The sequence below is a fragment of the Actinophytocola algeriensis genome (genome assembly GCF_014203735.1).
Classification (GTDB): Bacteria; Actinomycetota; Actinomycetes; order Mycobacteriales; family Pseudonocardiaceae; genus Actinophytocola; species Actinophytocola algeriensis.
Genome location: NZ_JACHJQ010000003.1, coordinates 679330 through 735935, shown reverse-complemented (window position 1 = coordinate 735935; position 56606 = coordinate 679330). Strand labels below are relative to the sequence as shown.

Sequence of the window (56606 nt, the reverse complement as noted above, 5' to 3'; positions counted from 1 at the left end):
CTTGTCACGGGACAGCGCACGCCATTCCTTCGACAAGTCCTCGAACGCCCGCGACGCCGCCTCACGGACCGTGCGGCGCGCGCCCAGCCCGTAGTCGGCCGGACCGCGGCCGGCGAGACCGGCGTCGTCCATCACCCGGACGAACAGGTCGGCGGGCAGCAACCCACCTGCGACCCGCAACGACGGGAACGGTGCGCGGCTCATCGGGCACCTCCCGGCACCGGCAGGTACACGTACACACCCAGGACATCGACCGGCGTGTGCGCGTGGACGTCGATCCTGGTGACACCTGCCTGGCGCGTCGCCGCCCGGACCCGCATGTGCGACTCGCGGAGCTGGTCCGCGACCTCGGCGGCCTGTTCGTCCAACGACGTGCGCAGCTCGTCCAGCTGGGCGACCGCGCGCCGGATGTCGTCCTGGGCCTGCTCGACCGCCACGTTGCCGCTCGGCTGCGCCGCGAGCAGCGCGGTCACCTCCTCCGGTGGCAACCAGTCCGGCTCACCCGGTCGGCCGCGGTACGCCACCGTCCGCGCCTCCTCCGCGACCAACGTCCGGGTGCCGTAAGCCCCGGGCAACGTGACGTGCATGCGGAACCGCAGGAGCAGCAGTGTGGTGCGACGGGCCACCGTGTCGGTGCGCACAACGCCGCAGCGGCGGGCCGGGCGCGGGCCCGGAGTCAGTGGGTCGAGTGCGCTGTCCAGCACGTAACCGGCGATGGCCGCGACCGACGGATCGGTGCGGTCGAGGTGTGCGTGTTTCGGCGGCACCGGCAGATCCGAGCGGAACGGCAGCGGCTCGACGTGCCCCGGCGGCAATGCGTCCTGCAGTCCCAACGGCAGAGTGGTGGTCACCGCCTCGAACCCGGCTTTCTTCGCGGTGATCGACGCGCCGAGCGCGTCCAGGGACTCCCGGACGAACTCCGTGACCTCGGTGTCGGCGCCCAGGCTGGCCCGGACCTCGGCGAGTTCGGCGGCCACCTCGTCCGGCTTGATACCGGACTGGGCGAACTTCGTCAGCGCCGCGTTCTCCTTGGCGGCGTAGCTGTCCCACTCCTCGTGCAGCGACTTGCGGTGCGTCGCCATCACGTCCTCGAAACCCGCCAGCATCGGCTGGTCGGCCACCGGCGCCGCCACGAACAGTTCCTCCAGCACCGCCTCGACCACCGCGTTCGCCGAGTCCGGCACCGGGACGCTGATCCCGAGCTGTTTGCGGATCTCGTTGTGCTTGCGCAGCAGCACCCGCATCACGATCTCGTCGACCCGGTTGTCCGCGCCGATGACCGTTACCGCCCGCACCTCCTTGAAGGGCTGCCCGAACCGGTCGACACGGCCTTCCCGCTGCTCGTGCCGGGTCGGGTTCCACGCCAGGTCGTAGTGCACGACCGCCTGGAAGTGCTCCTGCAGGTTCACACCCTCCGAAAGGCAGTCGGTCGCCACCAGCACGTGGCGCCCCCGCTGACCGGTCAGCTCGGCGATGGTGCTCTCACGCACCGGTGGACTGAGCGCCCCGGTCACCGCGGCGACCGACGCGGTGCGTCCCAGCGAACCACGCAGGTGCTCGGCCACGTACTCGGCGGTGTCGATGAAGCGACAGAACACGACCGGGTCGTACCCGTCGCTCAGCAACGCCTGGATGGCCTCGTCCAAGCAGGCCAGTTTCGCGTCGCCCGCGCCTTCCAACTGCTCGGCGCGGCGCGCGAACTCCATCAGTCTGCGTCGCTCGGCGCTACCACCTTCGGCGATGTCGTCCGCCCCCGGCGTGACGTCCACCGACTCCGCGGCCTCGTCGTCGGCCAGGTCCAGCACGGTGGCACGGCCGATGCGGTCGGCCTCGTCGCTCGACGCCGCACCCGCCGCCTGTGCGCGAGTACGCAACGTCGCGGCGGCGGCCTTCGGCGAGGAGGCCAGCGCGCGCAGCAGCGCGAGCGCGGACCAGTACCGGACGCGTTGCCGCAGCGCACCGCCGGTGTGGTCGCGGACGGTCTCCCTGGCGTAGGACAGGACCGAGCCGAACAGCTTGGCGTAGTCGTCGGTGAGGTAGTACTTCCGTTCCTGGATCTTGCGGTCCTCGGGGAACGGGGTGTCCTCGACGAACTTGCGGATGTGCGCCCGGCGGCGCTGCACCATGTGCCGGGCCAGCCGTTCGCGGCCCTTCGACGACCCGAGGTCCAGGGCACGCAGCTCCGGGTCGAGCAGCGCGATCAGGTTGCGGAAGCCCTCGTCCTTGCCGCTGTGGGGTGTCGCGGTCACCAGCAGCAGATGGCGTTTTCGGTCCTCGGCGAGCCTGCGGACCAGGTCGTAACGCAGCGTCCGCCCACCCGACGTCGACCCGTCGGCCACGCAGGTGTGCGCCTCGTCCACGATCACCAGGTCCGGGCAGGCACGGACGAAGTCGTCGCGGTGCCTGGTGGACTTGATGAAGTCCGTCGACACGATCGTGTACGGATGCAGCTCGAAGATCGACTCGTCGTCCAGGCGGTTGCGCTCCAGCCGCTTCACCGTGCCGGGCAGCACCAGCTCCGCGTCGATGCGGAACTTGCTCGCCAACTCGGCCTGCCACTGCTCCGCGAGCGCGGGAGCACACAGGACGGTGAGTCCGCGAGCGCTGCCCTGCGCCAGCAGTTCCGCCGCGATCAGTCCGGCCTCGACGGTCTTGCCGATGCCGACGTCGTCGGCGACGAGCATGCGCACCGTCTCCTGACGCAGCGCCATCAGCAGCGGCACCAGCTGGTAGGGCCGCGGTTCGACCGCGAGACCGGCCATCGACCGGAACGGGCCCGCGGTGGACCGGAAGCCGATCCGCAGGGCGGTGCGGAGCAGTCCCGCGCTCACCGCGTTGCCCGCGTCCGCCGGATCCGGATCGGCGAACGTCGCCTGGCTGACCTGCTCGATCCCGGTGATGATGCCCGCCACCTCGTCGTCGCGGCCACCGAGCGGTCGGACCACCAGCAGGTCGTCCGCGGAGTCGGGAAGCACCACCCAGTCCCGACCCCGTGCGCGCACCAACGACCCGACGGCGAACGTGCTCACCGATTCCCCCTTCGACTGACTCCGAACACACTCGGGTTCCGAGTAACGATCTCCGGGTACGTCGCTCCGAAGGGCACCCGTATTACGAACCAGCCGGCATCCCGCAGGTTCTCCTCCGCAAGATCATCACGCCCCGGCGCGGCCGAGTCGTCCGGCCCGTCCACGAACACCGCGACCGGACCGGTCGCGGGCCGGTACACCAGGTCGGCCACCACGTCGAACTCCGGCAGCGCGACGGCGACCTCGTCGGGGCGGCGATACTCCATCTCCCGCAGCCAGTACACGAACTGCTGCCGAGCCCTGTACCCGGAGACCTTGTCCAACACGGCCTCCCACGCCTCGTCCGGATCATGCCCGCCCGGTTGGGCGGTGGTGGACCGTGCGCAGGCCAGCAGGAGTTCCTTCGCGAGATGCCGGTCGATCAGCAGGTGGCTGCCCTGGTTGCTGTAGGAGAGCAGGCAGTCGTAGCAGGCACGTGCGCAACGTTCGCCTGTCCCGTCGACGTCACCGCCGGTGTCGGCTCCGGTCTCCGGGTCGAAGTGACAGATCTCCAACGCTCGGCGGGCAGCTCGCCGCAACGCGTTCTTCTCCTCCACGAGACGCCGCAGCACACCCGCACCGCCCTCGGCGCTCTCCACGAACAGCACCCGGCCGCGGTCTTCGTCGTCCGGCAGCAGTTCGCTCGCCAGCTCGCTGTCCTCCAGCTGGAACTCCGCCTCGATCCCGCGCTCCAGCGCGTACATGAACGATCGGGCCGCGGCCTCGCCGACCTGACCGGCCGCCACTCTGGTGATCAGGATGTTGCGGCTGTCCTCCACGTACGGCACGACCTGCTGCTTCTTCGGCACCTCGTCGGCCGCGTCCAACTCCTCGCCGCCCTGGCCGTCGTTCGCCAACGCCTGCCGCTCCGACAGCCAGCGACCGTTCCGCACGTCGATCCAGTAGCCGATATTGCTGTGCGGGTCCCGCCGCCGCCGCAAGCCCAGGTTGGTGACCCGCACGGTCGCTGTGTCCCCGTAGTGCAGGTCGAGCACGGCCTCACCGGCGGTGCTCGCGACCGCGTCGAGCCTGCCGGGCCGGGCTCCGTGGTCGTTGAACCGGTACGAGGTGATCAGCTCGTACCCGGTGCGACGCCGTTCCTCCTCGTCCGAGGAGATCCGGTCCCGCCGGTTCGCACGCACCGTCTGCAGGCGCAGCAGCCGATACATCGTCGGGCCCAACCGTTGTTCACAGGAGTCGCAGACATCCGACCCGACCTCGACGTCGTGCTGGTAACCACAGGCCGAGCACCGGCGCGCGGACGTCGTGTCCAGCCCGGTGCCACCGTCCTCGCCCGGCGTGAGCTGCACCTGGTTCACCTGGTAGCGCACGCCCTCGTGATAGACGAGCGCACCCGGCCCGAACTCGCTGATGGCGATGAACCGCGGCCGCTGGATGAACTCGGCGTCGCCGCCGACCCCCCGCCTTCCCGGCACGTAGGCCCGCAGCGGCAGCCGAGGAAACGAGTAGCCGGGCAGGAAACCCTCGGCCGCCAGGTACCGGTACGAGTAGAAGTCCGTCTGGTACTCATCGCTGTCGTCGAGCCGGAGCAGACGCAGCTGGTTCTCGGCCTCTCGACGCTTGCGAGTCGCGTCGTCCCGGGACTTCGGACTGCTCGAGTGATCGAGAATGATCTTGTTCTGCCGCTCCTGCTCACGCACCGCGGCCCGGAACAGTTCACGCCAGCGTTCCAGCGCACGGTCGAACTCCAGCTCGGCGTCCGTGACGACCCGTTCGATCCAGTCGGGGTGCCACCACGAGGTGCTGTCCAACCGATCGGCGAGGCCGGACAGGACTATCCGAGCGTGCCGTATCGCGCGGTCTCGTGCGGCCACGGAGCCGATCGCCTGGCGAATCCGTGTCGCGATCGGCAGACCGGGGGAACCCGTGCCCACCACCTTCGCCAGAGACCGGTCCAGCCGGACTCCGGTCTCGGCGAGCCAGATGGCGTGGACGTGGGAGCGCAGCAGGTCTTCGTTGGTGAGGTCCAGCCGGGGCGGTGCGACGGAGCCACCGACCATCTGGTCCCGGTTGCGGAAGTAGTACTGGTCGTGGGCATTCCCGGTGGCGCAGTACGTGACCACGAGCGCGGGCTGACCAGAACGCCCGGCACGGCCCGCGCGCTGCGCGTAGTTGGCCGGTGTCGGCGGCACGTTACGCAACCCGACGGCGTTCAGACTCGCGATGTCGATGCCGAGTTCCATGGTGGGCGAGCAGAACAGCACAGGCAGCTCACCACTACGGAACTGGTTCTCCCGTTTGATCCGGTTCTCGTTGGACACCTGGGCGGTGTGCTCGCGGGCATGCATGCCGGCGAGCGTCTCGGCCACATCCGAGTACAGGCGCCGGAAGAACGGGTTGACCCTCGGCCCGTGCTCGGAGGCGACCTCCTTGCGCACCGGGTCCGTGGCACCGGACTTCCCGTCGCCGGCACGCCAGATGATCGCGGAAGCCTTGAGCTGATAGCCCGGTGCACCGTCCGCCTCGTTGGTCCGGCTGACCGCGAGCAGGCCACATTCGGCGAGGACGCCCAGCATGTCCGCGATCATCTTCTGGGCGTCATCCCGGGCAAGCCTGCCCGGGACTCCGGGAAACGTGGTGGACCGCAACAGGTAGCGACCGTACGCGCCGTAGCCGCTGAGGTAGAGGTGGTCACGACGGCTGCCCTTGCCGCCCGCACGAGCGAACGCCTTGCCGGTGCTCGGTTCGCTCTCCCGTTCCGGCAGTGCCCACGGTTCGTCGAGGTGCTGGCCGCTGAGTTTGCGGAGCTGTTCGAACCCGATGGGATCGAAACAGTCGACCTCGACGGCCAGCACCCGGCGCAACTCGTCGAGCAGAATGCGCATCAGCTCGCGGCGATGCTCGGCGATGTCGTCGCGGAGCACTGGGTGACGGTCCTCCCACAGGGACTGTTCGGCCGCGATCTCCGGCAGGTCGGTGTAGTCGATCCGCAGCAGGCCGGTCTGTTCGAGGTTTGGCATGGTGATCCGCCAGCCCCGCTCCAGATCCTGGTAGATCCGGTAGCCGACCACCCGGCGCAGCGCCTCCCACGCGCGGCGCTCAAGGCTGAACCGGGCGACCTTGTTCTGCGCGAAGTCCGCAATGGACAGTCCCAGCGCGTCAGTGACCTTCTGTTCGATCACCTCGTGGGTCAGCCCGTCCGGCGCAACGGACACCGCCCGGTACAGCGCACCGCGCAGCTGACTGACCTGGATGAAGTCATTGAAGTGCCCGGCCTGCAAACTCGCGTCCTGCCGGTTGTCGGCGAACGCGAGCAGTTTCCGCGCGGAGTGCGGCAGGTCGGACTGCGATCGCAGGCTGCGCACGACGCTCGCGCTGATCACAGACGCAGCAGAGCTACGCCCCTCCGCGGAGAGCGAGGCGAGCTTGCCGAAGTCGCTGCTGCGCAGTTGCTCGTAGGAGACCCGGCAGCGGAGACAGAAGGCGAACGCGCCTTCGATGAACGCGAACTCGGTTCCCGAGCCGCGTTCGGTCAACCGGCCCGTCACGTCGAGGTATACCCGCTCGGGCAGGCGGTCGCGGCGGCGCGGCGCGATGGACACGTTGCCGTGGTCATCCGTGACGAGCCACGACTCCGGCAACCGCTGTTCACTGATCGCGACGTGGACGTCGGCGGGCCACGGCACCTCTTCGCTGGTGAACAGGTAACCAGGTGCGCCGCCACGACCCTCGCCGTCCGCCCGGGACACGAAGCGCTCGTAGCCGTCGTCGTCGACTCGCTGCACCACGAGGTACTCCTGCCCGCACTCGCGACAGAACGCCGCGGGCAGAAGGATGGCGTCGGCACGCCCCTGCTCCGGCACCACCGTCTGGTACCGGCTGGTCACATATCTGGCCGAAGGGGGTTCCAGGCTGAGGTAGACGTTGTCCCCTTTGGACAGGAACTGGTGCAGGCGGAACGCGAACACCGGACGGCGGGTACGCGGGTCGATGATGCGCGCACCGCGCTGCAACGTCCTCGCGACACCGGCCGCACACGCGTCGACGGACACCCCCAAGCTCTTCGCAAGCACGTCAGCGGCATCGCGAACAGTCGACGGCGTCGGCGGCCGTACCAACCTGCCTTCGGACTCGACGATGCCGAACCGCCGCTCGACCCATGCGGACAGCGGATCACTCACGAAACGCCCGTGGTCGTCGTTGCCCGTGTCGTCCTCGATGCTTCTCCGGAGGCCCTGGACGTCGTCCGGGTCACCGTCGGTCGCACGTTCCAACGTCTCCCCGATGACATTCGGGGCTGCTACCGCGGTACCGAACAGATCACTGGCGACCGAGGCCACGGCGGCCTTCCGATCCTGTTCGGAGCCTTCGGTGGTCATGGTCGCGGACGTACCCACGCACTGGAGATCAGTCGCCGAACAAGCGTCTCGAAGCCGTCGAACCAGCATGCCGACATCCGCACCGGAACGCCCTCGATAGGTGTGCAACTCGTCCAGCACCAGGAATCGCAGATCACCAGCAGCCGTGATCAACCGCTCGCGCTCGTCCGGACGTGTCAGGACGAGTTCGAGCATCACGTAGTTGGTGAGAACGATGTCCGGCGGATTTTCGAGGATCTCCGCGCGTTCGGATTCCCTGTCCTGTCCCGTGTAGCGGCGAAAGGTGACCTGTTCGTCCTCCGGATCCATTCCGTTTCTGAGGAACTTCTCCAGTTCGTTGCGTTGACTGTTGGCGAGAGCGTTCATCGGATAGACGATGATCGCCTTGACACCGGGACGGTAGGTTCCCGCCTCGCGCTGCCGGAGCACGCTGTCCACGATGGGCACGATGTAGCTCAGGCTCTTGCCGGAACCGGTGCCCGTGGTGAGCACATAGCTGGCGCCGCCCCGCGCGATCGCGATCGCTTCCCGTTGGTGTTGATGCAGGCTGAGCGGATGGCCGGTCATGCCCGGCTGGTCCTTGCCGACCCTGAAGATCTTTTCGCAGTCGGGATGCAGGAGCCCCTCACCGACGAGGTCGGACACTGTGCCGCCGGAGGCGAAGTTCGGGTTCAACGACAGATAGGGGTCCGGCCACTGGTCACCATCACGAAGGCGCCGGTCGACGTGTTCACGAATCTCTCGGTCGTGGATCTCCGCGAACCCGGAGGTGAACTCACGGTAGTCCTCGATCAGTCGTCCGTGTACGTCGAACACATCCATGCCAGCAGCCCCCAGGGAGTTGATCGGCTACAGACAGGCTAATCGCATGAGGCGTGGCTGCCCGACAATGACGCTCGGCCCATCGGCAACAGAGCTCAGGCAGCCCGCGTACAGCCATACCGACCCTGCCAGGATGACGACGGCCGGAATTACCCGTTCGAGGCAGCTTCCTCGGGCTGGAAGCTCTGGTTGGTGAAACGCACCGATCCATGCGGGCAAAAGTGTGGGGCCGGTCTTGGAAGACCGGCCCCACGATTGCCTCAACCATGGCAATAAGCGCGCCCGAAGGGATTCGAACCCCTAACCTTCTGATCCGTAGTCAGATGCTCTATCCGTTGAGCTACGGGCGCATGTTCAGTTGTGGCGGAGGCTCCGGGATTTGAACCCGGGAGGGGTTGCCCCCAACCGCATTAGCAGTGCGGCGCCATAGACCAGACTAGGCGAAGCCTCCCGGAGTACCGCTCGGCGATACCTTACACAGACCCCCCGGCGGGCTCCAAACCGGGTCGCTACCTGGGGATGAACGCGGTCAGTGAGTCCGGGTTGGCGAGCGCGTCCCGGCTCACCGCGCGCTCCGGCGCCACCCCCGCCAGGATCTTCTTGACCGGGACCTCGCACTTCTTGCCGTTCAGGGTCCTCGGGACCTCGGTGACCACCACGAACCGGTCCGGGACGTGGCGGGGGGACAGTGCGGAGCGGAGGGCCTTCCTGAGCTGTGGCTCCACGACGTCCAGAGACGCGCCGGGAGCCAGCACCACGAAGCACAGCAGCTCGCCCTCGACGTCCGACGACGTGTCGATGACCAGGGAGTCCGCCACCTCTTCGAAGCCCTCCACGACGCTGTAGAACTCGCTCGTGCCCATGCGTACGCCGCCGCGGTTGAGGGTCGAGTCGGAGCGGCCGTAGATGACCGCCGACCCGCGTGGGGTGATGCGGATCCAGTCGCCGTGGCGCCAGGTGCCCGGGTACAGCTCGAAGTACGAGTCGTGCATCTTCGCGCCGTCGGTGTCGCCCCACAGGTACAGGGGCATGGACGGCATCGGCTTGGTGATGACCAGCTCGCCTACCTCGTCTACCAGCGGGTTTCCGTCCGGTGACCAGGACTCCACTGCCGCGCCCAGGGCGCGGCAGGACAGCTCGCCCAGCCAGACCGGGACGTCCGGGGCCGAGCCCACGAACGCCGTGCACAGGTCCGTGCCGCCCGAGACCGAGCAGATCTGGACGTCCTTGCCCAGCTCGTCGGCTATCCACTGGAAGCCTTCCTGGCTCAGCGGGGCGCCTGTCGAGCCCAGGGCCCGCAGCGCGGAGAGGTCGTGTGCGGCCGCCGGCTTCAGGTGTTGTTTCAGGCAGGTCTGGATGTACGGGGCCGAGGTGCCGAAGTACGTCACGCGGTGCTTGGCCGCGAGGCGCCACAGGGTGTCCAGGTCCGGGTGGGCGGGGCTGCCGTCGTACATCACCACCGTGGCGCCCACCAACAAGCCTGAGACCAGGTAGTTCCACATCATCCAGCCGGTGGTGGTGAACCAGAAGAAGCGGTCACCGGGGCCGAAGTCGGCGTGCAGGGCCAGCTGCTTCAGGTGTTCCACCACGATGCCGCCGTGACCTTGGACGATGCCCTTCGGCAGACCTGTGGTGCCGCTGGAGTACAGGACCCACAGCGGGTGGTCGAACGGGACGGGGTCGAAGTCGGGAGCGGCGCCCGGGTGGACGAACGTGCGCCACGGGATCGTGTCCGGGGCCGTCGCCTCGTCCGAGAGGTAGTCGATGAGCACGGTGGCGCGCAGTGACGGGATCTCGGCCTGGAGCTTGGCGATCGTCGGGCGGACGTCGAAGGCTCGGCCGTTGTACTTGTAGCCGTCCACCGCGAACAGGACCGCCGGTTCGATCTGGGTGAAGCGGTCGGCCACCGCGCGCACACCGAAGTCCGGGGAGCAGGACGACCACGTGGCACCGAGAGAGGCGGCCGCCAGGAACGCCACCAGCGTGCGCGGGGTGTTCGGGGCCAGTGCCACCACCCGGTCGCCGCGTTGGACGCCGACCGCCACGAGGCCGGCGCGGGCCGCGGCGACCTCGGCGCGCAGCTCGCCGTACGTGAGCTGGGAGGACAGGCCGTCCTCGCGTTCGAAGACGATCGCCACGTCGTCGTCGGCGCCCGCGGCGAGGGCCTGCTCGGCGTAGTTGAGCGTGGCGCCCGGGAACCACCGCGCGCCCGGCATGTCGGCTTTCGCCAGTACCCGGTCCGCCTGCGTGTGGAACCGCACCCCCAGGAACTCGGTCACCGCTCCCCAGAACGCCTCCAGGTCATCCGTGGACCACTCCCACAGCTCCTGGTAGCCGGCCACCTCGACGCCCCGCTCCGCCGCCAGCCACCGGCGGAACCCGGCCATCCTGCTCTCCTCGACGCGGGCTGGGTCCGGGCGCCACAACAACGTGGCCTGGTTGTCGGTCATGGCCCGTTCCTATCCCATATCGCGGGCCCTTGCCATGGTGTCCGCCCACACATCGCGCAGCTCGGGCGGTGGGCGGCGCCACCGGCCGTGCGCGTTCCGCCAGACGGTCGACAGCAGGTCGGCCAGCGCCTGCCAGTCCTCGGCGGCCGAACCCGGCAGGTCGAGCAGGTGGCCGACGGCCACGTCGGTGAGCACGACCTCGCCGCGGTGGTCCAGCACGACCGTCGATGGGCTGAGCGTGCGGTGGCGCACACCCTGCTCGTGGAGCGCGGTCAGCCCGGCGGCGACGCCGTCCGCCACCCGCACCAGCTCGTCGGCCGTCAGCCGCGCGCGGCGCAGCGTCCTGCCGAGCACGGCGTCGGCGGCGATCGCGACGCGGTCGTCCACGAGTACGTCCCGCACGGTGGCCAGGTTGGGGTGCCGGACAGCGGTGAGCAGGTCGACGTCGGCGCGGCGCACCCTCGGCCGCGACGTCAGGACGCGGACCGCGACCGGCACACCACGCGGCCCGGCGGCGATGTGTGTCATGCCGTACCGGTCGCCCCATGCCGGGTGGAGCAACCGGTAGCTGTCGGCAAGTCGGGTTGCCATGCCCCGAAGTGTCGGCAGTGGACACGTACGGGACATGTATTGGACGTGGATTACCAGGTCAGGGTTGACTGCCCACGTGGTGGACGAGTGGGGTGGCGGCTGGACCCGGCTGAACTCCGACGTGAAGTTCGCGTCGGGGTGGTTCGAGGTGCGCCGGGACGAGACCCGCAGGCCGGACGGGTCGGTCGGGCACTACGACCACGTGCTCGCGCCGCCCGCGGTGACCGTCCTCGCCGTCAACGACGGCCGCGAGGTCGCGGTCACCCGGCAGTGGATCTACACCCACGAGGAGCCGCAGTGGCGGCTGCCCGCCGGCCGGATCGACCAGCGCGACCACACCCCGGAGGCGGCGGCCCGCCGCGAGCTGGCCGAGGAGACCGGGGTGGTCGCGCGGCGGTGGACGGGGCTCGGCGCCATCAACTGCGCCGACTCGCTCAGCAACCACCGCGACCACGCGTTCCTCGCCACCGGGCTGACGCTCGGCGAGAACGACCTCGAGCCAGGTGAGGCCGACCTCGAGGTGCACTGGTTCCCGGCGGGACAGCTCGTCGGGATGACCCTCGAAGGGCAGCTCCCGCACGCGGGCAGCACGTTCGCGGTCCTTTCCGCAAAGGTGCGCGGCCTCCTCTAGAAAGCGTTTCCCGTTTCCTCCTTTATCCGGAAACGGGAAACTCATTGTTGTCCAGAATCGCGTCATGAATTCTCTTGGTAGGCGCCGATCCGGCGCCGGAAGAAATCCAAGGAGGAATCATGTCGAAGTCCCGTGCTGCCGTTTTCACGACGCGAATCGCACTGCTGGCAGGCACCGCGGCGATCGCGGTCGCACTCCCCTTCCTCGGCGCCACCTCGGCGTCCGCGGGCGAGGAGACGCCGCCCCCGCCGCCGACGACGACCGTGACCACCAACGGCCACCCGTGGAGCAACTGAGCCGGAATGCCGGCGCCGGGAGGGAATACCGGCGCCGGCACGGCATTGCGTCCACTTCGTCGCGGTGGTGTACTCGGCGGGAGAGCTGGGGAGGCACCGGTGACCGAGTTCGGCACATTGTTGCGGACTTTTCGGCTGGCGGCCGGTATGTCACTCGCGGAGCTGGCAAGGCAGACCAACTACAGCAAGGGTCAGGTCAGCAAGATCGAGAACGGGCGCGCGAAGCCCGCCCTCGGTTTCGCCAGGCAGTGTGACGACAAGCTGGGGACGGGCGGCGCGCTCGTCGCCGCGGTGCGGGCCGAGCCACGCCGCGTCGAGGCGCCGCCGCCCGAGGACGTCTGGGTGCTCGAGCTGGACGAGGACGGCACGCTGCGGTACGCGGAACTGCCGCGCAGACAGGTCCTCGCTGGCGCGGGGGCGCTGCTCGGCTACGCGATGACCCGCTCGGCCAAGCCCGCCATCGACGACGGGACGTTCGCCGTGCTCCGTGCGTCGTTCGACCAGCACCGCGCGCTCGGCACGATGGCGAGCCCGTCGCTGGTGCTCGCGGGGGTGATCGCGCACCTGCACACCTTGCGCACCCTCGCGCTCGACAACCCGGAGCCCATGCGGTCCGAGCTGGTGCTGCTCGCCGCGCGGGTGGCCGAGTACGCGGGCTGGATGAGCCAGGAGGCAGGCCGCGAAGCCGAGGCGTTGCGGTGGACCGACCGCGCGGTCGGCTACGCCGCCGACCACGACCCGCACCTGGCGAGCTTCGCGTGGTTCCGGCACGCGGAGGTCGCGCTGTACCGGCACGACCCGGCGCGGACGATCGAGCTGGCCCGGCGGGCGCAGCAGAACCCGGCGGCGGGGCCGCGCATCCTCGGGCTCGCCGCGCGGTGCGAGGCGCAGGGCCACGCGCTGGCGGGCGACGTCCGCGGCTACGAGGTAGCGCTGGACCGCGCAGCGGAACTGCTGTCCACCCACCAGCAGACCGAGGCACCGGTGCTGGGTCCGGCGTCCGTGCCCGACGACATCGCGCTGGTCCGCGGCTGGGCCCTGCACGACCTCGGCAGACCAAGGGAGGCGGCGGAACTGCTCGACCGGCAGCTGCCGGTGATCCCGGTGACCGCGCGGCGCGCAAGGGCGCGGTTCGGGGTCCGGCGAGCCCTCGCCCACGCCCTGACCAGCGAGATCGACCAGGCGTGCCTGGCGGCCAGGGAGGTGCTGGCGGACGTGGCGCTCGTCGACTCGGCGACCATCCGGGTCGATCTCCGTGAGCTGAACCGGACCCTGAACCGCTGGCACACGCACCGCGCGGTCAGCGAACTGCAGGGCGAGCTGGTCCCGTTGCTGCGTTAGCCGGCGCAGGCGCAGGTCAGTTTGTCCAGCTCGGCCCGGACCTCGTCCGCTTCCGGCAGGCCCAGTTCGGCGAACTCGCTCAGCGCGTCGTGCCAGTGGGCCGGGTCGTGGCGGCCGGTGTCGTGCAGGACCTCCGCGATGCGATGGGTCGCCCGCGCGCGTTGCACCCGCTCCCCCATGCCCGCGGACAGGTCGAGCGCGGCGCGGTAGGCGTGCAGCGCGGCCTGGTGGTCACCGACCGCGCGGGCGGTCTCGCCCCGGTCGAGGTACAGCTGGGTACGCAGGTTGGGGTCGACGACGAGGTCGGCGAGGTTCCGCGCCTGCTGCTGGCAGGCCATCGCCTCCTCGTAGCGGCCTGCCAGGCGGTGGGTGTTGCCGAGGTTGTTGAGCGCGTACGCCTCGGCGCCCGGGTCCCCCAGCTCGACGGCCAGCTCGCGGGCCTCGGTGTGGTGGGCCAGCGCGTCGTCGAGCCTGCCGAGGCGCTGGCGCACGTAACCGAGGTTGTCGAGCGAGTGCGCGAGACCGGGCCGGTGGTCGATCCGGCGCAGCAGCTCGATCGCCGCCAGGTGCTTGCGCTCGGCGTCGATCAGGTCGCCTCGGCGCTCGCTGACGAGCCCGAACAGGTCGAGTGCGTGGGCGTGACCGCTGGCGTCGCCGGTCTTCTCCCACCGGTCGAGTGCGGTGGTCAGGTGTTCCGCGGCGGCCGGGAAGTCGCCGATCATGTACGCGTTGGTCGCGATCGCGACGAGCGTGGTGGCCTCACCGCGCACGTCGCGCAGCTCGACCCACAGGGGCAGCGCCTGCTCGGCGAGCGCACGCGCCTCGGTCAGCGCGCCGGAGTTCCGCCTGGCCTCCGACAGCCGCAGCCGCACGTTGGCGAGGCCCATGGTGTTGCCGTCGAGGACGTCGGCGGCGCGCTGCAGTGTGTCGGTCCATTCGCGCAGGTGACCGCGGACGTAGAGGTACCGCCACAGCAGGACCGCGAGCCGCCAGGCGTGCTCGGGCCGGTCGTGGGCGGCGGCGTGGCTGACCGCGGCCACGAGGTTGTACCGCTCGTCGTCGAGCCAGTCCATGGCCGAGTCACCGTCGCGGAACGACAGCGCGACCGGGCTGGTCACGGTCGGCTCGGGCTGGCGGTCGCGGTCGAACGGGAACACGGTGGCCACCGCGACGGCGGTGGTGGCCAGGTAGAAGTCGAGCAGGCGGTCCACCGGGGTGACCGGGTCTTCCGGTGGGTGGGCGGCGAGGACGTAGTCGCGGAGGGGGTCGAGCATCTGGAAGCGTTCGGGGGCGGACTCCTCCAGGAGGCTCACGCGGTGCAGGTCCTCCAGCAGCCCACGGGCCTTGCGGATCCCCATCAGTGCGGCCGCCCCCGGTGCCGACAGGTCAGCGCCGGGGGCCAGGGCGAAAACCCGGAACAGGGTCTGTTGTTCCTCGGTGAGCTGGTCGTAGGACACCGTGCAGGCCATGGTCGCGGCGTGCGGGAACGTCGTGTCCGGGCTGACCGCCGGGACCTCGCGCAGCAGGTCCAGCAGGTGGGTCAGCGGCCAGCGGGTGTGGCGCTGGAACTGGGCGGCGACGAGGTGGATCAGCAGCGGGACCTGGCCACACAGGGCGACCACCTCGCGGATCTGGTCCACGTGGCCGTGCACGCGTTCCGCGGTGACCAGTTTGCGGAACAGCTCGACGGCCTCGTGCGGGGGCAGGGGTTCCAGGCGGATGTGCTCGGTGGCCATCAGCGCGCCCTGTTCGCGGCTGGTGATCAGCGTGAGGGTGCCGCCGAGCAGGGGTTCGACCTGCTCCTCGGACGCCGCGTTGTCGAGGACCACGAGGGTGCGGGTGCCGTCGACCGTCGAGCGGTAGAGGTCGGCGCGGGCCGCCGTGTTCTCCGGGATGGCTTCCGGCGGGACGCCCAGGTCGGTGAGGAGTCTCGCCAGCGCGGCGGCGGGGGTCGCGGGGGCGACGTTCGGGGTGAAGCCGGTCAGGTCGACGAACAGGCGGCCGTCCGGGAACACGTCGCCGAGGCGGTGCGCGGCGCTGACCGCCAGCGCGGTCTTGCCGACGCCGGGCATGCCGGAGATCCACAGGACCGACGGGCCGTCCTCCACCGCGGACCGGGCGACCGAGTCCACGAAGGCCAGCTCGTCGGCGCGGCCGGTGAACCTGTTCTGCCGCATCGGCAGTGAGCTGAGCCGGTCGCCGTACTGGGCGCGGCGCATGGTGTCGCGCAGCTCACGGGACACGTCCATGCCGTACTCGTCGAGCGCGTCGCGGGTCTGGTGGTACACCTCGACCGCCCGCACGTGGTCGCCCGACTGGATCAGCGCCCGCATCAGGGCCGCCGCGATGCGTTGCTGGCTGCGGTCCTCCTCCCACACCGGGCGCAGGCGGTCGCGGATCCGGCGGTGCTGACCGGCCGACAGCTCCAGCTCGGCCAGGTCGACCAGCGCGTCGACGCGTTCCTCCTCGGACGGCATGACCGTGGGGCCGCCGACCCGGTCGACGTCCATGTCGGACAGGAACCGGCCGCGCCACAGGTCCAGCGCCTCGTGGAAGGTCGCCGCGTCGTTCGCCGTGCGTGCCCGCGCGCACAACGTGCGGAAGCGGACGACGTCGATCAAGTTCTCGTCGAGGCGCAACAGATAGCCCGTCGGGGTTTTGTCTATCACTACCTCGGGGCTGTCCTTGAAGACTTTCCGCAGCCGGGCGATGTAGCTCGTGATCAGGTCGGAACGGGGTTGTTCCTGTCCGCGCCACACGTATTCCTGCAGGTATTCCCGGGTCACCGCCCGGTTGGCGTTGAGCAGCAGGATGACCAGCACGTAGCGCTGTTGGAGGTCACCTGGGTCCACCGTGGCCCCGTCGTGCCAGACCTCGAACGGGCCGAACAACCGAAAGTCCATATCTGATCCAGATCTGGTGCGGGTGCGTTCGTCATCCTCCCCGGCGGGAGGGTCAAGAATGCCAGAACAAATACTGCCGTTTTACGTGGTGTGCGACCAGTCGTACTCGATGACCGACCACCTCGACGCGTTGAACGACGGGTTGGCGCAGCTGCACGCCGCCGTCGGCACCGATCCCGTGGTGGCCGACAAGACAAGGTTCTGCCTCATCGGGTTCGCTGGAAACGCCGAAGTGTTACAACCGCTGTGCAGTCCGAGCGACGTCGTGAACCTGGTCGGCCTTGCCACGCAGGCCGGCACGAACTTCGGTGCGGCGTTCGCGCTGCTGCGCGAGACCATCGAGGACGACGTGGCCGCGCTGAAGGCCGACGCGCACCAGGTGTACCGGCCCGCCGTGTTCTTCCTGTCCGACGGGCACCCCACCGACCCGGCCGCCTGGCCAGGCGCCTACGAGCGGCTCGTCGACCCGGACTGGGCCGCGCGGCCCAACATCATCGCGTTCGGGATCGGCGACGCGGACGCCGCGACCATCGGCCGGATCGGCACGTTCCAGGCGTTCATGAGCCGCGGCGGGGTCAGCCCGGCCGCCGCGCTGCACGGGTTCGCCCGCGCGCTCACCACGTCGGTGGTCCGCTCCGGCAGCGACGGCGACCTGCTGCTGCGCGTGCCGACGCAGGTCGCCGGATTCACCGCACTGAGGGTCGATCAGCTGTGATGACCGACGTCTGGGGTGACAGGGGCGTGTTCCGGCCGAGGGAGCTGGGTGTGCCGTCCCGCGCGGCCGGGCAGCCGTGGCGGCTGGACACGGTCACCGACGTGCCGGACACGGTGATCGAGGCGGCGCGCGTCGGCACGCTCGAGGTCAGGGCGGCCTCGACGCGTGGTGCCGGGCACCGCAGCCGCGGCGAGGTGCGGCAGGACGCGATGGGCGTGACCGACCTCGGCGGCCGGTACGTGCTCACGGCCGTCGCGGACGGTTTCGGGGCTTCCTCCCACGCGCACCGGGGCGCGCAGCTCGCGGTCCGCCACGCGATCGGCTACCTGGCGTACGCACTCCCGGGCGCGGACCTCGACGTGGTCGACATGATCACCGCGCTGCGGAAGGCGGACCGCGCGGTGCGGGAGGCCGGGCCGAACCCCGAGTGCAGGAGGACGACGCTGACGGTCGCGGCCGTGGAGCTGGGCTGGACCGGGCAGGGCCACCGGTACCGGGCGATGCGGATCGGCGACAGTCCCGCGATGGTGCTGAACGACGGGGCGTTCCTGCCGCTGTTCGGGAAACGCGGTGCGGAGTCCGACCTCCTGCCGTCGCCGCGCGGCTCTGCCGACGGGGTGCGCGGAGTGCTGCGACCGGGTGAGGTGCTGGTGGTGGCGTCGGCCGGACTCGGCACAGCCGTGCGGGATTCGGCCGTCGGCACGTACCTGGCGAGCGCGTGGGCGGAGGTCCCCGGCCCGGTCGCGTTCGTCCACCAGCTGCAGTTCGACCTCCGGGCGTTCGACGACGACCGGACGGCGGTGGCGGTGTGGGCCCGTTAGGGGACGCACAGCTCACCGATCTGGCAGCGGCGGCAACGGTCGCGGAAGGCGGCCAGGGCACGGTGTTCCGGCTGGCGCGGCCGGCGGGGACCCTGCTGAAGCTCTACCACCGCGAGGTGGCCGTGCTGGCGGGCGAGCTGGCGCGGCTGATCGACCTGCCCGCGCGCGAGACGGTCGCGACGCGGACGGCGTGGCCGTCGGGCCGCGTGTTCCACCGGGGCCGGTGTGTCGGGCTGCTGATGCCGGCGGCCCCCGACCGGTTCACGACGACGATCGCGGGGCGGCCACGGCTCCTTGAGCTGCAGTTCCTGCTGTATCCCCGGCGGGCGATGTGGGCGGAGCTGGCGCTGCCGACCGAGGACGAGCGGCGTGGGCTGGCGGCCGGGTACCTGGAGCTGTTCCGGGAGCTGCACCACCACGACGTCGTGCTCGGGGACGTGTCCATGCGGAACCTGCTGTGGACGCTGTCCGGCGGTCCCGGGGTGTTCGCCATCGACTGCGACGGGTTCCGGGTCGCCGGGCGGCCACCCGCGGTGCGGCCGGCGGACACGGCCGGGTGGGCGGATCCGGCGGGCCCCAGGGAGCTCACGCTCGACACCGACCGGTACAAGCTCGCGCTGCTGACGTTGCGGATCCTGCTCGGCAACCACCGGGTGACGCCGGAGGAGGTGCGCGGGAAACCGTTGCTGCGCGGGCGGCTCGGGCCCGCGCTGTCGCTCCTGGCGGCCCGCGCGGCGGAACCGGGCAGGAGACCCGCGGCGGAGTGCTGGCTGGCTGCTCTGTCGTGAGTGGGCAGTGCGATGCGGCGTGCTCGGGGTGGCCGCACCGCGCTGTTTCCCGTTTCCTCTCGACGTGGCACCGGGAAACGGGTATCCGGTGGTGTCCCCCGCGACGCATCCTTGGTGTGCCAACGAATTCGCGGAGGAAACGATGAGCATCCTCGTCTCGCTCTCTGGCATGGTGCGGCTGGTCGCACTGTGCTTCGTGCTGGGCATCGCGCTCGGTGTGTACGTCGGGCTCGGCGACGCCCCGGACGTCACCCCACCCGCCCCGGCGGACACGACATCGCACGTGGAACGGCTGGCCGCGCCGAACTGAGCACCGATGCGGGAGGAAGAGACGATGGCCACGCAAGCCGAGCTGGTCGGTGACCTCAAGGCGCTGCGCAAGGGTCGCGGCCTGTTCGCGGGCAACGTCGCCGACCGCGTCGGCGGCACACTGCGCGACCTGTGCGGCGTGACCGACGAGGACGGGCCCGGCGAGATCCGCTACCGGGTCGCGCGCCGCGTCACCCGCCTGGCCACCGGCCTGCCGGACGACCTGCGCGTGGCCGTGCTGGCCGCGTTCGGCGTGCTCCCCGCCGCCCGGCACCCGCTGTACCAGGACCGCGTCGCGTGGGTGGCGGACCGCATCCACCGCGAACCACGCACCGCGCGCCGCCGCATCGACGAGGGCATCCACCAGCTGGCGCAGCTCGCCTGCACACCGCAGCGCGCCGGCACGCCACCGGGTGCCGGCTGGCACACCGAGGAGACCCGCGTGCTCGCCATGCTCGACCGCGCCGCGCCGGAGGTGCTCGAACACCACCGCGTGGTGGCGGGACAGGACGTGACGGAGCTGGAGCTGCCGGTGCCGCCGGGCAGCGAGGTGGCGTACGGCGGCACGCTGCGGTCGGGGGTGCTGACGCTGCCCGCGCCACTCGGGCCCGGTGACACACACGAGTTCGCGCTGCGGACCCGGTTGGCGGTGCTGCCCCGGCAGCTGGTGCACGTGCCCGGCAGGCAGTGCGACTTCCTGGAGCTGCGCGTCCGCTTCGACCGCGACCGCCTGCCCCGCCGGGTGTCCCGCCTGCCCGGCGGCGCGACGGCCGTCCAGGTCGACCGGGCGGGCGAGATCCGCCTGACGTTCGCCGACCTGACACGCGGCCTGACGTACGGCGCCCGCTGGGACTAGTGCTGTGTAGGTCAGCAGCGATACTCGCCGCCATCATCGCGGCCGGGCGTCAGTCCTCCGGCACCGGCATGGGCTCGCCGCAGCGCGGGCACGTCGTGGGCGGGTCCTCGTCAGCGAGGGCGCCGCATTCCGGGCACACGCGGGCGAGCCAGCACACCGACTCGCCGCCCTCGTCCGTCACTCCGTCATTCTGCGTCAGGTGCGAAGTAGCCCGCCAGGTCGGCGATCAGGTTGATGGTGCCCGCGTTGTTGAACAGCCACACGTCCCGGTTCGGGCCGAGGGCGACCGACGACAGGTTGGGCAGGATCTGGCCCGCGGTCAGGTTCAGGTTGGACGTGGTCGGGCGGGCCGGGGTGGCGCTGGTCTTCGGGTAGGCGCTCACAAACGTGGCCACCGAAGGCGACACGCCCGTCAGGTTCATCACCGCGGCCGTCGCCCCGGCTGGGATCGGGCCCGACATGGTCAGGGGCACCGCTGTGCCGCCGCCGCTCACCGGGGTCCAGTTCGTCGTCGCGGTGCGGGTGTCCAGGACTCGCATCGGGGACAGGGCGATGAACTTGGCTCCGCTGTCCGGGCCGTAGTAACCCGCCAGGTCGGCCAGCAGGTGCACCTGGCCGGAGTTGTTGTACAGGTCCACCGAACGGTTCGTGCCCAGCTGGACCGTGACCAGGTTCGACGTCGGGCTCGCCGAAGCCAGGTTGAGGTTCGACGCGTTGGGGCGGGCGACACCGGTGGGCCACGCGGTCACGAACGTCGACAGCGTCGCGCCGACACCCGTCAGGTTCAGGGTCACCGCGGTCGCCGATGCGGGCACCCGCGACGACAGGTTCAGCGTGACCTTGCCGCCCGGGCCGACCGCGGCCGTGGACCTCGTGTCCAGCACGCGTTGCGGTGCCAGCGCCGTGTTCAGGCCGGGCGCGTCGGTCGCGTACCAGCCCGCCAGGTCGGCGAGCACGTGCGTGCTGCCGGAGTTGTTGTACACCTGGACCTTGCGGTCGGCGTTGAGCTGCACGGTCACCAGGTTCGGGCGGATGTCACCCGCGACCAGGTTCAGGTTCGACGCGTTCGGGCGCGTGGCGCCGGTCGGCCACACCGTCACGAACGTGTTGGCCGTCGCGATGCCGGTGACGTTCAGGACCGCCGCGGTCGCGGTCGCGGGGAGGCGGGACGACAGGTCGACCGTGACCGAGCCGCGTGCGCCCAGCGGACCCGAGCCGCGGGTGTCGAGGACTCGGGTCGGGGCGATCGCGGTGTACCCGGAGGGGTCGGACGCCTTCGTCGCCAGCGCGGCCAGGGCTTCCTCGCCGCCGCGGACGTAGTTGCCGTCGACGGGACCGGTGATGCCGGGGACCGTGGTGGTGGCGCTGTACTGCCACAGCTCCCAGTTCGACCAGCCGGCTGGCAGGGTCGGGGTCGTCGGGTTCGACGACCACGACGCCACCCACAGGGGGTACGACGCGAACGCCGAACTGTTGCCCATGCACTCCTGCCAGAACGCCGGGGCCGTGTAGACGATCGGGTCGACACCCGTGCGGCGCTTCACCACGTCGACGAACTCGCGGACCCAGCTCACGAGCTGCGCGGGGGTCTTGTCGTAGCAGCGGTTCGCGGTGTCGTACGGGTTGGTCTCGATGTCGATCGCGGGGCGGAGCGTCTTGCCGTTCGGCGTGAAGTTCGCGTAGTCGAGGAAGTAGTTCGCCTGCTCGGTGGCGCCGGAGTCGTTGGGCGTCGCGAAGTGGTACGGGAACGAGTACATGCCCGCCCCCTGCGCACCGCTCATGTCGGACGCGTAGAACTCCTGCTGGTCGTAGTTGCCCTCGGTCGCCTTGACGCCGACGAACCGGACCCCGCTGCCCGCGACCTGCGACCAGTCGATCGGGGTGTCGTGCTGCCACCTCGACACGTCGATGCCGCGCACGTAGTCCGCCGCGATCCGCGCCTGCGGCCGCCCGTCGAACTCCTCAGCCGCCGACCGGCCGTGCGTGTTGTCCACATTGTCGCGGACCACGCCGCCGACCACCGGATAGTCGGCCTCGTCGGCACTCGCGGCCGGTGCGACGGCCAGTAACCCCGCCGACGCCGCCGACGCCACCGTCACCGACAACACCGCGCCCAGCCATCGCCCCATCGACACGTGCTCCCCCTCGAGTGGCCTACCTCTTCGCCTCTCTATCGCTGTTGGGGCGCAAGGGTTACACCCGATCGCGCGACTTCCGGGGAATTGTCGTCATCGTCGTGGTTCGTGGTGAGAATCGCCACAATCGGGAGCGCCAGAGCCGCGGCCGCGAGCACGAACACCGGGAACAGGAAGCTGAACACCTCGACACCTTCTGGGTCCGGAGCCGCCGGGTCGAGCCGCACCGAGACCGCCGCCATCCCGACGTAGTGCATGCCGGTCGACGCGAGGCCCAGCACCCCACCGGCGAGCAGGCGCATCGGCAGCCGGTCGACGGTCACCGCGCACCACAGCGCGGCCGTCGCGGCCAGCACCGCGATCACCACGGACAGCACGACCAGCCCGGCGTGGTAGCTCGTCGTCCCCTTCACGCTGATCGCCCACATGCCGGTGTAGTGCATGAGGATCACCGCGAGACCGGTGACCAGCCCGGCGACCGCGAGCCGCCACGGCACGAACCGCTGGCCCAGCACCACCAGCCCGCAGAACACCGCACCGACCGCGAGCACCGCCGACAGCAGCGTCTTGGCCACGTCGAAGCGGATCGGCGAGCCGGGGGTGCCGAAGCCGAGCATCGCGATGAAGTGCATCAGCCAGATGCCGACGCCACCGATGGACAGCGACGCCAGCACGAGCCACGCCATCCGCACGGTGTTCGTCGCCGCGTGCCGGGACTGCAGCGTGCACGTCAGGCCGATGGCCGCGCCGGCGAAGGACGTGACGTAGGCCAGGAACAGCAGCCAGACACCCATCTCGAAGTGGTTGACCATCGACAGACCTCTCAGTACCGGCGGGCGGGGAGCCGTGCATCCACAGTGGACAGGGCGTGCTCGCTCGCGGCGATGAGGACACCCTTCGTCGACTCGGCCGAGCGGGCGTCGCAGGTGATGATCCGGACATCCGGGGCGATCTGGAGCGCCTCGCGGACCTCGTCGGCGGTGAAGCGGCGGGCTCCTTCGAACTCGTTGACCGCCACCAGGAACGGCACGCGGCGGGACTCGAAGTAGTCGATCGACGAGAAGCCGTCCGCGAGCCGGCGCGTGTCGATCAGCACCACCGCGGCGATCGCGCCGCGCGCGATGTCGTCCCACATGAACCAGAACCGCCGCTGGCCGGGCGTGCCGAACACGTACAGCACGAGGTCGCCCGTGAGCGTGAGCCTGCCGAAGTCCATGGCGACCGTGGTCGCGAGCTTGTCCGGCACGGCCGACAGCTCGTCGACGCCGACGCTCGCGCTGGTCATCAGCGCCTCGGTGCGCAGCGGGGTGATCTCCGACATGGCGCCGACGAACGTGGTCTTCCCGACCCCGAACCCGCCTGCCACCACGATCTTGGCCGACGTGATGCGCTTACTTCGCCCGTAGTCCACTCAGGACCCTCTCGATCAGCTCGCGCCGCTCCGCGTCGTCCGCGTCGTGGGCAAGAGTGGCCTCGACGTGCACCAGACCCTCGGCGACGAGGTCGGCGACCAGTACCCGCACCACCCCGAGCGGCACCGCGAGGTACGCACCGAGCTCGGCGACCGACCGCGGCTGCAGGCACAGCTGCGTGATCGTCCACGCCGCGCTCGTCAGCCTCGGCGGCAGGTCGCGACCGGCCGGTGTGGTCACCACCCGCGCCTCGACCGCGATGTCGACCGAGGGTTGCGTGCGCCCCTCGGTCCACGAGTACGGGCGGGCCAGCGCCGGTGGCGGCCCGGCTCGGTCGGCCTGGTCGTTGACGTCAACCACGTCCGCCTCAGCCCTGCTCCGAAGCTCCGCGGACAGGGGTGTCGACCATGCGGCCGACCCGGTCGACCAGCAGCGTCATCTCGTACCCGACGAGCCCGATGTCGCAGCCCGCCGCGGCGATCACCGCGAGGTGCGAGCCGTCGCCGACGCTCATCAGCAGCAGGAACCCGCCCTCCATCTCGATCACCGACTGCACGACCCGGCCCGCCGTGAACAGCTGCGCCGCGCCGACCGTCAGGCTCGTGAGCCCCGCGGACAGCGCCGACATCTGGTCCGCCATGTCGCGGGGCAGCCCGTCGCTCGCCGCGACCAGCAGACCGTCCGCGGACACCAGCACCGCGTGCGCGACACCAGGAACCTCTTGTGTGAACGCGGAAACCAGCCAGCCCAGCGACGGCTCGGTGGCCGTCGTCGCATCCGTCATCTCGTGTGCTTTCCCCTCGTTGTTCATCCCGCTGATCCCGGTTCCTCGCGGGCGCGGCGCGCGGCCAGCACACCGTCGTAGTGCCGGGAAAGGTTGTTCCGGATCGACTCCGGGTCCCGGAAGCCGGTGTGCGACTCCGTCTGCTGCCGTTCGGTGGGCAGGGCGCGCGCACCGGGCGTGCGGACCGGGAGGCCGTTGGCCGTCGTGGCGGGCAGCGCGGGCTGCTGGGGCTGGTCGACCGGCACGGTCGGGGTGAGCCACTGACTCCGGTCGGCCTCCTCGGGCACCTTCTCCTCCGTGAACCAGCTGGACTCGGCGGAGGCCTGCGCGGGCCCGGCGAGTGCGAGTGCGGGTGCCGGGGACCAGGACGACGCGGCGGCGAGCTCCTTGCGGGCGGGCACGGCGGCGGTCAGCGTGGTGGCGACCATGCTCTCCGGGGTGGTGCCCGCGATCACCAGCGTGCCGGGCACGTGGATGCTCGCAGTGATGCCCGCCCGGGACGCGCGTTCGAACGTCGGTCGCAACCGGACGGTCACGCCGTGCCGGGACGCGAGGCGGCTCACCACGTACAGGCCCATGCGGCGGGTGGTCTCGGGGTCGACCGCGTCGCTCGACGCGAGCCGGGAGTTCGCGGCCGCCATGTCGTCCGGCGCCATGCCGAGTCCGGCGTCGACGACCTCGAACAGCAGCCCGCCGTCGGCGCCGCGGTCGGCGGACAGCACGACCTTGCGGTCCGGCGGCGAGTAGCGGGTCGCGTTCTCCAGCAGCTCCGAGAGGATGTGCACGACGTCGGCGGCGGCGCTCGCGCGGACCGAACCGGTCGGCGCGTGCGCGAGCGTGATGCGGCTGTAGTCGTCGATCTCGGAGGTGGCCGCCCGCAACAGTTCCACGACGGTCACCGGTGACGTGTCGCGCCGCGCGGGTACGCCGCCCGCGAGGACCTGGAGGTTCTCGCCGTTGCGGCGCAGGCGGGTCGCGAGGTGGTCGAGCCGGAACAGCCCGGCGAGCCTGCGCGGGTCCTGTTCCTCGGCTTCGAGACCCTCGATCACCTCGAGCTGCGACTCGACGAGCGTCTGGCTGCGGCGCGACAGCGTCATGAACATCTCGCTGACCTGCCTGCGCAGCTCGGCCTGTTCACCGGCGAGGCGGACGGCCTGTTCGTGCATGTCGTCGAACGCACGCGCGAGCTGGCCGATCTCCTCCGTGCCGCGGACGGGCACGGCCTGCACGGACGTCCAGTCGACCTGTTCACCGGCACGCACCCGCTCGACGGTCCTCGGCAGCTGTTCGCGGGCGGCGTGCAGAGCGGCCTCCCGCAGCTTGCGCACCGGCGACAGCAGCGACCGCGCGACGACCAGTGCCACGGCGAGCGCGGTCAGCAGCGCGGCGATCACGATGGCCGCGTCGCGCAACGCGGCCGACCTGGCGTCGTTGGTGCGGGCGGCGACCGTGTCGGCGAGCGAGGTGACGAGGTCCTGCGACAGCTCGCGGACCCGTTCGGTCGCGGCCTGCAGGTTCGGCAGCAGCGCCCGCAGGTCGACGGACCGCGGGTCGACCACGGCCTGCTGCAGCGCGGCACGCCGCGCGGAGGACGAGTCGGTGGCCGCGGCGAAATCGATCGCGGCCTGCTCCGGGAGGTCGAGCTGCAGCTGTTCGCCGAGCACCCGCTCCTCGGCGGCCGACTGCTGCGCGGCCGACGCGATGGCTCGGTTGCCGGGCGCGGTCGCGTGCCGGATCAGCGCTTCCTCGGCGGAGAGCGAAGAACGGAGCAGGAGCAGCGATCTGACCGAAGTGGACAGGTCGTCGAGGTCACCGCTCTGCGCGACCTCGACCACGCCGGGCACCAGCTCGGTGAGGCCGTTGACGACCTCCTGGTACGCGGCGAGGTCCGTGACCGGGTCGCCGACGTCGTTGCTGGTCTGCACGCGCACCGCGGCGAGCCTGCCGAGCGCGTCGGACAGCGTCCGGTCGACCTCGGCAGGCAGGTGCGCGAAGTCCACGGCGTCCCGCACGGTGACGACCTGCCGGTCGACGGCGGCCCGCTCCGATCTCAGCCGCGGCCGGTCGGCCCGGTCGTTGACCACCGCGGTGACCATCTCGTCGACGACGAGATCGGCGAGCGTCAGTGACTGGCCCAGCACGGCCATCTGGTCGCGGATCGTGCTCAGCCGGTTGGCTTCGTCCAGTTTCGACTGGACGCGGACCGCACCGAGTACGAGCGCGATGATCGCGGGCAGCAGCAGCACCGCCGCCACTTTCGTTCGCAGACTCCAGTTGTCGATGCGCCAATTCGTGGAGGCGCGCGTACGCGACTCCAGGGCCCCGCTGCCCATCGTGATCCGCCTGACTTTCGGCGTGGGTGATTTGCGTTACGTCCCTACCTGGCCTGAGCACACAATCGGAAGCGGAGGTCCGTGTCAAGACACGGTTCGGAAATTGACGGACATGACAAGATCTTCCACGTTGCACAGCACACCGCTGGCCACCGTCGTCACTGACTGTCGGGGGTCGAACACTCGGAACCAGCGGTCTCGAGTTCCGTATTGGGTGTGTTGATGATTCGCAGGATTTCTGCTGCCCTGGTGGCGCTGCTCGCCACCGGTGTGGTCACCGTCGGCGCCGCGACCCCGGCGACAGCAGCGGCATCGCCGCAGATCTTCGGCTGCGCGGACGGCGCGGCACTCGACTACGTGGTCCCGGCCGGGGTGACGAGCGTGCGGGTCCGCGCGGAAGGCGGCGGCTCGGGCGGCGTCGTCGAGGCGACCGTCGAGGTGGAACCGGGCCAGGTGCTCGGCGTCATCACCGGTTGCGCGGGCGGCGCCGGCTACCACTGGGGTGGTGGCGGCGGTGTGTCCAAGGACGGCACCTGCGCGGACGGCTCGCCTGGTGGCGGCAGCAGCGCGGTACTGACCGGTGACTTCGACCAGGTGATCGCCGAGGCGGGTGGTGGCGGCGGCGCGGGCGGCGACTGCGCGGGAAACACCGGCGGCACAGGCGGTTCCGGTAGCCAGGCGGGAACTGACGGTGCCGCGGGCCCGGGTCCGCGGCCGGCGAACGCCGGGCGTGGCGGGGTCCGGGCGACCGGGCTCGGCGACAACGGACGGCCGGGCCGCGGCCGCACCGGCGCGGGTGGTGGCGGCGGTGGCGGTGGCTGCCGCGGCGGCGGCAGCGGTCAGGGTGGCGTGAACCAGGCGGGTGCCGGTGGTGGCGGCGGCAGTTCGTGTGCCGGTCCGCTGGCGTCGTCCGTCTCGTTCGGGACGGGTGGTGCCGGGCAGGTCGTGATCAGCCCCGAGCTGCTGACCGCGACCAACACCGGTTCGGACGTCATCGACGCCAACGGCAACGGGCGCCAGGACATCGGCGACCGGGTCGACTACGCGGTGACCGTCCGCAACGACGGCGGTGTCGCGGTCGGCGGGATCGCGGTCTCCGCACAGCTCGGGTCGGTGGCGCTGCCGCTGACCTGCGAGTCGTCTCGCACGCTCGCGCCCGGCTCCGCGCTCACGTGCACCGCGGCACACACGCTGACGGCGGCTGATGTGACCGCGCGCGGGTTCACGATCACGTCGGTGGCGATGGCGACCTCCGCGGGCGGCACGGCGCTGACCGCGACGGCGTCCCGCACGACGAAGCTCAACCCGGTGCCGGGCATGACGCTCACGCTCGACGCGGCGGTCACCGACACCGACGCCGACGGCCGCACGGACCGCGGCGACGTGGTCCGGTACACGGCGACCGCGATGAACACCGGTGGTGCGGTGCTGCACGCGGTGGCCATGACCGGTGGCTGCACGGCACCCGCGTTGATCATCGGCGAGTCGGTGTCGTGCACGTCGACGCACGTGATCACGGCCGAGGACATGGAAACCGGCACGGTGGCGGCGGCCGCGGACGCGTCGGCGTCCACTCCGGACGGCAAGCCGGTGGCTGCCCCGACGGCCCACGCGGCCACGCCGATGACGCAGGTGGCCGCGCTGGCGGTGACCAACACCGTCACCTCGGTCGAGGACGCCGACGGGGACGGCCGCGTGGACAGCGGCGACGTCGTGCACTACACGATCGGCGCGACCAACACGGGGACCGTGAACGTGTCCGATGTGGTCACGGCACTGCCGTTCCTGTCGTGCGCACCGGAAACCCTTGCCCCGGACGAGGTCCAGACCTGCTCCGGTACGTACACGCTGACCCGGGCGGACGCCGACCTCGGCACGGTGACCCACACCGCGTCGGCGACGGGCACGTCGGTGGTCGGCCCGGTGACGGCGGCCCCGGTCGCGGCCACCACCGAAGTTCCCGTCGTGGCAACGCTTTCCCCGGCGGTGACCACGGTCGTGGTGGACAGCAACGAGAACGGGCTCACGGACACGGGCGACGAGCTGCGGTACACGATCGAGCTGACCAACGACGGCACGGTGACGCTGTCGGACGTCGGCGTGGCGGGCTTCTCCTGCGTCTCGGCTTCGCTCGCAGCGGGCGGGTCGACGTCGTGCACGTCCGCTCATGTCGTGACGCAGGCAGAGGTCGACGGGAATGCGCCGGTGGCGCTTTCCGTGACGGCACAGGGCACGGCACCGTCCGGCGCCGTGGCGTCCGCCCCGGTGACGGCGTCGACCGCGGTGAGCAGCCTGCCGGAGCTGACGGTGACGACGCGCGCGGAGACCGACGGCAAGGCCGTGACGTACACGGTCGTGGCGACGAACACGGGCACGGTGACACTGCACGATGTGACCACAGTGGACTGCGCGGCGGCGGTACTGGCCCCTGGCGAGTCCCTGGACTGCGCCGGCACGCAGGCAGTCACGCAGGCAGACCTGGACCGCGGTTTCGTGATGACGGTGGCCGCCGCGACGGGCACGACCCCGTGGGGCGACGAGGTGCGGTCGGACGCCGGCTCGGCGATGACGGAGCTGTCGCAGGAGCCAGGCCTGACGGTGACGAACACGGTCGCGGTGACAAGTTCGACGCTGACGTACACGGTGACGGCGACGAACAGCGGCAACGTGACGCTGACCGACGTCCGGCCGGCGCTGTCCCCGGCGCGGCTGACGTGCGCACCGGCGGAGCTGGCCCCGGGCGCCCGGATGACGTGCCAGGCGACCTACGAGGCGACGGGCACGGTGACGGCCACCGCGACGGCGACGGGCCGCACCCCGTCGGGCTCGTCGGTGACGGCAGACCCGGTGTCGGTGACCACGACGGTGTCGGTGCCGTCACCGGCGCCGACCCCCGCGCCGGTGCCCCAGGCCAGCGGTGGCCTGGCATGGACAGGCGTGACCGCGGTGACCGAGATGATCATCGCGGGCGTGGTGGTGCTCGCGCTGGGTCTGGGGCTGCTCCTGTTCACCCGCCGCAGGCGGCGCGACCAGTAGCAGCCCCCGCACTCACCCGGAATCGGTGACGCCGCGCAACCCCATGGCTTGCTCCCTCCACATGCTCGGAGCAAGCATCGGGTTGCGCGGCCGTCACCACGAGTGCTCTTCAGGTCAATGTCCCCTTTCGGCCAGGCCCGAAGTTGTCCACAACCGACCCGGTTATCCACAGCTGGGCACAGGCGCTCGCTTTTCCCGGCCCGAACTGGTAGACTGGCAAGGCGGGACGCCCCCGGGACAGGGTGGGGGTTGCGTTCCGGCCGGTTTCGGTTCTGGGTGGGCGCGGGTGGCTGTCAGAGCCAGCCCCTCCGCACCGCCGCCACCCCCGCCGCGAACCGGCTGTCCACGTTCAGAATCTCCAGCAGCGCACTCACATGCCGCCGCACCGTCCGCACCGCGGTGCCCGTGTGGTTCGCGATCGACTCGTCCGTCAGCCCGGATGCCAGCAGCGTCAGCACCTTGTGCCGAGCGGGCGTCAGCTCGTCCGGCACCTTGCCACCGATCGGCGTGGTGTCCGGCGCGGTCCACATCGCGTCGAACCACTCCGCCAACAGCTTCAGCAGCGCGGGCGACTCGATGTGCAGCGCCCCCTGCGCACCGGTGTGGTCGATGGTCACCAGCGCGACCGTGTCGTCCACGTGCATCATCTTCAGCGGCACCGTCTGCCGAACCCGCGCCTGCTCACCCGCCCGCACCGACTGCTCGATGCTGTAGGACCCCCAGGTGTCCGACGCGTGCGGCGCGTCGTACAGCATCCGGAACTCCACACCCGCCGCGATCGAGTCCGGCGGGGGCAGCAGCAGGCCCTCCGTCGTCGGTTCGTCGCCGGAGCGCGCTGTGAACGTGGCCCGCAGCAACCTGCGCGGCGACCGGTACAGACCCGCCGCCAGCCGGGCCATCTCCGCGCGGTCCCGGACCGCCCGGACGTCCGAGGCTTGCAGGTCACCGTCGGTCAGGCCGCTGACCGGGGACACCAGCGCCGCGAACCGCTGCCACGTCCCCGCCAGGTCCGTCTGCAGCGCCGCGAGGTGCCGGTGCTGGCGATCGAGCAGCCTGCGCAGCGCGATCGACGGGTGCACGGCGCGAACCAGCCTGCCGTCGCCGTGGCCCGCGAACGTGATGACGCCCGCGTCCAGCAGTTCCCGCGCGGGCTCCTCGGCCAGGTCGAACTTGTCCGGACCGACACCGACCGGCAGGTGCACGGCGTCGTGCAGGCGGTCGTAGGCCGCCGCGGCCTCCTCCGACACGAGCCCGGCGAGAGTCCTGTCCGTCACCGCCCGGCCTCCTTCCATCCACACTGGATCATGACGCCGTCCTGACAGGTCCGGCACACCCGCCCGAGAACGTAACCGGTGCGCGGACTCCTGTGACCGCCACGCGGGCGGCGTGCGGCAGCGGTTCGCCCGGCGTCAGGGCTCCGTTGTACCGGCGGGCACGGTCCATGTGAGACTCACCCCGTGGTGCTGACCGCCGTTCTCGACTACGTGGGTGTCGCGACGTTTGCCATGGTCAGCACGGTGGCCGCGCGTGATCGGCGGCTCGACCTCGTGTCGGCTGCGATGCTCGGCACGGTCGCGGGGATCGGCGGCGGCACGCTCCGCGACCTGGCGCTCGACCGGACCGTGTTCTGGCTGCACGACCCCGGTTACCTGTACGTCTGCGTCGGCGCGGCGACGCTCGTGTGGTTCGTCGGCGCCGGGCCGAGGCGGCGGCAGACGCTGCTCTTCCTCGACGCCCTGGGGATCAGCTCGTTCGCGGTCGTCGGCGCGCTGATCGCCGGGGAGGCAGGCGTGTCCGCGCCGGTGGCGGTGGTGATGGGCATCCTGACCGCCACCTGCGGCGGGATCCTGCGGGACGTGCTCGCCGGTGAACTCGCGGTGCTGGTGCGCAGGGACATCTACATCAGCGTGGCGATGCTGTCCGCGACGGTGTTCGTCGTGGCGACCGAGCTGAGACTGCCACCGGTCCCGGCCGCGATCTGCGGGGCCGCGGTCGGGACCGTGCTGCGCGTGCTGGTGATCACGCGCCGCTGGCAGCTACCTGCCCCGCCACGCGCCTAGAGCCCGGTGTGTGCCGTGAAAGCGCCTTTCACGGCACCACCAGACGACCCGGCCAACGCACCTAAGGCAGTACCGAGCCGGCGGTGTCGCGGACCGAGTCCGCGGCGCTGCGGGCGGCGTGCTTGGCCCGCCACGCGGCCGACGGCTTGCCGTGTGTGTCGGCCGCCGCGAGGAGGAGACCGCCCAGCAGGCCCACGTTCTTGAAGAAGTGGACCTGCTGCTGGGCGCGCTCCTTCGGGTCTTCCTTCTCCCAGAAGCGGTGGCCGGCGAGTGTCGTCGGCAGGACGCTCCCGGCCAGCACGAGCGCGGAGAACCGGGGGAACTTGCCGAGGGCGAGCGCGATCCCGGCACCGATCTGGGCGGCGGCGTTGATCTTGACCAGGGACTCGGTGTCGGTCGGCACCTTGTCGACGACCTTGTCCGGGACCTTGTCGAGCACCTGCTCCGGGACTTTGTCGATCACCTGGTCGGCCGCCTTGCTCACGAGCGGATCGGCGGCCTCGACGCGGGATGCTGGGTTGCGCAGCGTCTCGATGCCGCCGGACACGAAGACGGCCGCGAGCATCGGGCGTGCGATCCGGCGCAGGATCATGGACTCGAACCTCCCTGTTGGTCAGAAGCCGGACTTACCCGCAAACACCCCCGCTCACACGCCGAGCCGCACCGCCAGCTCGGTCAGCCGCCACGTGCCCGGGTCCGGTGCCCGCACCGGTTCGCCCGCCAGCACGAGGTCGCGGCCGAGCAGCGCGGCGAGCGCGACCTCGGTCTGCACGCGTGCGTGTGCCGCGCCGAGGCAGAAATGCGGGCCGTGGCCGAAGCCGAGCTGGGTCGCGGCGCCGCGGCGGACGTCGAAGCGGTCCGGGTCGGCGAAGACCTCCGGGTCGCGGTTGGTGGCGGCGATCGCGACCGTCACCGGCTCCCCGGCCTCGACCACGACGCCGTGCAGGTCGACGTCCTCGGCCGCGAAACGCGGCACGGTGAGCAGCTGCGGGCCGCACCAGCGCATCAGCTCGTCGACCGCGCCCGGCAGCAGCGACCGGTCCGCACGCAGCTCCGCCAGGTCCGCCGGCCGGGTCCACAGCTCGGCCACGGCGTTCGCGATCAGGTTCGCCGGGGTCTGGCCCGCGAGCACGATGTGCCACACGAGCGTCACCAGTTCGGTGTCGGTCATGCGGTCCTCCGCGCGGATCAGGTCCGCGAGCAGACCGGTGTCCGGACGCGCGGCGACCACCGACTTCGCGCCCTCGACGATGCCGGGGATCGCCTCGCCGAGCCTGCGGACGTCGCCGGAGGCGATGATCGCGCCCCACTCGACCCAGTCGCCGCGGTCCGCTTCCGGAATGCCGACCAGCTCGCAGATGACGAGCATCGGCAGCGGCTTGGCGACGTCGCGGAGCAGGTCCGGCTCCGGTGGCAGGCCCGCGAGGAGCTTGTCGACGACGGGTTCGATCGACGCGCGGAAGTCCTGCGCGCGGCGCGCGGTGAACGCGGGCGCGGCGAGCCTGCGCAACCGCAGGTGGTCCGGGCCGTCCATCTCGGACATGGTCCGCAGGTAGGGCTGGTACTCGTCCGGCACGCCCGGGATGCCGGCGAAGCTGGCGGCACGGATCGCGAACCGCGGGTCGGTGAGGAAGGCGCGCGCGTCGTCGTGCCTGGTCAGGGCCCACATCGGCATGCCGGGGATGCTCAGCCGCACCACCGGGCCCGCGTCACGGGCGCGGCTGTAGGCGGTGAACGGGTCGGCGATGACAGCGGGATCGGTGAGGTCCACCTCGTACATGTTCACTCCATATGTTCAGATCATATGATCTCATCATCTGAATGGTGACGATATCTTGTCAACCATGAGCCGCCTCACCAGAGCGGAGGCGCAGGAGCGCAACCGCACCCGGGTGCTGGCCGCCGCGCGCGACGAGTTCGCCGAGCGCGGGTACCGGGACACCAAGATCGACGTGATCGCCGAGCGGGCCGAACTGACGCGCGGGGCCGTCTACTCGAACTTCCCCGGCAAGCGAGCGCTGTACTTCGCGGTGCTGGCGGACCTGGCGGAGCGCGCGCCTGCGCCCGACGTCGAGCCAGGCCGGACGACGGGTGACGCGCTGGCGGCGCTGGCGCGGGCATGGCTGTCGCGGTTGCCGATGACCGACGAGTCCGCGCGGCTGGGCATGGACGTACTGCCGGAGGTCATGGCCGACGAGGCGACGCGGCGGCCGTACGCGCAGCTGCTGGCGCTGGACGCGGTGCTGCTGGGGCTGGCGCTGGAGCGGCTGCGGCCGGACGGGCGGCTGGTGCGCGTCGCGGAGACGGTGCTGACGGCGCTGCACGGCGCGAGCCAGCTGGCGGCCGCGGCGCCGGGGTTCGTGGAGCCGTTCAACGTGGTGAACGCGTGCGCGCAGCTCGCGTACCTGGACGTGGACGACGAGTGGCTGGAGCTGCCGTTCACGACGCACGCACAGGCGGTGGACGTGCCGTGGCAGCCGCCTGACGCGTGGGACTCGGTGCGCGGTGCTCCGGTGTCGCTGGAAGCCGACGGCATCGTGGCCGTGCTGGGGCTCGGCCGTGCGTCGGCGGTGGAACACGCGGTGCGCGCGGCGCCGGACGCGACGGTGACGGCGGTACTCGTGTCGGGGTCGCCGCGGGAGCTGATCCCGCTGGCGCGACTGGCGGTGGCGGAGCTGACGGGATGCCTGCGGCACGCGTTCCCGGAGTACGCGTGGCCGCGGCTGCGCGTCGTGTGCGACGGGACGGGTTCGCTGGCCGCCGCGGCCGGTCTACCCGCGGTGAGCGATGCCACGGAAGTGGCCGTCCGGATCGCTGGCGGCCGGGTCGTTTCGCGCGCGGAGGGGTACGGCGCGTGTCATGTCGTGGCGGCCGCACACGATCGGGTGAGCGGACGTTTGCGCAGGTAGAAGGCTGGGCAGCCCTGGCGCTGAGATCGTTCCGCGCACGGAAGGAGTTCGGCATGAGTGGGTTCGACGAGGCCAAGGACAAGGCTCAGGACTTCATGGGTCAGGCGAAGGAGAAGTTCGGCCAGCAGGACGACCAGAACCAGGGCGAGCAGAACCAGGGCGACCAGCAGGACGAGGGCCTGTCCGGCCGGGGTGACGACCTTCGCGGCAAGGCTTCCGACGCCATGGACAACGCCAGGGAGCGTTTCGGCAACTGAGGCTCGCGGCACCGCGGGTCTCAGCTGACGGCTTGTGCGCGAGACCCGCGGTCGCTGACGATGCCCTGAACGACGCTCTCGGGGCGTTGCGCGTCCGGAGGCGTCTTTCAGGGCATCAGCCGTCAGCTGGCGGTGCCTGCCAGGCGGGCTTCCGCCATCGCGTGCTGCAGCAGCGCGATCAGCACCTGCTTCGTGGACTCGCGTTCGCGGGCGTCGCACAGCAGGACCGGCACGTGGTCGTCCAGGTCCAGGGCGCCGCGGACCTCTTCCGTGCCGTAGCGGTAGGAGTTGTCGAAGCAGTTCACGCCCACCACGAACGGCAGGTTGCGGCGTTCGAAGAAGTCCACGGCCGCGAAGCAGCTGTCCAGCCTGCGCGTGTCGGCCAGCACGACCGCGCCGATCGCGCCTCTCGCCAGTTCGTCCCACATGAACCAGAAGCGGTCCTGCCCGGGGGTGCCGAACAGGTAAAGGATCAGCTCGGGGCTGATGGTGATGCGGCCGAAGTCCAGTGCGACCGTCGTCGTGCGCTTCTGTTCCACCCCGGACAGGTCGTCGACACCCTCGGACGCCTCGGTGATCAGTTCCTCGGTGCGGAGCGGGGCGATCTCGCTGACCGAGCCGACCATCGTCGTCTTGCCGACGCCGAAGCCGCCGGCGATCACGATCTTGGTGGCTCTCGCCGACCGGTCGTCAGAGTTTGCGTATGCCATCGAGGACCGCCTGGAGAACGTGTTGGCTTGGTGGCTCGGCCCCCGGGGCGGCGGGCGAGCGGAAGATGATGAGGCGCTGGCTGATCAGGTCGGACAGGAGGACCTTCACCACCTGCAGTGGCAGGTCCACCTTCGCCGCCACCTCGACCACCGAGGTCGGGTGCTGGCAGGCGGAAAGGATGCCCGCGTACTCCGGCTCGACATCGACGTCGGTGACGGACTGCATCGCGACGACGAGCGTGATCAGGTCGAGACCGAGCGTGTCCGAGCGGGTGCGCCCGCCGGTCATCGCGTACGGCCGGACCAGCGGCCCGGCGGCCTCGTCGAACCACTCCTCGTCGGTTGCTGTCATGGCACCGGTCGCTCCAAGAACTCCCGCGGCTTCGCGGTGAGCACCGCGCCGACGCGCTTGACCATCATGTTCATCTCGTAGGCGATCATGCCCACGTCCGCGTTCTCGGCCGCGAGCAGCGCGAGGCAGGCGCCGTGGCCTGCCGCGGTGACGAACAGGAACGCGTGGTCCATCTCGACCAGCGTCTGCCGCACCTGACCGCCACCGAAGTGCCTGCCGGTGCCACGCGCGAGGCTCTGGAACGCCGACGCGACCGCGGACAGGTGCTCCGCGTCACCGGTCGACAGGTTGGCGGACCGGCCGATCAGCAGGCCGTCCGCCGAGAGCACGACGGCACGATCCACGCCCGCCACCCGCTTGACCAGTTCATCGAGCAACCAGTCGAGCTCATTCACTGCGGTGTTGGCCATTTCGCGTGCTCCCCACACTGTCGTTCCCGTTCAACATCTCCCCGGGCACCGGCTCGTCCCGGCCGCGCCGGGTCCCCGCCTGGAAAGCGGACAACCTGCTGCGTGCCTGGTCCGGGGTCTCCTCCCGATTGTGCTCCGCCTCGGGCTCCTGCTGCGCAGGCCAGGCAGGCGGCGTGTCTTCACGCAGCTGCGGGGCCAGGTTCTGCTGGCGGCGGCGCTGCGGCAGCGGCGGTCTGCCCGGTGCCATGCCCGCGGTCTGTGGTTGCGGGTTGGCCTGGGCGCGGGTGTCGCCGTCCGTGGGGGCCGGCTGGTTGATCTCCGGCGCGACCTTGCGCAGCTCGACGGGCTTCGGCGGTTCTGGCCGCGGCTCGCCGTTCCGTTCGGCGTGGCGCGGTTCGCGCTGCAACGCCTGGCTCGGCTCGTGGTCGGCGCGGGCCCCGCGCTTCGGCAGTGGCGGCCGGTCGCCGGCGTCCCGCTTGGGCAGCGGCTCGCTGGTCTCGGGTTCGAGGTGCCGCGGCGCGCGCTGCTGGCGCTGTGGCTGGGTCGGCTCGTGCTCGGCGCCGACCGGCTTCTGCGGGCGGAACAGGTCCTCCCCCGGCCGCGGCTCCACCATCGGCAGCGGCGGCAGGTTCGGCAGGTCCGGCAGGCTGACCGCGCCCGGGATGGTCAGGCGCACGGTCGAGCCCGGAGCCGGCGAGTCGCCGTTCGCGACCGGCAGCTCGACCGGGCGCAGCGTCTCGGTCTTCGGGTCGATCGGCCGGTCCGCCTTCTGGTCCTGCTCGTCGGCCTTGTCCTGCGGGACGGCCGAGTCCGGGCCGAGCAGCTCGTTGCGGACCAGCACGATGGCCCTGGTGCCGCCGTACGCCGACTCACGCAGCGTGACCGAGATGCCGTGGCGCGCCGCGAGGCGCGCGACGACGAACAACCCGAGGCGCGGCTCGCTGGAGAGCGCCATGATCCCGAAGTCGGGCGGGTTGGTGAGCATGTCGTTGAGATCGTCGGCGCGAGCCGGTTCGATACCGAGTCCCTGGTCCTCGATCTCGAGGACCACACCGCGGCCGACGACGTTGCCGCGCACGTCCACCCGCGCTGCGGGCGGGGAGAACGTGGTGGCGTTGTCGATCAGCTCCGCGAGCAGGTGGACGAGGTCGCCGACGACCGGGCCGATCACCGAGAGCGACGGCAGCTTGGCCGTCTTGACCCGCGCGAAGTCCTCGGTCTCGGCGGCCGCGCCACGCACGATCTCGGCGAGGCTGACCGGGTTGCGCCAGCGGCGGCCCGGCTGCCCGCCGCCGAGGATGATCAGGTTCTCGGCGTTGCGGCGCTGGCGGGTGGTCAGGTGGTCGAGCTGGAACAGCAGCTCCAGCTGCTCGGGGTCCTCCTGCTTGCGCTCGGCCTCGTCCAGCGTCTTCAGCTGGCGGTGCACGATGACCTGGCTGCGGTGCGCGATGTTGAGGAACACCTTGTTGGTGCCCTCGCGGGTCTTCGCCTCCTGCACGGCGGCGGCGACGGCGGTCTGCTGCGCCTTGTTGAACGCGTCCGCGACCTCGCCGATCTCGTCCGCGCCGTAGTCCCGCAGCCGGACCTCGTCGTCGACGCTCACGTCGTTGCCCGCCCGGACCTTCTCGACCAGCTCCGGCAGGCCCTTCTCGGCGAGGTCCAGGGTCTCCGACCGCAGGCGGACGAGCCGCTCGATGAGCCGCCGCGACAGCCGCAGCGCGAAGAAGAACACCAGCGCCACGAGCGCGAGCACCAGCACACCGGCGACGATCGACTGGGCGAGCGTGGTGTTGACCTTCGACAGCGCGAGGTCGTTGGTGTGGCGGCTCTGCGTCTGCAGCATCGTCATCAGCCGCTGGCCGACGTCGCCGGCCGCGGCCCGCCACATGTCCTCACTGATCGGGAGGTTGATGTCGCCGCGGAGCAGCACCTCCTCGACCGACATCAACCGCAGCCACTCCGCTGAACCGGTGAGCTTGCGGTACTGGGCCTGCACCTCCGGCTCGGCGAGCGGGATGGTCGACTCGAGCTGCAGGTGGTAGGAGCTGACCTGGCCCTGGTAGACGGAGAAGTCGGTGTTGTTCAGACCACCGCCGACCAGGTTCGCCGCGGCGAGGGCGTCCGAGCGCTGCATGAGGTCGGCGCTGGTGAGCAGCGGCGCGACGACCAGCTGCAGGTAGGCGATCTCGGCGTCGGGCGCGAACTGCGCGAGGCCCTTCGTGCCGTCGACGAACCTGTCGATGATGTCGTTGTAGAGGGAGAACGACTCGGAGATCGACACCTGGCCGCCGTCGACGCGCGCACGCATCGCGGGCAGCTCGCCCATCAGCTCGCCGAACTCGCGGACCGCGCGGGTCACCGAGTCCGGCGCGACCTCCGACAGCTCGCCGAGGCTCGCGGTGGCCTGACCCGCGAGCGAGTCGGTGCGGTTGCGCTGTTTGATCAGATCCGACTGGAACGTGCCGAAACTCGCGAGGCGACGCAGGGTGAGGCGGCGTTCTTCCTGGAGTGAGGCGATCAATGGGAGAGACCGCTGTTGTGCCTCACTCGCGAGCTGGAAGTAATTCCTGGTCTGTACCGCATCGAAGATCAAATAACCCGCGCCCGCGACACCGGCGAGCAGGAATACGATGCACGGCACCAGCGCCAACGTCAGCACGCGCGCCCGGATGGACAGGGCCCGGCTCCGCCGGATGGACGTCATCTTCACCGCGGTCCGCTTTCCTTCCGGCGTTCCCCAAAGTTCTCGAACGGGCGCCGCAACACGCACCCCCGGACCCCGCGGGGAACGGTAAACACCCAGCGTCAACGAGTCAAATAGGGGATTCTGTGACTTTTTACTGCCGACGAACCTGTAACGGGAAAACCAGCAACGTAAGCGCTCTCAATTGTGCGTTTCGTACAGATCAATTAGGCCGAACGGACCAACGCGGACGAAAACAGTGGCCGTTCGCGCCCGGTCGGCTACGCACCGGATTGGTCTGAACCTATTCGAAGACCAGGCGCCAGACGGGCTTGTCGTCGCGACGTTCGACACAGACCACCGGCTGGTAACGCTCCGTGAACGAGTATGTCCCTGGCGTGTCACAGCGCTGGCCGACGACAGCGAACCGGTCACCTCGGCCGGGCGGGCGCGTGGTGCCGGGCGGCGGCGTCGGCTGGGTGGTCGTCGGCGGGGCGGTGGCGGTGATCACCGCGGTCTGACTGCGGACCTCGGGGGCCACGATCTCGGCGAGCGGGGTCGTCGTGGACGTCGTCGGCGTGTTGCTCGCCTCGATCTCGGGCACCGAGGGCGCCGTGGCCTCCTGCTCCGGCTCACCGCCCGCGGTCGCGAGGAGGATGCCGGCCCCGACCAGGGCGATGACGAGCGCGAACGTCGCGGCCTTGAGCACCACGACGACGTTGTCCCGCTTCGCGTCCCGGCGGTCCTCGGCGGACTCCGTGTTCGCCGGACCGCCCTTCGGCTCCTCGAAAACCAGCCGCGGCATGATCACCCGTCCCGTTGGTCGGTGCGCTCGGTGAGTCAGGGTAACGAACGGGTCAATCATCTCAATCATCAGGTGGTCCCGGCATTTCCCGATAAATCGTTGACGATTCGGAGGCAATGGGCCACGATGGTGTTAACACCGAATGGAGGAGCAGCCATGACTCGCACCGAGCGCCGACCGCAGCGGATCGCCAGCCGCCGCGCACTGCCGTGCGAGCGACCGCTTGAGCTGCGCGAATGGCTTCCTGGCTCCCCACCGTGACCTACCCGTAGGCACGTCAGGGAGCCGCCCACCGGAATTCCGGAACGGGCGGCTCTTTTGTTTGCCATGCCATTTTCGCTAATCGGCGAACTGCGGCTGCGGCGCGGATTCCAAACCCGTGGCGCAAGAGGGTTCGACCCCTCCCGCAGAGGCTTTTCAAAACACCAATTCACACACCCCTGTAGCTCAGTGGACAGAGCAGCGGCCTCCGACGCCGCGGGTCGCCGGTTCGAGTCCGGCTGGGGGTACGCGGACCCTTGTAGCTCAGCAGGAGAGAGCGCGCCGCTACGAACGGCGAGGTCGCAGGTTCAAGTCCTGCCAAGGGTGCTCTGGCCAGGGAGAAGGGAGGGAGGTGATGACCGGTCTGCTGCTGCTCGACGTCGACGGGCCGCTCCACCCGTACGCGGCGCGAAGGACACGGCGGGGCGGCCGCTGGCGTGGTTCGACGACGAGCACGACGAGCACGCGGGCGGGGAGGAGTTCGCGGCGCACCGGGCAGGGGCTGGGTTCGGCGCACCTGGCGGCGGTGCGGGAGTGGCGGAGTAACGGCAAGCGGGTGCGAGGGAGACGGCAACCCACCTGATCTGGGCTCAGGAGACACCGCGTTCGACTCGCGGGCACCCGACGCAGGGGAAGTGGACGGCGCGTTGGTCCAGCGGCATGGACACCGGCTTCTCACGCCGGAGACACGGGTTCGATCCCCGTACGCGTCACCGGAAACCGGTTCTTGTGGCACCATCACGCACGTGACCGGCAGCAGACCCGACGCGGCCCAGCAGCGACTGCGCGACCTCGCGCTGTTGCGCCGGGTGCGTGACCGGATCGACCGGGAGTACGCGAAGCCGCTGAACGTGGAAGCGCTCGCGCGCGCTGTGCACATGTCGGCCGGGCACCTCAGCCGCGAGTTCCGGGTCGCCTACGGAGAGTCACCGTACTCGTACCTGATGACGCGCCGCATCGAGCGGGCCATGGCACTGCTGCGCCGCGGCGACATGAGTGTCACCGAGGTGTGCTTCGCGGTCGGCTGCTCGTCGCTCGGCACCTTCAGCACCCGGTTCGCCGAGCTGGTGGGCATGCCGCCCAGCGCCTACCGGACCCAGCAGGCGGCGACCGGGGAACCGGGGATGGCGCCGTGCGTGGAGAAGAAGGTCACCAGACCGATCAGGAATCGAGAAGCGCGGCCCACGGCGCGTACCTAGTGTGACCGCCATGGACATCACGATCGCGCAGGTCTACCTCCCCCACAACGACGCGGCGGCCTCGCTCGCCTTCTACCGCGACACGCTCGGCTTCGAGGTCCGCCAGGAGGTCGAGTACGACGGGCTGCACTGGATCACCGTCGGTCCCCCCGGGCAGCCCGGCACGTCCATCGTCCTGCACCCCCCGGCCGCGGACCCGGGCATCACCGACGACGAGCGCAAGGTCATCTCCGAGATGATGGCCAAGGGCACCTTCGCCGGCCTCAACCTCGCCACCAAGGACCTCGACGCGACCTTCGAGCGCCTGGCGGCCGGGGACGCCGAGGTCGTCCAGGAGCCCACCGCCCAGCCCTGGGGCGTCCGCGACTGCGCGTTCCGCGACCCCGCGGGCAACCTGCTGCGCATCGCGGAAGCCCGCTGAGTCCATCCCGAACCGAGCCCGCCCGAACAGCAGCATGGAGACACGATGAGCAAGCCCGCGAGGTCGAAGGCGCAGCCCGCCGCGCCGCACGTCGCCGACAGCCACGACCTGATCCGGGTGCACGGCGCACGTGAGAACAACCTCAAGGACGTCAGCATCGAGCTGCCGAAGCGCAGGCTGACGGTGTTCACCGGCGTCTCCGGCTCCGGCAAGAGCTCGCTGGTGTTCAGCACGATCGCCGCCGAGTCGCAGCGGATGATCAACGAGACCTACAGCACGTTCATCCAGGGGTTCATGCCGACGCTGGCGCGGCCGGACGTGGACGTGCTCGACGGGCTGACCACCGCGATCATCGTCGACCAGCAGCGGATGGGCGCCGACCCGCGCTCGACGGTCGGCACGGCCACCGACGCCAACGCGATGCTGCGGATCCTGTTCAGCAGGCTCGGCAAGCCGTACCTCGGCGGGCCGCAGGCGTTCTCGTTCAACGTCGAGTCGATCAGCGGCGCGGGTGCGGTCACCATCGAGAAGGCCGGGCGGCAGGTGAAGGAGCGCCGCAGCTTCAGCATCACCGGCGGCATGTGCCCGCGCTGCGAGGGCCGGGGCAAGGTCAACGACTTCGACCTGACCCAGCTGTACGACGAGAACAAGTCGCTCAACGAGGGCGCCGTCACGATCCCCGGCTACAGCATGGACGGCTGGTACGGGCGGATCTTCCGCGGCTGCGGCTTCTTCGACCCGGACAAGCCGATCAAGAAGTACACGAAGAAGCAGCTGCACGACCTGCTGTACAAGGAACCGACCAAGGTCAAGGTCGAGGGCATCAACCTCACCTACTCGGGTCTGGTCCCGACGATCCAGAAGTCGATGCTGTCCAAGGACGTCGACGCGATGCAGCCGCACATCCGCGCGTTCGTGGAGCGGGTGGTGACCTTCCAGGTCTGCCCGGACTGCGACGGCACCCGGCTGACCGAGGGCGCGCGGTCGTCGAAGATCGCCGGGATCAGCATCGCCGACGCGTGCCGGATGCAGATCTCCGACCTGGCCGAGTGGGTGCAGGGCCTCGACGAGCCGACGGTCAAGCCGCTGCTGGACGCGCTCGGCCACACGCTGGACTCGTTCGTGGAGATCGGCCTCGGCTACCTGTCGCTGGAACGGCCCTCCGGCACGCTGTCCGGCGGCGAGGCGCAGCGCACCAAGATGATCCGCCACCTCGGGTCGTCGCTCACCGACGTCACCTACGTGTTCGACGAGCCGACGATCGGCCTGCACCCGCATGACATCGCCCGCATGAACAACCTGCTGCTCCGCCTGCGGGACAAGGGCAACACCGTGCTGATGGTCGAGCACAAGCCGGAGGCGATCGCGATCGCCGACCACGTCGTCGACCTCGGTCCCGGCGCGGGCAGCGCGGGTGGCCAGGTGTGCTTCGAGGGCACCATCGAGGAGCTGCGGAAGAGCAAGACCGTCACCGGCCGCCACCTCGACGACCGCGTGTCGCTCAAGGAGGACGTGCGTGAGCCGTCCGGGCAGCTGGAGATCCGCGGCGCGGACACGAACAACCTGCGGGACGTGGACGTCGACATCCCGCTCGGGGTGCTGGTGGTCGTCACCGGCGTCGCGGGGTCGGGCAAGAGCTCGCTGATCCACGGTTCCGTCGCCAAGCGGGACGGTGTGGTGGCGGTCGACCAGACCCCGATCCGCGGCTCGCGGCGCAGCAACCCCGCGACCTACACCGGTCTGCTGGAGCCGATCCGCAAGGCGTTCGCCAAGGCCAACGGCGTGAAGCCGGCGCTGTTCAGCGCGAACTCCGAGGGCGCGTGCCCGGGCTGCAACGGCGCCGGGGTCATCTACACCGACCTCGGGATCATGGCCGGCATGTCCACCACGTGTGACGTGTGCGAGGGCAGGCGCTTCGACGCGTCCGTGCTGGACTACAAGTTCGGTGGCCGGGACATCAGCGAGGTGCTCGCGATGTCGGTGACCGAGGCCGAGGAGTTCTTCGGCGACGGCGAAGCCAAGCTGCCTGCCGCGCACAAGATCCTCGATCGCCTGGCCGACGTCGGCCTCGGCTACCTCACCATCGGCCAGCCGCTGACCACGCTGTCCGGCGGCGAGCGGCAGCGGCTCAAGCTCGCCACCCACATGGGCGGCGACGGCGGCGTCTACATCCTCGACGAGCCGACCACGGGCCTGCACCTCGCGGACGTGGAGAACCTGCTGGGCCTGCTCGACCGGCTGGTCGACGCGGGCAAGTCGGTGATCGTCATCGAGCACCACCAGGCGGTCATGGCGCACGCGGACTGGATCATCGACCTCGGACCCGGTGCGGGCCACGACGGTGGACTGGTCGTCTTCGAGGGCACTCCCAGCGCCCTCGTCGCCGACCACTCCACCCTCACCGGCGAGCACCTCGCGGAGTACGTCGGCGCCTGACTCACGCGCCGGTCGGACCGGCCGACCAAAGTACCGACCTTTCCCGACCTTGGTCTGGGATCGGCGTCCGGAACGCGCGGGCTCGGTACGTTCGGGCGATGAGACGCAGCCTGCGCGACTGGTCTGTGGACATCGGGCTGTTCATGTTCGCCGTGTTGTACGGGCTCCTGGTCGTCGCGATGCGCGTCGAGACGGGCTCGGCGCCCCGGCAGGAGTGGCTGTTCGCGCTCGACCAGCTGGTCGGGGTCGCCGGCGCCGGGCTGCTGTGGCTGCGTCGGCGGTGGCCGGTCGGCGTGGCGGCCGCGCTGATGGCCGTGGCGTGCGTGTCGGAACTGGTGGGGGGCGCGGCCATGGTCGCGCTGTTCACGGTGGCCGTGCACCGGTCGCTGCGGGTCACCGCCGTCCTGTTCGCCGCGGGCCTGGCCTCGACGTGCGTGTTCCTGCTGCTGCGGCCCGCGCCGGACGAGCCGCTCGCGTTCTCGCTCGGGTTCGGGTTCGCGGTGCAGTGCGCGGTCGTCGGGTGGGGGCTGGTCGTGCGGCACCGGCGCGAGCTGGTGCTGTCGCTGCGGGAACGGGCCGCGCGCGCCGAGACGGAGGCGCGGCTGCGGGCTGACCGCGCGCAGCTGCAGGCCCGCGAGGCGATCGCCCGCGAGATGCACGACGTGCTCGGGCACCGGTTGTCGCTGCTCAGCGTGCACGCGGGCGCGCTGGAGTACCGGCCGGACGCACCGGCGGCGGACATCGCGCGGGCGGCGGGGGTGATCCGCGAGAGCGCGCACCAGGCGCTGCAGGACCTGCGTGAGGTGATCGGGGTGCTGCGCGCGCCCGTGCAGGAGCTGCCGCAGCCGACGTTCGCGGACGTGCCCGCGCTGGTCGCCGAGTCCGCCCGCGCCGGCATGCCGGTGGTGCTGCGCAACGAGATCACGGCCGAGATGCCGGACACGCTCGGCCGCACGGTGTACCGGATCGTGCAGGAAAGCCTGACCAACGCACGCAAGCACGCCGCGGGCTCCACAGTGGACATCTCGGTGCGGGACGCGGACGGGCTCCGCGTCGAGATCGTCAACACGGCGGGCGAGCCGGGCGAACCCGGTGGCGGACAAGGACTCGCGGGGTTGCGCGAACGCGTGGCACTGGCCGGTGGCCGGGTCGACGCCGGACCGGAACCCGGCGGCGGCTGGCGCGTGTCGGCGTGGCTACCGTGGCCGGCATGACCGTGGACGTGCTGATCGTCGACGACGACCCACTCGTGCGCACCGGGCTGACCATGATGCTCGGCGGCGCACCGGACATCCGCGTGGTCGCCGAGGCCGGGGACGGCGCCGAGGTGCTCGCGCTGGTCGACCGGCACCGCCCGCACGTGGTGCTGATGGACATCCGCATGCCGACGGTCGACGGTCTCACCGCGACGGAGGCGCTCCGCAAGCGGCGGGACGCACCCGAGGTACTGGTGCTGACCACGTTCGACGCCGACCGGCACGTGCTGCGCGCACTGCGAGCGGGGGCGGCCGGGTTCTTGCTGAAGGACACGCCGCCCGCACAGATCGTGGCGGCCGTGCGACAGGTCGCGGAAGGCACACCGGTGCTGTCGCCCGTGGTGATGAAACGCCTGGTCGCGAGGGTCGCCGCGACGGAGACGGAGACCCGGGGGACCCGTGCCGCGACCCGTCTCGCGGTGCTCAACGACCGGGAGCGCGCGGTGGCGGTGGAGGTCGGCAAGGGCCGGTCGAACGCCGAGATCGGGACGGCGCTGCACCTGTCCGTGCCGACGGTGAAGACACACGTGTCGAGCGCCCTGACGAAGCTGGACCTCAACAACCGCGTCCAGATCGCGATACTGGTCCACGACGCGGGACTCCTGCCGGACTAGCGCCCGCGAGCAGAACCGACGAACCTTCCGAAAATAAAAGTTGTCCGGACAGGAAAAGTTGTCATAGACTGCGTGGGCACCGCCCCCACGACAGACGGAGACGACATGTCCTTCCAGGCCTACCTAGACGGCATCGAGAAGAAGACCGGCAAGACCCCGGCCGAGCTGCTGGCGGAGGCCGGTGCGCGCGGCTACGACGCGACCACCAGGGCAGGCGTCGTCCTCGAATGGCTCAAGACCGACTACGACCTGGGCCGCGGCCACGGGATGGCGCTGTGCCACGTGCTGAAGAACGGCACGGAGATCAGCGACAAGCACGTCGGCGGCACCGGCACCCACCGGGATCCGTCCGCGACCCTGCGGATCGACGGCCTCGCCAACCGCTGAGGGCTCAGCGGTTGTTGAGCCGGGCCGCCTGGCGCGTCAGGTATTCGCATTCGGCCAGGTTGGGTGCCTTGCTGGCCGCCTCGACGTACAGCCGGGCCGCCGCGGCCAGGTCGCCGTCGCGCTCGTGCAGGTACGCCGCCACCGCGGCGTGGCGCGGCAGCGAGTCGTCCAGCGCCGCGAGCGCCGCCAGCCCGGCCCGCGGCCCGTCGGCCTCGCCGACCGCCACCGCGCGGTTGAGCAGGACGACCGGGCTGTCGGTCAGGCGCACCAGCTCGTCGTACCACTCGACGATCTGCACCCAGTCGGTCTCCTCGGCGGTGGGCGCGTCCGCGTGCAGGGCCGCGATGGCGGCCTGCGCCTGGAACTCGCCCAGCCGGTCGCGGGCCAGCGCCGCCTGCAGGATCCCGACGCCCTCGGCGATCATCGCGGTGTCCCACCGGCCGCGGTCCTGCTCGGCGAGCGGCACCAGACCGCCGTCCGGCGTGGTCCGGCCGGCCCGCCGGGCGTGGTGGAGCAGCATGAGCGCGAGCAACCCGGCCACCTCCGGGTGGTCGATCGCGGCCGCGAGCCCTCGGGTGAGCCGGATGGCCTCGGCGGCCAGGTCGACGTCGCCGGAGTAGCCCTCGTTGAAGACGAGGTACAGGACGCGCAGCACGGTGGCGACGTCGCCGGGCTGGTCGAACCGCACGCCGGAGACGGTCCGCTTCGCCCGGCTGATGCGCTGCCCCATGGTCGCCTCGGGCACCAGGTAGGCCTGCGCGATCTGGCGGGTGGTCAGCCCGCCGACGGCCCGCAACGTGAGCGCGACCGCGGCCGACGGCGACAGCGACGGGTGTGCGCACAGGAAGTAGAGCTGGAGCGTGTCGTCCACCGCGGGCACCGGCTCCGGCGCGGGTTCGGCCACGAGTTCTCCCGCGTCCTCCCGCCTGCGACGGGCCGCGTCCGCCCTGGTCGCGTCGAGGAACTTCCGCCAGGACACGGTGACCAGCCAGCCCTTCGGGTCCCGGGGCGGGTCGGCAGGCCAGACGCGCAGCGCCTCGATCAGCGCCTCCTGCACGGCGTCCTCGGCCGCCGCGAAGTCGGCGCCGCGGCGGACGAGGATGCCGAGGACGTTCGGGGTGAGGCTCCTGAGCAGCGCCTCGTCCATGCTCACTCCGTGATCGTCGGCGCCGAGCCGTAGAACGGGCGCAGCTCCAGCCACTCGTGGATCGGCTTCCCGCCCGCGCCCGGGGCAGCGGACAGCTCGCCCGCCAGCTCGATGGCGCGGTCGTAGGTGTCGACGTCGATCACCATCCAGCCGGCGATGAGGTCCTTGGTCTCGGCGAACGGGCCGTCGGTGACCGGCGGGCGCCCCTCGCCGTCGTACCGGACGAACGTGCCCACGGGCGAGAGCGCCTGCGAGTCGACGAACTCGCCGGTCTCCTCGAGCCGGGCCGCGAAGTCGTCCATGTACTTCACGTGGGCCGAGATCTCCTCCGGCGTCCACTCGGCCATCGGCACGTCGTTGACGGCGGCCGGTGCGCCTCGGTAGTGCTTGAGCAGCAGGTACTTGGCCATGGTGACTCTCCTCGTCAGGTGTGCGCGTTCCCGCGCGGTTCATGCCGCTGGGACGGAGCCGCACCCGGATCTTCGACATCAGCAAATTGTGACGCGCGACACAGTCAGCGGACGTCGGTGAGCATCTCTTCGGCCATCGTGGTCAGGCGGGCCGTGTCGGCCGGGGTGAGGGTGATCCACGAGCCGTTGCGGCGCAGGGCGTACCGGCCGTCCGGGGTGTCCAGCCAGTTGACCAGGCTGTACGCGCGGGCCCGGCCCGTCGCGCCGAGCTGGCCACCGCCCGTGCGGGACGTCAGCGCCTGCGTGAGCGTGCTGACCTCCTCCGCGCGGACACCCGCGGCGTGCAGCACCCTCGTGAACCCGGAAATGCCTTCCGCGGCACCCTGCGCGCACGCCGCGTCGTAGTCGGCGGCGCTCACGTTGGCCGGCCGGTCGGCGGCAGCGGGCAGGTGGGTGAGCGAGCCGAGCAGCGACGACGCGAGTGCCGTCGGGCGGACCGCGCCCAACCGGACCTCGTCGCCGACGCGGGCCGCGATCGCGGCGCCGGACGGACCGACCGCGGCGAAGGCGAACAGCGGCGAACCCGTCCCGTACACCCGCATGTCCAGCGACGCCGACGGGTTGCCGAGCGACCGCAGCATCCCGGCCAGGTCGCGGGCCGGTGCCGCCACCGTGCCGAGGTCACGGGCCGCGAGGTCGCGGGACGACTCCTCGGCCAGCTCCGCCCGCCGCGCCTTCGTGCGGCCTACGTGCAGCACGTCCAGCACCTCGGGCGTCGGGCCGAGGCCCATCGCCGACCACAGCAGGTACAGCTCGACCACACTCAGCTGGATCCACCCGGAGCCAGGGTCACGCACGGCGGTTGACCTCCCCGATCACCGGCGGCATGACCCGCTCGTCGCTGGCGCCCCAGATGTCGGGGTCCTCCTCGACGTACTTGTTCCTGCGCTCGATGTCCTCGCCGCGACCGCTCCCGCCGCCACCACCCATCGGCATACCGCCTGCCATGCCCGGCGCCTGGCCGCCCTGCCGGACCGGCACCGCCGACGCGGCAGCGGGCCGGGCCGCTGGTTCACCCGTTCCCGCACCGCCGCCCGGGGCGAGCGGGGCGGTGGCCGGGGCACGACCCGGCGTGCCGGGTCCAGCGGCGCCAGGACCACCACCGGAAACCGGACCACCGCCCGCGCCAGGGCCGGGGCCACCGCCGGGCACCCTCGGCACTGGCGGCGGGACTGGTGGCTGCGGTGGCTGGGGTGGCGGAGGTGGCTGCGGCGGCTCGGTCGGCGGGCCGTACGGCACCTTCCGCAGCGACGGCGGCGCGAACTGGGGCACGGTCGCGTACACGTCCCGCGAGTTCGCCTGGAACCGCTCCATGGTCCGCGCGGCCTGCTCGTGCAGCTCGCGTTCCTGTGTCGTGTAGACCAGCGGGTCCACCACGAGCGGCGTCGCGGTGTCGAAGCCACCGTTGGTGAACGCGGTCACCTGCGAGGGCAGGGGCGTCGGCGTCGGCAGCACCGGGTACGGCGGGGGCGGCATGTCGTTGCGCGCGGTGGCGACGTTGTCGACCTGGACGGTGACGCAGGCGCACACCTCGGTCGCGCGGATCGCGGTCTCCCTCGACCACTCCGACAGCGCCGACACGCTCTCCTTCGCGAGCTCCGCCGCCTCACCCTCCCACGCCTGCGAGGTCGTGAACAGCAGCTTCGACAGCTCGTCGGCCATGTCGGCCAGCTCGTCACCCAGCCGCGCCCACGTCGCGGACACCGACATCGCGCCGGTGAGGTCGATGCCGTCGTGGACCATCCGGTACAGCTCGGGGTGCGACCAGGTCATCCACTCGACGGTCTCGTCGAGCGACTCCGGCACCGGCTCGTCCACCGGCGGCTTCGGCGGGCGCGGCCAGCTCGGCGGATAACAGCCACCGATCATGATGCCCTCGCTCAACTTTCCTCCTCGACCGTCACGCCGAACTGCCCGACCGCGCGCCGCAGGTCGTCCGCCGCACTCTCGTCGCTCGTCTCGTACATGCCCGCCGCGAACCGGACCGTCGCCTCCAGGTCGTCGAGGACCTGGTGGAACGCGGTCAGCACGTGCGTGACGCCGCCGTCGCTGTCCACGGCGACCATGCGCAGCCGCTCGGACATGATCCGGCCGACCCAGTTGTCGCCGAACCGGAGCGGCGTGTCGAGGTCCACGCAGTCCCGGACCAGCTCGGCCGCGCGGGCCCGCAGCGTGCCGAGCTGGACGAGGATGACCTTCGCGACCTCGAGGTCGATCGTCAGCGAGCCGGCGAGCGCCTGCTCCTTGACCTTGCCGACCTTGGTGGCGACCGGCGCGAGCGCGCCCGAGGCCGCGCCGGGGAAGGCCCTGGGCTCGGACATGGGGAACCCCCTTTGACGGATCAGAACCAGGTGTCACAGTAACGCGTCGCGCGGCCGCTCACGGCTGGTTCAGCGAGGCCGCCATCTCCGTCAGGCGCTGCTCGACGCGCGCGGTGTCGGCGGGGGTGATGGTCAGCCATTCGACCCGGTCCCTGGTCACCTCGGTGTGCACGAGGTAGCGGCCGGGCTCGGTGTCGAACCAGTTCAGCACGGACGTCCTGGTGCGGCGGCCGACCTGGTCGACGCTGTTCGCGGCCAGCTGCCCGCCGCCCTGCCTGCCGGACTCCAGCAACGTGGTGACCGTGCGCAGGTCGCGGCCGGTCACGCCGCCGTTCGTGAGCGTGCGTTCCAGCCCGACGTACCCGCTCGCGGCGAACTCGTCGACGGCCGCGTCGAAGACCTCCTTGGGCAGCCGCGCCGACCCGCCCGGCCCTGGCCGCCGGTCCGGCAGCAACGCGATCACCGCGGGCACGAGCCGCGCGTTCCGCACCCACGCGAGCCGGACCTCGTCGTCGGACTGCGCGGCGAGCACGCCCCGGCGGCCGTCGCTCGCCGCGAGCACCCGCAGTGTCTCGCCGACGGACAACCGCCCGTCGACACTCCGCGTGTGCCTGCCGAGCAGCGCGAGCTGCTCCTCCAGCGCGGGCGCGACCTCGGCGCCGTCGTGGAGTCCCTTGTGGGCCAAGGACTGCCGCACCTGCTCGCGCAGTGCCGCCCGCTCGTCCATGGTGTACCCGAAGGAACGCACGTCGAGCGGGTAGGGCCGTTCGGTGAAGCCGAGGTGCTCCCACAGGAGGTCGAACTCCTGGTGGGACAACGAGGTCGCGGACACGCGGAGAATTATGGTCCGGTCAGCGCAAGTGCGCGTCGAACCAGTTCAGGACCCGCTGCCAGGCTTCGACGGCCGTGTCCGGGTAGATGTCGAACCGGTGGTCGGCGGCCGGGTACAGCACGACGTCGTTGGCCGTCTCCGAGCGCTTCGCCGCGTCCCGCAGCAGCGCGACCTCGTCGGCGACCTTGTCCCCGTACAGGCCGAGCCACGGGCAGCGCAGCGTGGGCGCCGCGTCCACGAGTGCGGGCAGGCCGGGCGAGAGCGGGTTCAGGATCCCGCCACCGCCGACGGACACGGCCGCGCCGATCGCCCGGCTCGCGGCCACCACCAGTGCCACCGCACCACCCAGCTCGAACCCGACCACACCGATCCGGTCCGCGTCGATGCCGTGCTGCGCGAGCCAGCCGAACGCGATGTCGGTGTCGGCGAGCACGGACTCACCGGACAGCTCGCTGATCCGGTCCAGCGCCGTGAGGTCGTCCACTTCGGTCGAGTCGCCGTCGTAGATGTGCGGTGCGACGGTCAGCCAGCCCTCGGCGGCGAGCCCGGTGATCAGGTCCCGCATCGCCTCGGTCATCCCGCGTTCCTCGTGCAGGACGACGACTCCGCCTCTGACGACCCCGTGTGGTTCCGCGTACGTCATGCGCAGCGCACGACCGTCAGTCAGCTGTACAGGCTCTGTGCGGGTGGCTGGAGACATTCCGATACCCAATCACGTCGAGGTGAACACCAGTCAACGAATCCCATCCGAATGGAGTAATCACCGGATGAGCAGCTGCACGATCGCCACCGTGCCGACCACCACTATGGCGGCCCGTAACCAGATCGGCCTAAGACGGCGCCCGATCCGTGCCCCGATCAGCCCACCGATGGTCGAGCCACCCGCGAGCAGACCCACGACCGCCCAGTCCACATCGGCCACGAACACGAACACCACCCCGGACACGAGGTTCGCGATCGCGGTGGTCACGTTCTTGACGCCGTTGAGCCGTTGCAGCGAATCGTCCACCAGGATGCCCATGAGCGCCAGCAGGATGACGCCCTGCGCCGCGCCGAAGTAGCCGCCGTACACGGCGCAGCCGAACACCCCGAACAGCAACGGGATGCCCCCGTGCGGATGCCGGTCGCCCTCGCGCTGGGCGAGGCGCTTCGCGATGAGCGGCTGCAGCAGGACGAGTACGAGCGCGACGACGATCAGCGCGGGCACGACGGCTTCGAACGCGCCGGGCGGCAGGACGAGCAGCAGCAGGGCCCCGCCGACCGCCCCGACCGCGGTCACGACGCCGAACCGCAGCAGCCGCGAGCCCTGCCCCTTCAGCTCCCGCCGGTAGCCGACGGCACCGCCGATGGATCCCGGCACGAGCCCGAGGCTGTTGGAGACGTTCGCCACCACCGGCGGATACCCGAGCGCCAGCAGCACGGGAAAGGTGACGAGCGTGCCGGACCCGACCACGGAGTTGATGCCGCCCGCGAACAACCCCGCCGCGACGACGATGACGATGTCGAGCGCGGTCAACGCGGTGTGAACACGCAGAACTCGTTGCCCTCGGGATCGGCGAGCACGTCCCACTCGATCTCGTCGTCCCGGCGGCGCAGGAGGGTCGCGCCCGCGTCGAGGAGTTCCTGGGTGTCCCCGAACACGTCCAGGTGCAACCGGTTCTTGCCCGTCTTCTTCTCCGGCACCGGCACGATCCAGAACAGCGGGCCGGCACCGTGCGGGTCGACGATCGGCACCGGCCAGTCGTGCGGCCGCATCCACCCGTCGGCAGGCGGCTCGTGCTCGTCCTTGCGCACGTACCCCATCGCGCCACACCACCAGTCGGCGAGCGTGTGGTGGTCGTTCGCGTCGATGACCAGGTCCTTGAAACGTGCTGGCATTGCGGCATGGTCGCACGGGCCGCCGACCGTGGCGCGTGCCATACGCCCTGGTCGAGGACCACGTCACACCCCACTTGCCAACCGGCACCCGACGTGGTGCGGACCAGAGTGGACGGTGCGTTGTCCACAGGCGTCAGCCGGTACTCACTTCGCTCTCTCCAGCACGGCGTCGCACAAGGAGTCCAGCACCTCGCGGGCCTCGCCCCGGGGCAGATCGGCCAGCGCCGCCCGCGCCAGCTCCGCGTGGTCGCCGGCGTCGGCGCGAGTCAGCGACGGGCCGGGGCCGTCCCGCAGCAGCCCGAGCGCTTCGGCGTGCAGGTCCGGGTCGGTGACCGTGCCCGTGACCAGCAGCACGCGCAGCCGGTCGGCCGCGGCATCGCCCGCGGCCAGCGCGTGCAGCACGGGCACGGTCACCACCCCCGCTCGCAGGTCGGTGCCGGGAGTCTTCCCCGACTCGCCACCGACGATGTCCAGTACGTCGTCCACCAGCTGGAACGCGATGCCCAGGTGTTCGCCGTAGATGTGCAACGCGCCGCAGACCGACGGGGGCGCCTCCGCCACCAGGGCGCCCAGCTCCGCGGCCATCGCGATCAGGGACGCCGACTTGTCGGCCATGACCTCCAGGCAGAACGCCATCGGGTCGGCCGATTTCGGGCGGACCGTCTCCATCAGCTGGCCTCGGACCAGCCTGGCCAGTGTGGTGGTCTGCAGGCGCAGCGCGGGCAGGCCAAGCTCCGCACCCAGCTCCCCGGCCCTGGCCAGCATCAGGTCACCCAGCAGGATCGCCCGGTTGTTGCCCCACAGCGCGTTCGCCGTCGGGACCCCGTGGCGGACCGGGGCCTGGTCCATCACGTCGTCGTGGTGCAGCGTGCCGACGTGGACCAGCTCCGTGAGCACCGCGGCGTCCACCACCTTGTCCTGGCGCGGGCCGAACTCGGCCCCCAGGATGACGAGCATCGGGCGCAGCCGCTTGCCACCCGCGTCGATGAGGTGGGTGGCGCCCGCGTGCCCGTCCAGGACCTCGCGCAGCCGGCTTTCGACATCGGACAGAAGCGTGTTCCCCATGCTGTCGAGCTTCCCGCCGGGGACCACCGCGGCAGATCCCGCCTGCGGCCGAACGCGCTCACTCCTGAGAGGGAGATTTCTCCAGCCAGTGCCACTCCGAGCGCGACACGGACGGCACCGGCCGGTAGCCCGCGCGGCGGAACAGGGCCAGCGACGCGGCGTTCTCACCGTGCACGTTCGCGCGGATCACCGCCGGGCCCAGTGCCCGTTCGGCCGCCAGCAGCATCGGTACCGCCAGCCTCCGGCCGCGTGCTGCGGGCGCCACCGTGATGCTGACCTCCCACGCCCCGCCCGCGCGGTCGAAACGCACCGTCCCCACCGGACGGCCGTCGTGCTCCGCCACCAGCAGCCATCGGTCGTCATCGGTCAGCACGCGGGACAGCCACGCCTCGTGGTCGGCCGGGGAGACCGGGTCCGTGGTGCGTGACCAGCGGCGGGTCTCCTCGTCGTTCCGCCACGACAGCAGCAGCGCCGCGTCCGCCCCGGTGGCGGCACGCACTGTCGGGTCGAAGCCCATCGCGTCGAGGACGCGGTCCGCTCCCCTGCCGTCGACAGTCGTCCTTGCCTTGTCCCCCAGCGCTTTCCGCGCGGCGGCGTCCCGCAGCAGCGTCCGCAGCACCGGCACGTGCGATCGCGGGTCGGCGCCGAGGCCCGCCGCCACGCCCTGCTCCACCGCCGCCTGATAGCCGGCCGCCTGGTTGTCCGCGATCCGCACCAGCGCGGTCGGCACCCCGATGCAGCACAGCTCCAGCAACGTCACGCCGGCCGCGCTCACCACCAGGTCCGCCGACGCGCACAACGCGGGCAGCTCGGGGGTCGGCGGCACGACCTCGAAACCCGGCACCGGCGCGGCCGAGATCGCCACCACCTCAGCGGGCACCCCCGTGTCACGCAGCGCGGACAGCGCCGCCGCCACCGACGACGGGGCCGCGCCGCCACCCATCACGACCACGACCTTCGGCGGCACCGAACCCGCGCGCTGTGCCGTCCGTGCCGTCCGTGCTGTCCGTGCCGCCCGGATCTCCGCACGCAGCGGCGCGTACGCGGGCCCCCTCAGCACCACCGGCGACCCGTCGTCCGGGCGCGGTGCCGCGTACAGGTTCGCGTCCACCACGATGTCCGCGCGCCGCCGCCCGAACCCGCCGTCCTCCATGGACACCACGAGACCGTCGGCACTGAACTCGCCGATGCCGTAGTGGTCGACCACGACCGCGTCAGCGGGCTCGGGAGAAGCCACGACCGGGAGCGATCCGAGCAGCCACCGGCCCGCGGTGAACGATCCGCACAGCGCCACGTCCCAGCCGCGGGACCGGGCCGCCGTCGCCAGCGCCACGCAGCGGGACAGGTGACCGACCCCCGTCGACGGGGTGGCGTCCGCGCGCAGCAGCAGCCTCGTCATGTCGTGGGCGTGGTGTTCTGCTCGACGTCCGCGTTCAGCGCCACCAGGTCCGGCCGGGACCGCAGCAGCGCGACCAGCGCCTGCCACGACGGCACCTCGTCGCCGAGCTCCGCCACGACCCCTTCCAGGAGCTTCGCGTCCTCCTCGGTGTCCAGCGTGACGCGCAGGTCGGAGTTGTCCACCCCGGGCACCACGCCGCCGCACCGGTACACGTCGGGCTGCGTGTAGATGTTCGACGTCACGTGCTCGCGGTGGCCGCCGGTCGCGATGCGTGCCTGTTCCTCCAGCACCGCGACCCGTACCAGCTCGGTGTCCAGGCCGCGCGGGTGGCGGCGCACGACGAAGTTCGACACGTGGTCCAGCGTCGGGTCGGCCCGCCACACGGCCACGACCTGCGCGATCACCGCCGGGTCGTGCAGCGGGCAGTCGGCCGTGAGCCGTACCACCGCGTCGCACGGGTGCTCGCGGACGGCCTTCACGTATCTGGCCAGCACGTCGTCCAGCGGGCCACGGACGACCACGGCACCGCAGCGGGCGGCCTCGTCGGCCACCGGGTCGTCCGTGGGGTCGTCGGACGTCGCGAGGATCACGGTGTCGAGGTTGTGCGTCTCCTGGGCGGCGCGGATGACCCAGCTCAGCACGCTCCTGCCGCCCAGCGGCCGGAGCACTTTGCCGGGCAGCCGGGTGGAGGACAACCGTGCCTGGATGACCGCGTTGACTCGCACGGGTGCCATGATGGCGCACCGGTGACGACCCAGACCGCGGAGGTAAGACCATGGCGCTGCTCGAAGGGGCTGGCATCCTGCTCACGGGCGGGACGGGGTCCTTCGGCAAGGCGTTCATCGACTACGCCCTGAAGCACCTGGACCCACGGCGTCTGGTGATCCTGTCCCGCGACGAGCTGAAACAGTACGAGGCCCGCCAGATGTTCGGCGACGACCCCCGGCTGCGCTGGTTCATCGGCGACGTCCGCGACCGCAGGCGCCTCGAGCGCGCCATGCACGACGTGGACTACGTGGTGCACGCCGCCGCGCTCAAGCAGGTCGACACGGCCGAGTACAACCCGTTCGAGTTCGTGCAGACCAACATCACCGGGTCGCAGA

At 71.0% G+C, this 56606-nt stretch carries 53 protein-coding genes and 5 tRNA genes (2 of these 58 only partly in view); 23 read left to right on the top strand and 35 right to left on the bottom strand.

Translation table 11 applies throughout. The features are described from left to right. The 7 genes from FHR82_RS15840 to FHR82_RS15810 form a co-directional block, all read right to left on the bottom strand. Window positions 1-204, bottom strand: the beginning of a protein-coding gene (locus FHR82_RS15840) for an Eco57I restriction-modification methylase domain-containing protein (protein WP_184811130.1). Its footprint begins 3825 nt before the window's first position; the window shows 204 of its 4029 coding nt (coding positions 1-204); its start codon is at window positions 202-204; its stop codon lies off the left edge, out of view. Further along, complete coding sequence (locus FHR82_RS15835; protein WP_184811129.1) at window positions 201-3029, bottom strand: DUF8741 domain-containing protein; 2829 nt, start codon at window positions 3027-3029, stop codon at window positions 201-203. The genes FHR82_RS15840 and FHR82_RS15835 overlap by 4 nt, the downstream gene beginning before the upstream one ends. Beyond that, entirely contained in the window at window positions 3026-8230 is a 5205-nt protein-coding gene (locus FHR82_RS15830) for a DEAD/DEAH box helicase family protein (protein ID WP_184811128.1), read from the bottom strand. The genes FHR82_RS15835 and FHR82_RS15830 overlap by 4 nt, the downstream gene beginning before the upstream one ends. A gap of 277 nt (window positions 8231-8507) precedes the next feature. Further along, window positions 8508-8580: transfer RNA gene (locus FHR82_RS15825), tRNA-Arg, on the bottom strand. A gap of 11 nt (window positions 8581-8591) precedes the next feature. Then, window positions 8592-8681 (bottom strand) — tRNA-Ser (locus tag FHR82_RS15820). A 58-nt stretch (window positions 8682-8739) separates the two neighbouring features. After that, window positions 8740-10680 carry an acetoacetate--CoA ligase gene (locus tag FHR82_RS15815; RefSeq protein ID WP_184811127.1) on the bottom strand — a complete coding sequence of 647 codons (1941 nt, stop codon included), beginning with the start codon at window positions 10678-10680 and terminating at the stop codon, window positions 8740-8742. 9 nt (window positions 10681-10689) lie between these two features. Further along, window positions 10690-11271: a protein kinase gene (locus tag FHR82_RS15810; RefSeq protein WP_184811126.1), complete on the bottom strand. Its 582-nt coding sequence runs from the start codon at window positions 11269-11271 to the stop codon at window positions 10690-10692. 64 nt (window positions 11272-11335) lie between these two features. On the opposite strand from FHR82_RS15810, the gene FHR82_RS15805 reads away from it, so the two are divergent. The 3 genes from FHR82_RS15805 (at window position 11336) to FHR82_RS15795 (ending at window position 13539) form a co-directional block, all read left to right on the top strand. Then, window positions 11336-11902: an NUDIX domain-containing protein gene (locus FHR82_RS15805; protein WP_225944028.1), complete on the top strand. Its 567-nt coding sequence runs from the start codon at window positions 11336-11338 to the stop codon at window positions 11900-11902. Window positions 11903-12021: 119 nt separating this feature from the next. Next, the gene (locus FHR82_RS15800; protein WP_184811124.1) at window positions 12022-12198 is read left to right on the top strand and encodes a hypothetical protein; all 177 of its coding nucleotides are present in this window, start codon (window positions 12022-12024) and stop codon (window positions 12196-12198) included. Window positions 12199-12297: 99 nt separating this feature from the next. After that, on the top strand, window positions 12298-13539 hold the full coding sequence (locus FHR82_RS15795; protein ID WP_311771102.1) for a helix-turn-helix domain-containing protein: 1242 nt from the start codon (window positions 12298-12300) through the stop codon (window positions 13537-13539). Here the strand turns inward: FHR82_RS15795 and FHR82_RS15790 are convergent. Continuing rightward, complete coding sequence (locus FHR82_RS15790) at window positions 13536-16442, bottom strand: AfsR/SARP family transcriptional regulator (RefSeq protein WP_184811122.1); 2907 nt, start codon at window positions 16440-16442, stop codon at window positions 13536-13538. The two genes, FHR82_RS15795 and FHR82_RS15790, sit on opposite strands and share 4 nt — an antisense overlap. 58 nt (window positions 16443-16500) lie before the next feature. Between FHR82_RS15790 and FHR82_RS15785 the strand changes: the two genes are divergently transcribed. From FHR82_RS15785 to FHR82_RS15765, 5 genes are all read left to right on the top strand, one after another. Further along, window positions 16501-17157, top strand: a complete 657-nt coding sequence (locus tag FHR82_RS15785; RefSeq protein ID WP_184811121.1) for a vWA domain-containing protein — start codon at window positions 16501-16503, stop codon at window positions 17155-17157. After that, a complete protein-coding gene (locus FHR82_RS15780; RefSeq protein ID WP_184811120.1) occupies window positions 17157-17978 on the top strand; it encodes a protein phosphatase 2C domain-containing protein in 822 nt (273 codons plus the stop codon). The genes FHR82_RS15785 and FHR82_RS15780 overlap by 1 nt, the downstream gene beginning before the upstream one ends. Beyond that, entirely contained in the window at window positions 17966-18766 is an 801-nt protein-coding gene (locus tag FHR82_RS15775) for a hypothetical protein (protein ID WP_184811119.1), read from the top strand. Before FHR82_RS15780 ends, FHR82_RS15775 begins: the two co-directional genes overlap by 13 nt. A 142-nt stretch (window positions 18767-18908) precedes the next feature. Next, the gene (locus FHR82_RS15770) at window positions 18909-19076 is read left to right on the top strand and encodes a hypothetical protein (protein ID WP_184811118.1); all 168 of its coding nucleotides are present in this window, start codon (window positions 18909-18911) and stop codon (window positions 19074-19076) included. A 24-nt stretch (window positions 19077-19100) separates the two neighbouring features. After that, entirely contained in the window at window positions 19101-19931 is an 831-nt protein-coding gene (locus FHR82_RS15765; protein ID WP_184811117.1) for a hypothetical protein, read from the top strand. Between the two features lie 49 nt (window positions 19932-19980). Here the strand turns inward: FHR82_RS15765 and FHR82_RS46080 are convergent, their stop codons facing one another. From FHR82_RS46080 to FHR82_RS15735, 7 genes are read right to left on the bottom strand one after another with little or no spacing between them, the layout of a single operon-like run. Next, on the bottom strand, window positions 19981-20112 hold the full coding sequence (locus FHR82_RS46080) for a DUF8122 domain-containing protein (protein WP_260418057.1): 132 nt from the start codon (window positions 20110-20112) through the stop codon (window positions 19981-19983). 4 nt (window positions 20113-20116) lie between these two features. Next, a complete protein-coding gene (locus FHR82_RS15760) occupies window positions 20117-22060 on the bottom strand; it encodes a GH25 family lysozyme (protein ID WP_184811116.1) in 1944 nt (647 codons plus the stop codon). A gap of 41 nt (window positions 22061-22101) precedes the next feature. Then, the gene (locus tag FHR82_RS15755) at window positions 22102-22878 is read right to left on the bottom strand and encodes an MHYT domain-containing protein (RefSeq protein WP_184811115.1); all 777 of its coding nucleotides are present in this window, start codon (window positions 22876-22878) and stop codon (window positions 22102-22104) included. Window positions 22879-22889: 11 nt separating this feature from the next. Then, the gene (locus FHR82_RS15750) at window positions 22890-23477 is read right to left on the bottom strand and encodes a GTP-binding protein (RefSeq protein ID WP_311771101.1); all 588 of its coding nucleotides are present in this window, start codon (window positions 23475-23477) and stop codon (window positions 22890-22892) included. Then, window positions 23458-23838 (bottom strand): DUF742 domain-containing protein, encoded by a 381-nt coding sequence (locus FHR82_RS15745; RefSeq protein ID WP_184811114.1) that lies wholly within the window; start codon window positions 23836-23838, stop codon window positions 23458-23460. Before FHR82_RS15745 ends, FHR82_RS15750 begins: the two co-directional genes overlap by 20 nt. A 7-nt stretch (window positions 23839-23845) precedes the next feature. Then, entirely contained in the window at window positions 23846-24262 is a 417-nt protein-coding gene (locus tag FHR82_RS15740; RefSeq protein ID WP_184811113.1) for a roadblock/LC7 domain-containing protein, read from the bottom strand. A 23-nt stretch (window positions 24263-24285) separates the two neighbouring features. Continuing rightward, window positions 24286-26508 (bottom strand): sensor histidine kinase, encoded by a 2223-nt coding sequence (locus FHR82_RS15735; RefSeq protein WP_311771100.1) that lies wholly within the window; start codon window positions 26506-26508, stop codon window positions 24286-24288. 309 nt (window positions 26509-26817) lie between these two features. On the opposite strand from FHR82_RS15735, the gene FHR82_RS15730 reads away from it, so the two are divergent. Further along, complete coding sequence (locus FHR82_RS15730; protein WP_184811112.1) at window positions 26818-29631, top strand: CLIPPER-2 domain-containing protein; 2814 nt, start codon at window positions 26818-26820, stop codon at window positions 29629-29631. Window positions 29632-29924: 293 nt separating this feature from the next. On the opposite strand, the gene FHR82_RS47420 is transcribed toward FHR82_RS15730, so the two are convergent. Next, window positions 29925-30905 (bottom strand): helix-turn-helix transcriptional regulator, encoded by a 981-nt coding sequence (locus tag FHR82_RS47420; protein ID WP_184811111.1) that lies wholly within the window; start codon window positions 30903-30905, stop codon window positions 29925-29927. Window positions 30906-31088: 183 nt separating this feature from the next. Between FHR82_RS47420 and FHR82_RS15720 the strand changes: the two genes are divergently transcribed. Beyond that, entirely contained in the window at window positions 31089-31691 is a 603-nt protein-coding gene (locus FHR82_RS15720) for a trimeric intracellular cation channel family protein (RefSeq protein ID WP_184811110.1), read from the top strand. Window positions 31692-31752: 61 nt separating this feature from the next. On the opposite strand, the gene FHR82_RS15715 is transcribed toward FHR82_RS15720, so the two are convergent. Next, on the bottom strand, window positions 31753-32283 hold the full coding sequence (locus tag FHR82_RS15715; protein ID WP_184811109.1) for a DoxX family membrane protein: 531 nt from the start codon (window positions 32281-32283) through the stop codon (window positions 31753-31755). Between the two features lie 54 nt (window positions 32284-32337). Then, complete coding sequence (locus tag FHR82_RS15710) at window positions 32338-33471, bottom strand: cytochrome P450 (RefSeq protein WP_184811108.1); 1134 nt, start codon at window positions 33469-33471, stop codon at window positions 32338-32340. A 64-nt stretch (window positions 33472-33535) separates the two neighbouring features. Between FHR82_RS15710 and FHR82_RS15705 the strand changes: the two genes are divergently transcribed. Together FHR82_RS15705 and FHR82_RS15700 are read left to right on the top strand one after the other, a co-directional pair. After that, window positions 33536-34600 (top strand): TetR/AcrR family transcriptional regulator, encoded by a 1065-nt coding sequence (locus FHR82_RS15705; protein WP_184811107.1) that lies wholly within the window; start codon window positions 33536-33538, stop codon window positions 34598-34600. A 53-nt stretch (window positions 34601-34653) separates the two neighbouring features. Then, window positions 34654-34857, top strand: a complete 204-nt coding sequence (locus tag FHR82_RS15700) for a CsbD family protein (RefSeq protein ID WP_184811106.1) — start codon at window positions 34654-34656, stop codon at window positions 34855-34857. A gap of 122 nt (window positions 34858-34979) precedes the next feature. On the opposite strand, the gene FHR82_RS15695 is transcribed toward FHR82_RS15700, so the two are convergent. The 5 genes from FHR82_RS15695 to FHR82_RS15675 form a co-directional block, all read right to left on the bottom strand. Continuing rightward, window positions 34980-35567: a GTP-binding protein gene (locus tag FHR82_RS15695; RefSeq protein ID WP_184811105.1), complete on the bottom strand. Its 588-nt coding sequence runs from the start codon at window positions 35565-35567 to the stop codon at window positions 34980-34982. After that, the gene (locus FHR82_RS15690) at window positions 35548-35919 is read right to left on the bottom strand and encodes a DUF742 domain-containing protein (RefSeq protein WP_184811104.1); all 372 of its coding nucleotides are present in this window, start codon (window positions 35917-35919) and stop codon (window positions 35548-35550) included. Before FHR82_RS15690 ends, FHR82_RS15695 begins: the two co-directional genes overlap by 20 nt. Further along, complete coding sequence (locus tag FHR82_RS15685; RefSeq protein ID WP_184811103.1) at window positions 35916-36329, bottom strand: roadblock/LC7 domain-containing protein; 414 nt, start codon at window positions 36327-36329, stop codon at window positions 35916-35918. Before FHR82_RS15685 ends, FHR82_RS15690 begins: the two co-directional genes overlap by 4 nt. Then, window positions 36307-39033: a nitrate- and nitrite sensing domain-containing protein gene (locus FHR82_RS15680; protein ID WP_184811555.1), complete on the bottom strand. Its 2727-nt coding sequence runs from the start codon at window positions 39031-39033 to the stop codon at window positions 36307-36309. Before FHR82_RS15680 ends, FHR82_RS15685 begins: the two co-directional genes overlap by 23 nt. A gap of 283 nt (window positions 39034-39316) precedes the next feature. Beyond that, a complete protein-coding gene (locus FHR82_RS15675) occupies window positions 39317-39817 on the bottom strand; it encodes a hypothetical protein (protein ID WP_184811102.1) in 501 nt (166 codons plus the stop codon). A gap of 436 nt (window positions 39818-40253) precedes the next feature. Between FHR82_RS15675 and FHR82_RS15670 the strand changes: the two genes are divergently transcribed. From FHR82_RS15670 to FHR82_RS15625, 10 genes are all read left to right on the top strand, one after another. Further along, window positions 40254-40326 (top strand) — tRNA-Arg (locus FHR82_RS15670). Between the two features lie 5 nt (window positions 40327-40331). Further along, window positions 40332-40405 (top strand) — tRNA-Arg (locus tag FHR82_RS15665). Between the two features lie 28 nt (window positions 40406-40433). Next, complete coding sequence (locus FHR82_RS15660; RefSeq protein WP_184811101.1) at window positions 40434-40661, top strand: hypothetical protein; 228 nt, start codon at window positions 40434-40436, stop codon at window positions 40659-40661. Window positions 40662-40719: 58 nt separating this feature from the next. Then, a tRNA-Glu gene (locus tag FHR82_RS15655) sits at window positions 40720-40791 on the top strand. 33 nt (window positions 40792-40824) lie between these two features. After that, window positions 40825-41277 (top strand): helix-turn-helix transcriptional regulator, encoded by a 453-nt coding sequence (locus FHR82_RS15650; RefSeq protein WP_184811100.1) that lies wholly within the window; start codon window positions 40825-40827, stop codon window positions 41275-41277. Window positions 41278-41287: 10 nt separating this feature from the next. Continuing rightward, window positions 41288-41698 carry a VOC family protein gene (locus FHR82_RS15645; RefSeq protein WP_221463794.1) on the top strand — a complete coding sequence of 137 codons (411 nt, stop codon included), beginning with the start codon at window positions 41288-41290 and terminating at the stop codon, window positions 41696-41698. Between the two features lie 45 nt (window positions 41699-41743). After that, a complete protein-coding gene (locus FHR82_RS15640) occupies window positions 41744-44134 on the top strand; it encodes an ATP-binding cassette domain-containing protein (protein ID WP_184811098.1) in 2391 nt (796 codons plus the stop codon). Window positions 44135-44232: 98 nt separating this feature from the next. After that, a complete protein-coding gene (locus tag FHR82_RS15635) occupies window positions 44233-45348 on the top strand; it encodes a sensor histidine kinase (protein WP_184811097.1) in 1116 nt (371 codons plus the stop codon). Further along, complete coding sequence (locus FHR82_RS15630; RefSeq protein ID WP_184811096.1) at window positions 45345-46004, top strand: response regulator transcription factor; 660 nt, start codon at window positions 45345-45347, stop codon at window positions 46002-46004. Before FHR82_RS15635 ends, FHR82_RS15630 begins: the two co-directional genes overlap by 4 nt. A gap of 105 nt (window positions 46005-46109) precedes the next feature. Then, window positions 46110-46391: a DUF4287 domain-containing protein gene (locus FHR82_RS15625; RefSeq protein WP_184811095.1), complete on the top strand. Its 282-nt coding sequence runs from the start codon at window positions 46110-46112 to the stop codon at window positions 46389-46391. A gap of 4 nt (window positions 46392-46395) precedes the next feature. On the opposite strand, the gene FHR82_RS15620 is transcribed toward FHR82_RS15625, so the two are convergent. The 12 genes from FHR82_RS15620 to FHR82_RS15565 all read right to left on the bottom strand — a co-directional run bounded on the left by FHR82_RS15620 (window position 46396) and on the right by FHR82_RS15565 (window position 56237). Next, a complete protein-coding gene (locus FHR82_RS15620) occupies window positions 46396-47538 on the bottom strand; it encodes an RNA polymerase sigma factor (protein WP_184811554.1) in 1143 nt (380 codons plus the stop codon). Window positions 47539-47540: 2 nt separating this feature from the next. Beyond that, complete coding sequence (locus tag FHR82_RS15615; protein ID WP_184811094.1) at window positions 47541-47948, bottom strand: YciI family protein; 408 nt, start codon at window positions 47946-47948, stop codon at window positions 47541-47543. Window positions 47949-48052: 104 nt separating this feature from the next. Beyond that, on the bottom strand, window positions 48053-48805 hold the full coding sequence (locus FHR82_RS15610) for an ESX secretion-associated protein EspG (protein WP_184811093.1): 753 nt from the start codon (window positions 48803-48805) through the stop codon (window positions 48053-48055). Further along, window positions 48798-49892, bottom strand: a complete 1095-nt coding sequence (locus FHR82_RS47415) for a PPE domain-containing protein (protein WP_184811092.1) — start codon at window positions 49890-49892, stop codon at window positions 48798-48800. The genes FHR82_RS15610 and FHR82_RS47415 overlap by 8 nt, the downstream gene beginning before the upstream one ends. After that, on the bottom strand, window positions 49889-50329 hold the full coding sequence (locus FHR82_RS15600; protein ID WP_184811091.1) for a hypothetical protein: 441 nt from the start codon (window positions 50327-50329) through the stop codon (window positions 49889-49891). Before FHR82_RS15600 ends, FHR82_RS47415 begins: the two co-directional genes overlap by 4 nt. A 58-nt stretch (window positions 50330-50387) precedes the next feature. After that, on the bottom strand, window positions 50388-51161 hold the full coding sequence (locus FHR82_RS15595) for an ESX secretion-associated protein EspG (protein ID WP_184811090.1): 774 nt from the start codon (window positions 51159-51161) through the stop codon (window positions 50388-50390). 19 nt (window positions 51162-51180) lie between these two features. Next, window positions 51181-51804: a dienelactone hydrolase family protein gene (locus FHR82_RS15590; RefSeq protein WP_225944027.1), complete on the bottom strand. Its 624-nt coding sequence runs from the start codon at window positions 51802-51804 to the stop codon at window positions 51181-51183. Window positions 51805-51921: 117 nt separating this feature from the next. Next, the gene (locus FHR82_RS15585; protein WP_184811088.1) at window positions 51922-52677 is read right to left on the bottom strand and encodes a sulfite exporter TauE/SafE family protein; all 756 of its coding nucleotides are present in this window, start codon (window positions 52675-52677) and stop codon (window positions 51922-51924) included. Beyond that, window positions 52674-53039 (bottom strand): VOC family protein, encoded by a 366-nt coding sequence (locus FHR82_RS15580; RefSeq protein WP_184811087.1) that lies wholly within the window; start codon window positions 53037-53039, stop codon window positions 52674-52676. The genes FHR82_RS15585 and FHR82_RS15580 overlap by 4 nt, the downstream gene beginning before the upstream one ends. A gap of 144 nt (window positions 53040-53183) precedes the next feature. After that, window positions 53184-54104, bottom strand: a complete 921-nt coding sequence (locus tag FHR82_RS15575) for a polyprenyl synthetase family protein (RefSeq protein WP_184811086.1) — start codon at window positions 54102-54104, stop codon at window positions 53184-53186. A gap of 58 nt (window positions 54105-54162) precedes the next feature. Then, entirely contained in the window at window positions 54163-55503 is a 1341-nt protein-coding gene (locus FHR82_RS15570; protein WP_184811085.1) for a bifunctional UDP-2,4-diacetamido-2,4,6-trideoxy-beta-L-altropyranose hydrolase/GNAT family N-acetyltransferase, read from the bottom strand. Continuing rightward, window positions 55500-56237 carry a cytidylyltransferase domain-containing protein gene (locus FHR82_RS15565; RefSeq protein ID WP_184811084.1) on the bottom strand — a complete coding sequence of 246 codons (738 nt, stop codon included), beginning with the start codon at window positions 56235-56237 and terminating at the stop codon, window positions 55500-55502. Before FHR82_RS15565 ends, FHR82_RS15570 begins: the two co-directional genes overlap by 4 nt. A 41-nt stretch (window positions 56238-56278) precedes the next feature. Between FHR82_RS15565 and pseB the strand changes: the two genes are divergently transcribed. Next, a protein-coding gene (pseB, locus tag FHR82_RS15560; protein ID WP_184811083.1) for a UDP-N-acetylglucosamine 4,6-dehydratase (inverting) crosses the window boundary here: on the top strand, window positions 56279-56606 show its 5' portion. Its footprint extends 656 nt past the window's final position; only the first 328 of its 984 coding nucleotides appear in the window; it begins with the start codon at window positions 56279-56281; the stop codon falls past the right edge of the window.

What these genes read in the sequence shown, in the direction of transcription:
- FHR82_RS15660 (WP_184811101.1), top strand. Translation starts at nt 40,434, where the DNA reads ATGACCGGTCTGCTGCTGCTCGACGTCGACGGGCCGCTCCACCCGTAC.
- FHR82_RS15800 (WP_184811124.1), top strand. Translation starts at nt 12,022, where the DNA reads ATGTCGAAGTCCCGTGCTGCCGTTTTCACGACGCGAATCGCACTGCTG.
- FHR82_RS15715 (WP_184811109.1), bottom strand. Translation starts at nt 32,283, where the DNA reads ATGATCCTGCGCCGGATCGCACGCCCGATGCTCGCGGCCGTCTTCGTG.
- FHR82_RS15730 (WP_184811112.1), top strand. Translation starts at nt 26,818, where the DNA reads ATGATTCGCAGGATTTCTGCTGCCCTGGTGGCGCTGCTCGCCACCGGT.
- FHR82_RS15705 (WP_184811107.1), top strand. Translation starts at nt 33,536, where the DNA reads ATGAGCCGCCTCACCAGAGCGGAGGCGCAGGAGCGCAACCGCACCCGG.
- FHR82_RS15710 (WP_184811108.1), bottom strand. Translation starts at nt 33,471, where the DNA reads ATGTACGAGGTGGACCTCACCGATCCCGCTGTCATCGCCGACCCGTTC.
- FHR82_RS15700 (WP_184811106.1), top strand. Translation starts at nt 34,654, where the DNA reads ATGAGTGGGTTCGACGAGGCCAAGGACAAGGCTCAGGACTTCATGGGT.
- FHR82_RS15770 (WP_184811118.1), top strand. Translation starts at nt 18,909, where the DNA reads ATGAGCATCCTCGTCTCGCTCTCTGGCATGGTGCGGCTGGTCGCACTG.
- FHR82_RS15790 (WP_184811122.1), bottom strand. Translation starts at nt 16,442, where the DNA reads ATGGACTTTCGGTTGTTCGGCCCGTTCGAGGTCTGGCACGACGGGGCC.
- FHR82_RS15685 (WP_184811103.1), bottom strand. Translation starts at nt 36,329, where the DNA reads ATGGCCAACACCGCAGTGAATGAGCTCGACTGGTTGCTCGATGAACTG.
- FHR82_RS15630 (WP_184811096.1), top strand. Translation starts at nt 45,345, where the DNA reads ATGACCGTGGACGTGCTGATCGTCGACGACGACCCACTCGTGCGCACC.
- FHR82_RS15760 (WP_184811116.1), bottom strand. Translation starts at nt 22,060, where the DNA reads ATGGGGCGATGGCTGGGCGCGGTGTTGTCGGTGACGGTGGCGTCGGCG.
- FHR82_RS15615 (WP_184811094.1), bottom strand. Translation starts at nt 47,948, where the DNA reads ATGGCCAAGTACCTGCTGCTCAAGCACTACCGAGGCGCACCGGCCGCC.
- FHR82_RS15600 (WP_184811091.1), bottom strand. Translation starts at nt 50,329, where the DNA reads ATGTCCGAGCCCAGGGCCTTCCCCGGCGCGGCCTCGGGCGCGCTCGCG.
- FHR82_RS15620 (WP_184811554.1), bottom strand. Translation starts at nt 47,538, where the DNA reads ATGGACGAGGCGCTGCTCAGGAGCCTCACCCCGAACGTCCTCGGCATC.
- FHR82_RS15675 (WP_184811102.1), bottom strand. Translation starts at nt 39,817, where the DNA reads ATGCCGCGGCTGGTTTTCGAGGAGCCGAAGGGCGGTCCGGCGAACACG.
- FHR82_RS15755 (WP_184811115.1), bottom strand. Translation starts at nt 22,878, where the DNA reads ATGGTCAACCACTTCGAGATGGGTGTCTGGCTGCTGTTCCTGGCCTAC.
- FHR82_RS15625 (WP_184811095.1), top strand. Translation starts at nt 46,110, where the DNA reads ATGTCCTTCCAGGCCTACCTAGACGGCATCGAGAAGAAGACCGGCAAG.
- FHR82_RS15695 (WP_184811105.1), bottom strand. Translation starts at nt 35,567, where the DNA reads ATGGCATACGCAAACTCTGACGACCGGTCGGCGAGAGCCACCAAGATC.
- FHR82_RS15810 (WP_184811126.1), bottom strand. Translation starts at nt 11,271, where the DNA reads ATGGCAACCCGACTTGCCGACAGCTACCGGTTGCTCCACCCGGCATGG.
- FHR82_RS15680 (WP_184811555.1), bottom strand. Translation starts at nt 39,033, where the DNA reads ATGACGTCCATCCGGCGGAGCCGGGCCCTGTCCATCCGGGCGCGCGTG.
- FHR82_RS15830 (WP_184811128.1), bottom strand. Translation starts at nt 8,230, where the DNA reads ATGGATGTGTTCGACGTACACGGACGACTGATCGAGGACTACCGTGAG.
- FHR82_RS15570 (WP_184811085.1), bottom strand. Translation starts at nt 55,503, where the DNA reads ATGACGAGGCTGCTGCTGCGCGCGGACGCCACCCCGTCGACGGGGGTC.
- FHR82_RS15765 (WP_184811117.1), top strand. Translation starts at nt 19,101, where the DNA reads ATGGCCACGCAAGCCGAGCTGGTCGGTGACCTCAAGGCGCTGCGCAAG.
- FHR82_RS15590 (WP_225944027.1), bottom strand. Translation starts at nt 51,804, where the DNA reads ATGACGTACGCGGAACCACACGGGGTCGTCAGAGGCGGAGTCGTCGTC.
- FHR82_RS15645 (WP_221463794.1), top strand. Translation starts at nt 41,288, where the DNA reads ATGGACATCACGATCGCGCAGGTCTACCTCCCCCACAACGACGCGGCG.
- FHR82_RS15780 (WP_184811120.1), top strand. Translation starts at nt 17,157, where the DNA reads ATGACCGACGTCTGGGGTGACAGGGGCGTGTTCCGGCCGAGGGAGCTG.
- FHR82_RS15635 (WP_184811097.1), top strand. Translation starts at nt 44,233, where the DNA reads ATGAGACGCAGCCTGCGCGACTGGTCTGTGGACATCGGGCTGTTCATG.
- FHR82_RS15565 (WP_184811084.1), bottom strand. Translation starts at nt 56,237, where the DNA reads ATGGCACCCGTGCGAGTCAACGCGGTCATCCAGGCACGGTTGTCCTCC.
- FHR82_RS15640 (WP_184811098.1), top strand. Translation starts at nt 41,744, where the DNA reads ATGAGCAAGCCCGCGAGGTCGAAGGCGCAGCCCGCCGCGCCGCACGTC.
- FHR82_RS15785 (WP_184811121.1), top strand. Translation starts at nt 16,501, where the DNA reads ATGCCAGAACAAATACTGCCGTTTTACGTGGTGTGCGACCAGTCGTAC.
- FHR82_RS15575 (WP_184811086.1), bottom strand. Translation starts at nt 54,104, where the DNA reads ATGGGGAACACGCTTCTGTCCGATGTCGAAAGCCGGCTGCGCGAGGTC.
- FHR82_RS15740 (WP_184811113.1), bottom strand. Translation starts at nt 24,262, where the DNA reads ATGACGGATGCGACGACGGCCACCGAGCCGTCGCTGGGCTGGCTGGTT.
- FHR82_RS15815 (WP_184811127.1), bottom strand. Translation starts at nt 10,680, where the DNA reads ATGACCGACAACCAGGCCACGTTGTTGTGGCGCCCGGACCCAGCCCGC.
- FHR82_RS15580 (WP_184811087.1), bottom strand. Translation starts at nt 53,039, where the DNA reads ATGCCAGCACGTTTCAAGGACCTGGTCATCGACGCGAACGACCACCAC.
- FHR82_RS15690 (WP_184811104.1), bottom strand. Translation starts at nt 35,919, where the DNA reads ATGACAGCAACCGACGAGGAGTGGTTCGACGAGGCCGCCGGGCCGCTG.